Below are 57,671 nucleotides of genomic sequence, written 5' to 3'. Positions count from 1 at the left end.
AATTTGATAGGGAGATAAATTCAAAGTTAAATTAATTATATAAGGGACTTGAATTTAAAAATGTATTTATAATGAATATAGATGAGAATTATCCTTATTTGTATAAAGCAAACTATGAAAAAGTTAGATAAAAATGTATTGTTAGAAACAAATGTAGAAGAAGAAAGATGATTGCTTTATGTAGTAATGACAAGAGTAGAAGAAAGATTGTATATATAGGGCATAAAGATAGTAAGTTTATAAAAGAATTAAAAGAAATAGAAAGTATTTTGACAGAGTGTAAAGAGTGATGTTTTAACAAATATTTTAAAAAATTAAATAAAAGACTTGTATTTTTTATTTTTTTACCTTAAAATAAATCTAATAATTTATTTCTAATATCGAAAAAAATGTTAAAATTTCTAAAAAATAACAGAAAGAAGGTTCTATTATTATGAAAAAGAAATTATTTTTTGTTTTATTATCAGGTAGTATGTTTTTAAATTTTAATATAGTTGATGCAAAAGGAAGTACAGAAGTTACTACTTTTTCCCAGTATACTATTATTGCGAATGATGGTGGTGGTTCACCATTGGAACCAACTATTAATTGGTAATTATTAGGAATTTTATATGTTTAATTATTTTCCTAAAGAAGAAGAAATTTTAACTGATTTATATAATTTGATATTAGATAAAGAGGTTGGAATAAAAGAGAGAGAATTGTATAAGAAAGCTATTTTGTTAATTGAAAAAGAAAATGAATATTATGAAGCAGTTTTATTTCAATTAGCACCTGCTTTATCTTATTTAGCACGACAAAAAAGTATTTCTAGTAATGGTTGTATTTTTATGACTAAAATTAGTAGATTTACTAATAATTCTATAGGATTTTATTTATTTGATTCTATATTAAAAAAATAATTTGTAAAATCAAAGAAAACAGTGTAAAATATGTATATAAAGCAATTAGTTAGTATGTTGCATAGAGTAAAGACCTAAGGACTCCATTCCTTAGGTTTTTTGGTTGTATACTAAATCCGGGGCATGGAAAAATTCCAGCCCCGGATTTAGTATACAACCTTAATTCAATAAGTGTTATTATATAAGAAAAGGGAGTGACTCAAAAAACGTGATTTCGAAGAAATCAACTTTGTTGAGTCATTCCCGTTGTGCCTATAAACTCTCATACTGACTTTATATATTTTGGATTTTTAGGTCAGTCACATAGACTTATATTTTCTTGTTTAAGTATATTAATCAGCGAACCCGTTTGGATGTTTACTTTGCCATCTCCATGAATCTTCACACATACGTTTTATATCGTATTGAGCTTCCCATCCAAGTTCTTCTTTTGCTTTTGTAGCATCGGCATAACATGCTGCAATATCTCCTGCACGACGTGGAGTTATAACATAAGGTAAATCACGACCAACAGCAGCTGATGCGCTCTTAATAATATCTAGTACAGAATATCCAATTCCTGTTCCTAAGTTATAAATAGTTAATCCACTACCTTTTTCTAATTTTTTAAGAGCAGATACGTGACCGCGAGCTAAATCTACTACGTGGATGTAGTCACGTACTCCAGTACCGTCATGTGTATCAAAATCATTACCAAAAACTTGAACTTTTTCTAGTTTTCCTACAGCTACTTGCATAATATAAGGAATTAGGTTGTTTGGTACTCCTTTTGGATCTTCACCGATATCTCCACACTCATGTGCTCCGATTGGATTGAAGTAACGAAGTAATACTATATTCCATTCGTTGTCTGCTTTATAAACATCTTTTAAAATATCTTCAGTTATTAATTTAGTACGTCCGTATGGGTTAGTTACAGATAATGGGAAATCTTCTTTAATCGGTAATGTATGAGGATCTCCATAAACTGTAGCCGATGAACTGAAAATTATATTTTTACAGTTGTGTTTTTCCATAACACGGAACAAAGTAATTGTTCCAGCTATATTATTATCATAATATGCTAATGGGATTTCACAAGATTCACCAACTGCTTTTAATCCAGCGTAGTGAATAACTCCATAAATATTTCCTTCTTTTTCAAAAACTTCATTTAATTTATCTTCATCTCGAACATCAACTTCATAAAATGTTACCTTTTTACCAGTAACTCGTTCAACTACTTCTAAACTCTTTTTATTTGCGTTATATAAGTTATCAACGACAACTACTTCATTTCCATTGTTTAATAATTCTATACAAGTGTGAGACCCGATAAATCCAGCTCCACCTGTAACAAGTATTTTTTTAGTCATATTGTATTCCTTTCCATTCTGAAATATATATATATATATCATATAAGGTACATATAAGTCAATAGAAAAATGAAAATAATATGAAAAAATATGAAAAATAATCGTTATTTTTACAAATAGTTGTTGAATAGTTATTATGAGATAGGTAATGAGTAAGTTAAAAAGTAACACATATTTCACGAAAAAAAGTAAGAACTGGTAAAAAATTCAACACATTGTACTATTATAATAACGAAACATGAATACGAAGTTATAGAATTAGAAGCTTCTTATATGTGAAAGTTCTAAGGAAGAGTTTATATGCAAAAAATTTGCTAGCTAGATTTTAACAAGTTATAATTAAAGAACTATGTTGAGTAATTTGGAGGAAAACATGAAATTAGGAATTATTGGTTCTGGAATGATAGTGAAAGATTTCTTATCTTTTGCTCATGAACTTCCAGAAATTAAATTAGAAGCTATAACAGCTCGAAATATTGAAAATTTAAAAGAATTACAGTCTAAATATAATATTAAGAATATATATACTGATATTGACCTTTGCTTAGAAAATAAAGAAGTAGATACAATTTATGTTGCAGTTCCAAATAATTTGCATTATTCAGTTGCTAAGAAAGCTTTAGAAGCTGGTAAAAATGTTATTTGCGAGAAACCTTTTACCTTAAAGTATAATGAAGCTGTAGAATTATTTGAAATTGCTGAAACTAGAGGATTAATACTAATAGAAGCAATAACAAATCAATATCAAAAAAACTATCTTGATATAAAAGATAGTATTGATAACATAGGAGAAATTCGACTTGTTGAGTGTAATTTTTCCCAACTTTCTTCAAGATACGAAGCGTTTAAAAATGGAATTCTTGCTCCTGTTTTTGATAAGAGTAAAGGTGGAGGAGTGCTTGGTGATTTAAATATTTATAATATTCATTTTGTTGTCGGATTATTTGGTAAACCTAATAAAGTACATTATTCACCAAATATAGTCAATGATGTGGATACTTCTGGTATTCTTCTATTAGAATATGATAACTTTAAAGTAGTATGCATAGCAGCTAAGGATACTTTTAATAATAGTTATGTTAATATTCAAGGGGACCAAGGTATAATTAAGGTTATTGGTCCTACAAATGAAGTTCCTAATTACAGTATTCAAACAAAAGATAATTCTATAGAGGAAAATAATAATATTCATTCACATAGAATGTTTGCTGAGTTTAAAAAATTCGTTGAAGTTATAAATAATAAAGATTTTGAATTCATGAATGATCAGAAAGAACATACTTTGAACGTTATGTATATTTATGAAGAAGCGAAAAAGTTTATAGATAATTAAAAAGGAGAAAATCATATGAAAAAATTTTTTAGTAAACCATTTGGAACAGAGGAACAACCTATAGAGGAAGGAAGATATCGACTATTTTGGACTGCAGTCTGCCCATATGCACATAGAGCAGTTATAGCAAGAGAAATACTAGGATTAGATGACGCGATTAGTTTAGGGACATTGGATTATCGTCGTGGAGAAGAAGGATGGCAATTTAGTTTAGATAAAGATGGGCTAGATCCAGTTTTAAAACAATCAAAAATTAAAGATGTGTACTTAAATAGTGATTCAGATTATGAAGGACCGTATTCAGTACCAGTACTTGTTGATGTAACTACAGGAAAAGTAGTTAGAAAAGAATCAGCGGAGATACTTCATGAGTTTTCTACAGTGTTTAAACAATTACATAAAAATACTGAGGTAGATTTATATCCTGAGCATCTTGCAGGTCAAATTGATGAGTGGAATGAAAAATTTGCTGTGGCTATTAATGATGGTGTATATGGAATGGGATTTGCTGAAAGTCAAGAAAAATATGATGAGGCATTCGATAGATTCTTCGATATGATGGATGTAGTAGAGGATCGTTTATCAAATCAAAGATACTTCCATGGAAATACGATAACAGAAACAGATATTCGCTTCTATACTACTATGATTCGTTTTGATGTAGTTTATTACGGATTATATTCTGCGAATAAAAAGAGAATCGAGGAATATACTAACATTTTCAACTACTTAAAAGACTTATATCAAATACCAGGATTCGGATCTACAACAGACTTTGAAGCAATTAAGGTTGGATATTTTGTATCAGCAGGTAAAACTATTGTGCCAAAAGGACCAGAGGTAGACAAGTGGAATCAAAGTCACGATAGAGCTAGATTCGAATAAAAGTTTTATGAAAATAATTGATGTAGAAAAATATAACTTCTCTAAAGAAAAACTTTTACAGTATGGATTTAGGGAAGAAGCGGAAAAACTAATATATCGAAAAGAAATTTTAGACAGTAGTTTTTTAATAGAAATAGTATTTGTTAATAGTCAACTTTTGATAGAAGTTTATGATATAGAATTTGATGAGATTTATTCGTTGTATAGTGTAGATAGTGCTGTAGGTGAAACGGTACAAAATATTAGAGAACATGTAGAGAAACTACTAAGTTCAATATTAGGGTTAACTGATGAATCAGGAAAAATAAGTTCAGAAATCATCGACTATTGTAATAATAAATATGGTGAAAATCATGTTAATCCTTTTAAAAAACACCCAGATATATTGGCATTTGTAAATAAAAAAAATAAATGGTATGCCTTGTTTCTAGATGTAGACTATAGTAAATTGAATAAAAATACCGATATTACAACTAAAGTGAAAATTTTAAATGTAAAATATCCAACGGACAAAATTTTAGAAATTATTGATAATAAAAATATTTTCCCAGCATATCATATGAATAAAAAGCATTGGATTAGTATAGTGTTAGATAAAAATATCAAATTGGAGATAATAAAAGAATTAATCGATATTAGCTATTCTTTGGTTAAATAAAATAACAGGAACAACTAAAAATCAATTTGTAGAAATTATGATTTAGAGTTGTTCCTGTTTTTATTTATTTTAAAAAAAATAAAAAGCAGATTCTCATAAAGATAAGTTGTTGGGCCTAGCAACAGTGTTAACAATTCTTGAAATCTTTGAAAAAGTCTGCAAATAAACCACTAGGGAACGGAGTTTATATGCTCTCCTAATGTATATTCACATTATATCATGAGAAAAGAAAAAATACAAATTATGATTTAGAGTTGTTCCTTTTTCTATTTATTGTATGCAATTATCAAGAATATTATTTGGAAAATAATAGAAATAATAAAGAAAAATCCAATATAAATCCCTAACGCACCAGCTATGATATACAATATAATATTTATAATAATTAAATAATTTTTGGTGAATTTTATCAATGAGATAACAATATTAAAAATAACAGCTATTAAGAGCATAAAGTAGTGTGGTATTAGAAATGCAAGTAGCAATCCTAAACCAGCGCCAGTACTAGGACTATCAGAATGATTAATTTTTGATATTACACTTGAAAAGTATAGTATTGTTAGAGCTATATATAATATTGATGAAAGTAATGATAATCTTATAGCAAGTTTTCTTGTCATCTATAGCCATCCTTCCTCAGTAGATTTTTTTACAGCTTCTGTCCTGTTTTTGCAGTTTAATTTTGTTAGAATGTTAGAAATATAGTTTCTAATAGTTCCCTCGGATAAAAACAGTGCATTAGCAATTTCTTTATTTGATAATCCTTCTTTAATTTTTATAAGAATAATTTTTTCTTGATTTGTTAATGGATTATGACTGTTGAAAATATTTTCCATTAGTTCAGGTGAGTATTCTTTGTGCCCTGCTAAAACATTGTTAATTGTTTCCATAAGTTCATCTATTGAACGATCTTTTAGTACATAGGCATCTACGTTATTTTTTATGGCGCGTTCAAAATATCCCATACGTTTAAAAGTTGTCACAATAACAACTTTGCAATGTATGTTATTACTACGAGTATATTCTAATACCTCTAATCCTGTTGCTTCAGGCATTTCAACATCAAGTATAGCTACATCGATATTATTAGTAGAAATTAAATCTATAGCTTCTTTTCCATTTTTTGCTTGAAGTACACTTTCAACACTATCTTGCATTGATAATAATGTTGCCATTGCATCTCGTAACATACTTTGATCTTCTGCAATTAATAATCTCATAAATACCTCCATTAGTTATCTTTACTAATTGTTACTCTAATAATAGTAGGTTCTTTTTTAGAAAGTATTTCTATTTTTCCATCTACTACTTTGATTCTTTCTCTAATTGAAGCTAATTCGCTTCCTGTTATTATCTCAAAACCACAACCATTATCTTTAGCAGTAATAGTGTAGTTTTTATTACTCTCATCTAATATTATATCACATTTATTAGCTTTACTATGTTTAATAATATTATTTGTTAGTTCTTTTAGAATCATTGTAATAGTCCACTCTTGAAGCCCAATAGGTTTAGTAGTGAAATTATTATTAAGATTTAGTTGAATATCACTCATTATCATAATGTCTTGGATAATTTTAATTTCTTCTTCAACAGTTCGGTGCTTAAGTTTATTAACTATTGCACGAGTGTTATCCATTGATTCCTTACTAATTTTACTAATTTCACAAAGTTCTTTTTTGGCAGCCTCTAAATTATTTTTTTCTAAATATTTCTCTGCAAGTTCAGCTTTAAGTTTTAACATAACAAATGTATGTCCAATACTATCATGGAGATCTTGACCAATTCTATTACGCTCATTTTCAGCTAGTAAGATGTTAATATGTTCATTGTATTTAATGCGTTCATTTTTTAGCTTGTTTCTTTCATAACCACGTTTTTGTAAGAAGTACGTAATAAGACATAGGAAGTAGAAACAAAACATAATTACTTTATCACCAGTAAGTAGTGAAGTTAACGCAATATGAATCATAATTGAGTTAATTACTATAAAGAAACTTATAGATCTGTATGTAGTGTAATCATCATGAAATCTCCAAACTAGCAGATTACTTAGATAATAAGAGAATAACATATTCGTTGGATTAATATATAGTGCCATAAATGCAATATAGAAAGCTAAATAAAACCATTCTATAAAAATAATATACTTATTTTCAGTAAATAGAATAGAAATATATGAAACAATCGCCATTATAGTCAGAGGCAATATATAAAACGGATAACTACCATTAACAATATATACTAGTGGAAAAACAAAAAATACTAGTGATATAAAAAATATATAGTTAGATTTAATCTTATTTATTAATACTTTGTTCATGTTCGTCTCCTTTATTTAAGGGTATATTTTATATGATATCACAAAACTAAAGGTGTGTGAATAATGTAATCACACACCTTTAGCTTATTTAGATTCTGTTTTACGTTTAATTACTAAAGTAAGGATAATAAATCCAAAACTATAAGCAAGTAAAACTCCAAATGAAGTGAAAGAGAATACTCCATCTTTAAGATATTTATTTACAAATTCTAATAGGTTATATGTTGGAGTTACTTTAGAAATATTTTGTAACCATTCTGGGAATAAGTAAGTTGGCCACCATAATCCACCTAACATAGCTAACCCTAAATATAAAATATTTGCTAATAAACTTAATTTTTCTACTGATTGAATTAGACTTAATAATAGTCCCATTCCTAAGAAAGTAATACTACCAAGAACCATTAATACACCTGCCATAATCCATTCACGTGCACTCATATTAACATCTCTTAAAAAATGTCCAACAATAAATACTACAACGACTGATACTATAAAAGTGAAGATAATGCGAATAAAACGCGCTATATAGTATTCAGATAGTTTAATAGGTGAATTATTAATTAAGTGTAGATAGTTATTATTTTCATCTTCTCTAATAGAAACAGGTAGAGAGAAAAATGCAAAGCTTATGCTACTGAATGCAGTCATTGAAATTAACATATCTTTAATAACTCTAGTTTGAACAGTAGGATCATCAAATTGTTGCATTCCTGAAAATAATACAAAGAAGATTACTGGGAATCCTAATCCCATAATAAAGTTTGATAAATTTCTTTTAGTAAAAATAAATTCCATTTTTAAAAGTGTACCGATATTACTCATTGTCTTGTCTCCTTATTGTTCTTTAGTAGTATTAAATATACTATCAAGTAGTGTTCTGTTTTGAATTTCTAAATCATTTAAAGTACATCCTGATTTTTGTAAAGTATTCCAAATTAAATCAGTTTTTTTAGTTAAGAAGTTGAAACTATCTCGTTTTATTTCTAAGTTGTAAATTTCTGGATTGTTTTCAATAACTTCTAAATATTTAATAGGTAAAGTGAAGAATTTCTCTACTTCTTCGGCTCTCATAGCGTGTGGAGTAGTATCACGAATTAGTTCTCCTTTATTAAGAACTAATATTCTATCTGCAGTATGTTCTACTTCTTCAATATAGTGAGAAGAATAGATAATTGTTAGACCATCATTTTTTAATGTATTTACTATTTCCCAAAATCTAATACGTGTTGAAGTGTCCATTCCAGCAGTTGGTTCATCTAAAAATAGAATACTAGGTTTTCCTATTAATGAAAGTACGAAAGAAAGAAGTCTTCTTTGTCCTCCTGAAAGTTTAGATGCAAAAGTTTCTTTTAGTTTGCTATCAAATTTTAGTAAGTTGTCAATTTCTTCGTCTGATAGATGATCTTTATAAAGTTTTTTTACAAAATCAATTAATTCTTTAACTTTAAGTTTTTGAGGAACAACATTTTCTTGGGGAAGAACATTAACTAATTTTTTTAATTTATTATTTGTAGGTTGTAAGTCATTTATTTTAATGCTTCCTGAATCTATAAATTTATTACCTAAAAGACAATTCATCAATGTTGTTTTACCAGCTCCATTTGGACCTATAAGAGCTACGCAATCTCCTTTGAAAATATCGAATGAAATGTTATTTAATATTCTTTTTTTATTTATTTGTTTATTAATGTTTTTTATCTCTATAACTTTTTTTGTTTCCATTTTTGTCACCTCTTGTTTGATAATTAAATTGTACCAAAGTGCTAAGATTACTTTTAGTAGGTAATGTCATGAAGTAATATGACAAATGTCACAAAAAAAGACTTAAAAACTTGTTTTATTTAGAAACAAAGATTTTAAGTCATCCTGAATAGTTATTTCATATCTATTATTTCAATAATAATTGAATCAGTGTTATCGAGAATAGCTTTAACTACTGACTCTGCTACTTTTTCAACAGGAAGAGGATAAACTTTTTTGGAAAATGTTATACCTAATTTAGAAAAAAGTTTAATCGGGAATATATTAAAATAAGAAGAAAATCTGTCTTTACCATACATAAGGCCTGGACGTATAATAAGATAGTTTAGCTTTGAATCTACTACTAATTTTTCTCCGTTACGTTTGCTTTCTAAATATTGTTTGAAGCCTCCATTTGCAGAAAAGTAGATTAGTTTATTGATATTTTGTTTTTGGCACAGTTTAATTGTCTGTGTTACACTTTCTGTATTTAGCTTTGAATATAGCTTTTTATTTTTAATTGTTCCGATTAAATGAATGGCGATATCGTATTTTTTGTTGATTACTATATTTTCACTGTCAAAAATATCTCCCTGTATAAAAGTTGCTTCATCTATAGAGATAGAGTGGTTTTGAGATCTAGATAAATAGCTGACTTTTACATTGTATTTTTTAAATTCTTTAATTAATGCTTTTCCAACAAAACCATTGCCACCGATTAGTAGTATGTTCATATGTACCTCGAATTAAATTATTTTTCTCATTTTAAATAGTAACATAACTTAGTACCCGAGTAAATTTATTTAAACTAATGAAAAAAAGATGATATAATAGTATCAATTTAAAAAGGAGTGTGATTGAATGAAAGTAGGTTTAGTATTAGAAGGTGGAGCTATGAGAGGATTATTTACAGCAGGTGTCCTTGATGTGTTCTTAGAAAATGATATAGAAGTTACTGATATTGTTGGAGTTTCTGCGGGAACACTTTTTGGAGTAAATTATGTTTCTAAACAACCTAAAAGAGCACTACGATACAATGTTAATTATATTAATGATAAAAGATATATGAGTTTAAAAAGTTGGATAAGAACAGGTAATCTAATAAATAAAGACTTTACATACTATAAAGTTCCATTTCAACTTGATGTTTTTGATAATAAAACATTTAAAAATTCTAAGACAAATTTCTATGCTACTGTAACAAATATAGAAAACGGAGAAGCGGAGTTTATAGAAATAACAGATCCTTACAAACAAATGGAGACGTTAAGAGCAACTTCTGCTCTTCCATTTATTTCGGAAATAATTGAGATAGATGAGAAAAAGTATTTAGATGGTGGAATAGCTAATAGCATACCGATAGACTTCTTTGAAAAACAAAATTTTGATAAAATTATTGTTATACTAACAAGACCTATTACATATAGAAAGAAAAAATCAACAAGTCTACAATTTAAGTTATTTTATAAGAAATATCCGCATTTAATTGAAAAGTTGAAGAATAGATATAAAGACTATAATGAAACGGTTGAACGAATACTAGAATTAGAAAAACAAGGGAAAGTATTTGTTATACGACCAAGTGAGGATATTACTGTAAAAAGACTAGAAAAAGATACGGAAAAATTAAACTATGTCTATAACTTAGGGCTAAAAGATGGTAATAATATAATAGAAGATTTAAAACAATATATTAATAATAAAGGAGATGTTTAAAATGGATGAACAAATAAAAATAAATCCAGATGATTTTGAAAAAAAATCTAAAGATGAACTAAAAAAAGAATTATCTGATTTAGAATATGCAGTTACTATGGAAAGTGCAACTGAGAGTCCGTATACTGGACAATATTGGGATAGTTTTGAAGAAGGAGTATATGTAGATATAACAACAGGTGAACCATTATTTTCTTCAAAAGATAAATTTAAATCTCATTGCGGGTGGCCAAGTTTCTCAAAACCAATTGAAAGTGAAGTCACTAGGTACTATAAAGATAATTCGCATCTAGTGGAAAGAATTGAAGTTAGAAGTAGAGTGGGAGATGCTCATTTAGGACACGTATTTCCAGATGGTCCAAGTGAACTGGGAGGGCTTAGATATTGTATAAATAGTGCTTCGATAAGGTTTATTAAGAAGGAAGATTTAGAAAAAGAGGGTTATGGAAATTTATCAAATTTATTTGATAAATAGAAAATTAAAGAGGTAAACGATACCATCTATCATTTACCTCTTATTTTTTGTAAAAAAATATGATATTTTTTATATATGTCTACCAAATATATTCAATATAAATAATTACAGTATAATAACAGATTTCTTAGAGATATAAAATATCTATAGAAAAACAAATGGCTAAAGTTAACGTTTTCATTGTTTTTGCAATTAGGTTTTCAAAAATACACAGTAATATTTTACTATTAATTAAATAGAGAATTCAGAATTCATATTTACTGTATTAGTACTAGAGTTCACAAATTGTACACAATTTGAATAAGAAAAATATTGTCTTAGTAATATGTATGCGGTACACTAAGAGTGTAACAAATAGTTTAATTAATAAATTTATTTATCACATATATAATAAAAAATTTTAAGGAGTGACATTAATATGACAACAGTTGCAGAAAAAAAAGCATTCGTTGGTGGTAAATGGCAAACAGAGGTAGATTTAGTAGATTTCATTAAATCTAACTATACTGAATATAGAGGAGATGCATCTTTCCTTGCAGGACCAACTGAAGCAACTACTAAATTAGTAGAAAAATTCAATGATTTAATGCGTCAAGAACGTTTAGCTGGTGGAACATTAGATATGGATACTAGTATTCCTTCAACTATCTTATCTCACGGACCTGGATACATTGAAAAAGATTTAGAACAAGTTGTTGGGTTACAAACTGATAAACCACTTAAACGTGCGTTAATGACATTCGGTGGTATTAACATGGCTGTTAACAGCTGTAAAGCATACGGATACGAAGTAGACGAAGAAGTTATTAAAATCTTCACTGACTATCGTAAAACTCACAACCAAGGTGTATTCGATGCATATACTCCAGAAATGCGTTTAGTAAGAAAATCTGGTGTAATCACTGGTCTTCCAGATGCATACGGACGTGGTCGTATTATCGGGGACTATCGTCGTGTAGCTTTATATGGTGTTGACCAACTTATCGCTTGGAAAAAAGAAGACTTAGCTCAAATCGGAGCTGACGGTGTTATGACTGAACACGTTATTCGTGACCGTGAAGAAGTTAACGAACAAATTCGTGCTTTAGGTGAATTAAAAGAATTAGCTAAAATCTACGGATTCGACATTTCTGAACCAGCTACTACAGCTAAAGAAGCTGTTCAATGGTTATACTTCGGTTACTTAGCAGCTATCAAACAACAAAACGGTGCTGCAATGTCAATCGGTAACATTGCTACATTCTTAGATATTTATATCGAAAGAGATTTACAAGATGGAACAATTAACGAGTCTCAAGCTCAAGAATTAATTGACCACTTAGTATTAAAATTACGTTGCGTTAAATTCGCTCGTACTCCAGAATATAACCAATTATTCTCTGGTGACCCAATTTGGGCTACATTAATCGTAGGTGAAATGTTAGACGCTGAAAGATCATTAGTAACTAAAACTGACTTCCGTTTCATCCACACATTAGATAACATGGGTAACTCTCCAGAACCAAACTTAACTATCCTTTGGTCTAGTAAATTACCAACTGGATTCAAAGAATTCTGTTCTGAATCTTCAATTAACCACAGTGCTATTCAATATGAAAGTGATGAATTATTAGCAGACTTCTTAGGAACTTGTGATAAATCTATCGCTTGTTGTGTAAGTGGTATGACTACTGGTAAAGATATGCAATTCTTCGGAGCTCGTGCTAACTTAGCAAAAGCTTTACTATACACAATCAACGGTGGACGTGATGAAAAATTAGGAATCCAAGTTGGACCTAAAACAGAACCTCTACGTGGTGTATTAAACTACGATGAAGTTTGGGCTAAATTCGATGTATTCATGGAATGGTTATGTAAACTATACATCAATACATTAAACGTAATCCACTACATGCACGATAAATATTCTTACGAAAGCTTAGAAATGGCATTACACGATACTAAAGTTAGAAGATTCATGGCAACTGGTATCGCTGGATTCTCAGTAGCAGTGGATAGTTTATCAGCTATTAAATATGCTAAAGTAACTCCAATCGAAGATGAAACTGGATTAGCTGTAGACTACAAAGTTGAAGGTGAATTCCCAACATTCGGTAACAACGATGACCGTGCAGACGAAATCGCTGTTGAATTACTAAAAACATTCATGACTAAACTTAAAAAACACCCAACTTACCGTGCAGATGAAACTACAACATCTATCTTAACTATTACTTCTAACGTAGTATACGGTAAAAAAACTGGTAACACTCCAGATGGACGTCGCGCAGGAGAACCATTCTCTCCAGGTGCTAACCCAATGAACGGACGTGACCAAAGTGGAGCTCTAGCTTGCTTAAGCTCAGTAGCTAAATTACCATATGAATACAGCCGTGATGGAATCAGCTTAACTGCTGCATTTACACCAAGCTCATTAGGTAAAACTAAACAAGACCAAATCAAAAACTTAACAGCAATGATGGATGGATACTTCAAAAAAGGTGGTTACCACTTAAATACTAACGTATTCAATAAAGAAACATTACTTAAAGTTATTGAATCTCCAGAAGATTATCCAAACTTCACAATTCGTGTATCAGGATACGCTGTACGTCTAATCAGTTTAACTCCAGAACAACAACGTGACGTATTAAGCCGTACAATGCACCAATTCATGTAATTAAGTGAATAAATAGTAAGAAGGTGGAGGCTACAGGCCTCCACTTTTTTAGATTAATTAGGTAGTAAATAATACTATAAAAGTGTTTACAAAATAGCGATGTATACGTTATAATTAAACTATAAATAGCAGAAGGAGGAGATCGCATATGGAAATGGAAAAAGTAAAAGTGAATTCTGCAGAAGAGAAAAAAGAATTAACAGCAAATGTTCACTCAGTTGAATCTTTTGGTAATGTAGACGGTCCTGGAATAAGATATGTAGTATTCTTCCAAGGATGTATGTTAAGATGTAAATACTGCCATAATCCAGATACATGGAAAATGCATAATCCTGATGCTAAAGTTATGACAGTAGATCAATTAACAAGAGAGATAGTAAAATATCGTGATTTCTTTGAAGCTAGTGAAGGCGGAGGAGTAACGGTAAGTGGCGGAGAGTCATTACTACAAATCGATTTTGTTTTAGAGCTTTTTAGAGAATTGAAAAAAATTGGTATTAATACTTGTGTTGATACATGCGGTGGTTTCTATGTAAATGCTCCAAGCATGAATGAAAAAGTATTAGAATTGATATCTCTAACTGATTTGTTCTTAGTTGATATTAAACATATTGATGATGAACACCATATGCGTTTAACTAAACGTACAAATAAAAATATTATTCAATTTACTAATTTCTTAAGTGAACATGGAGCTAAAATGTGGATTAGACACGTGCTTGTTCCAAAATGGACAGATGATGATTATTATTTAAAAAAATTACGTGAATATATTGATACATTACATGGTGTTGAGCGTGTAGAAGTATTACCTTACCATGATATGGCTAAATTCAAATATAAAGAACTAGGAATAGATTATGAATTAAATGATATTAATCCACCTACAAAAGATAGAATAAAAAATGCTATCGAGATTCTAGGTGCTCGTGATGATGTTAGTTAATTGATGATGTTAGTTAATTAATATAGGAGATTAGAAAATAATTTACATGAGTTATTTCTCTAATCTCTTATTATATTTAAATCAAAGACGACTAAAAGCTAAGTTGCTATTAGTCGTCTTTATGAATTTTATTATTGAGCTGAAGTATTTCCTTCTAGCATTGATTTAATGTATGCTTCAACATCGCTGTTGCTTGATTTAACATTATACTCTTCGAATAATTTTTTAAGAGCTTTACTTACGATTGTGCTATCTTTTTTAACAGCTTCTTCAGCAGCTTTTTCAGCTAATGCTGGTTTTAATTCGTCGAATGATGAGTCTTTTTCATCTAATACTTTAATAATGTGATATCCAAATGAAGTTTTTACAACATCTGATATTTTATCTTTACTTAATGAGTATGCTGCATCTTTAAATTCTTTAACAAATGAATTATCTTCTTTAGAAGACCATCCTAAGTCTCCTCCGTTAGAAGCGTTAGCAGTATCGTTAGAATTTTCTTTTGCTAATGTAGCAAAATCTCCACCATCTTTAAGTTTTTTAAGTACTTCTTCTGCTTTTTTCTTAGCTTCTTCATCACTTAATCCATTTGGATTTGATTCACTTTTAACACTTATAAGAATGTGAGCTAAGTGATATTGGTGTTTATTTTTTTCATAGCTTTCTTTAAGTTTGTCATCGTTAGTTCCAGCGTAGTCGTTAATTAATAATGTTTGAGCAGCTTTAACTTTTAGACCGTCTTTATATTTATCAAGAGTGAATCCTTGTTGTTTTAAAAGTTGTTCAAATTTATCTTTACCACCGTATTGTTCTTGAGCTTTTTGAAGTTGCTCATCGATAGTTTTTTGATCGATTTTATTTTTATATTTGTCTAAAAGTACTTTTTGAATCATCATACTAGTAGCTGTTTTTGAAAGTTGACTAGCCCCAATACTTTCTACGATATCTTTTTCTGTTACATCTCCTGCTTTACTAGAAATATATTTTGTTCCTCCAGTAGAGCATCCTGCTAAACCTATAACTGATATACTAAGAGCTATAGGTAAAATAGCTTTTTTAAATTTCTTCATTAAATTTTGTCCTCCTATGTGTACATATGTATTAATATATCATATTTTTTAATATAAAACAACTAAAGAATCGGTGAAATCAACCTTGCAAAGGCTTCTTTAATTCTTATTAGTAAACTTCTTTGTTGATATTTTTCAAAAGAAACTAGTGAAGACTTTTCTATATCTTTTAAGAAAAGATGTCTAAATTCTTTTGTAGTTTTATAGTCATACATAAATGCATTAAGTTCAAAGTTTAGTTTGAAACTTCTATAATCGAAGTTTGCACTTCCTAAACTTGAGACTTCATCATCGATGATAATCATCTTTGTATGAATAAATCCATTTTCGTAAATATATGTTTTCGCACCTAATTCAGCTAATTCTCCAATAAATGAGTATGTTGCCCAATAAACAAACATATGATCAGGTTTATTAGGTACCATAATTCTAACATCAATTCCGGATAATATTGCCATTTTTAATGCATCCATAACACTTTCATCAGGAATGAAGTAGGGTGACTGAATATAGATGTATTTTTTTGCTCTCGAAATCATATATAGATAGCTATATTTGATTTTTTGAAGTTTATTATCAGGGCCACTAGAAACTAATTGAATTGGTAAATAATTATCAACAGGTGTTGAAATATGATCAGAAGTTAATTCTAGTTGTTCTGTTTTTTTAGTTGACTGTGAATTCCAGTCATCTATAAAACGATACTCCAAAGATCCTACAGCTTCTCCTTCAATTCGAAGATGTGTATCTCGCCAGTATCCAAATTTTTTATCTAATCCTAGATATTCATCCCCAACGTTAAATCCACCAGTATAACCAATATTACCATCTATTGTAACTATTTTTCTATGATTTCTGTAATTCATACGAAAATTAATCAGTGGAAGTTTTGATTTAAAGAATTGTTTTATTTTTGCATTGTTTTTAGTAAGTTTTCTTAATGAAGAAATACTTAATTTTCTTGAACCAATATCATCATAAAGAATATATACATCTACACCTTCTAGAAGTTTTTGTTCTAGTAGGTGAAAGAGTTGTTTACCGATTCCATCTTTTTTTAAGATATAATATTGAATATGAATATAGCTTTTAGCATTTTTAATATCTTCAAATAATAATCTAAATTTTTCTTTTCCATCTGTAATAATTTGTATTTTATTATTTTTTGACAAGAATGATTTATCTGTTTCAAAATTTAATTCTATTAGATTTCTATGTTTGTGTATTACTTGTTCATTTTTTGAGATTTCATAAGGAGTTTCCCTTTTCAATAGATTTTGTTGATATTTTATCTTCTCATCATCTGAAAAAGGAAAGATTTTTTCCCTATATATAGGTCTTCCAAATATTAAATAAAGAACAAAACCTAGGTATGGAAATAGAAATAGAACTAATATCCATGCCCAAGAAGACGTAGTAGTCTGATATTCTATAAAAACAATAGAAAATGCTAATAAAGTATTTATTATTAAAAATATAGTTAATACAATATCAAAGTTTATATCGTTAAAAATAGAAGTTATATAGTAAAAAACACTTGAAATATCAATGTTTAATAATTGTAAATTAATATAATTCATAATATACCACTCCTAATTTAATAGTACCTTAAAATATATTAAAAGTCTATTAATAATATTTACGTAAATAGTGATTTTTCTTTCTACTAATAATATATAATTAACGCTAATATAAGATGGACTATTTATTTCTGAATGTATGCGGATTAGTAATAGTTAAAATTATTGATTAATTTTTGTGATATGAGTTGAATTTTTATGAATTTATATTATAATGGAATAGAGAACAAAAAAGGAGAATGTTATGCCTAATAATATTTTAGAAGAATTAAAAACGAAATTTGAAGATTTTGCAAGCGAGTTAGAAAATATTGAACCTGAAAAAGTTGATTTAACTCAAATTGATAGATTAATTGCATTAGTAGAAGAATTAGATAACGAAATTAAAACTATAAAATAATAGTAGAATTGGATAAGCTGAAGTGGGAGTGTTTTGCTTTTACTCAGCTTATCTTTATGAATGAGGATACGATGAAAAATAAAAACGGTAAAAAACTAAACGTCTTACTTACAATTAAGAAAATAGGAATTAATGGTGAGGGGATAGGATATTATAAAAAGAAAATTACTTTCGTAAAAGGTGCACTACCTGACGAAGTTATAGTTTGTGAAATAGTTGAGGAAACACCAAAATATATTATTGGTAAACTTGTTAAAGTAAAAGAACCTAGTCCGCATAGAGTAGAAATCAAAAGAGAATATGCTGAGAGTGGAGCTTATGGTTTAGCTCATGTTAGCTATGAAAAACAACTTGAATATAAACGTACAATTTTGTTAGATGCTTTTGATAAATACTACAGACTACCAAAACCTGACAAGTTAGTATTAAAAACATTAGCGAGTCCTGTAACAGAAGGGTATCGTAATAAAAATCAATTTCCACTAGCTGTTAGAAATGGGCGAGTTATTGCAGGGTTATATAAAGAAGGTTCTAACGATTTAGTTGAAATTAATGAAGATTTAGCATTACATGAGAATGGTAATAAAATAACAAACCTAGCTAAGAAGTTACTAGGAAAATATAAAGTAGAGATTTCTACAAATAAAAAGAATTACGGTGTGAAATATATTGCAACAAGAACTTCATTTTATAATGGGGATGTTCAAGTAACCTTCGTTGCTAATACTGATAAGATTAAGAACATGGATAAGGTCGTTAATGAACTTAAGCGTGAAAGAATCGTTAAAAGTATAATACTAAATATCACAAATGACAAAGATCACCTGGTAATGGGAACAGAAAGTGTTACTTTATATGGTTCAGATTATATCGTTGAAAAAATTGGTGATATTAAATACGAACTTTCAGCTAAGTCATTCTTCCAATTAAATCCACCGGCAACAAAAAAACTTTATGATAAAGTAGTTGAGTTTGCTGCACTAAAAGAAACAGATGTTGTATTAGATGCTTTCTGTGGAGTTGGAACAATTGGACAATATGTTAGCCGTAATTGTAAAGAAGTGTACGGAGTTGATATTATTCCAGCTGCGATTGAAGATGCTAATGATAATGTTAAATTAAACAACTTAACAAACTGTACTTATGTTGCAGGAGATGCTAATAAAATAGTTCCACGTTGGAAGAAAAAAGGAATCAACTTTGATGTGGCGATAGTAGATCCACCGCGTGTAGGTCTTGGACCATTAGCCAAAAACTTATTAGCAGTTGATGCTAAGAAAATTGTTTATGTGAGCTGTAATCCATCTACATTAGCACGTGACTTGAAAGTTCTAACAAGAAAATATAAAATTAGACGTATTCAACCAGTAGACATGTTCCCAGGAACAGCGGCAGTTGAAGCAGTAGTTGAATTAATTAGAAAATAATTTCTAGAGGAAAAATATGGATAGTTTTGAACAATTAAAAAAAGAAATAATGGAAGATAGTGATAATAAAAAATACACAGATGAAGGAATAGAACCTTTATTTTCTACACCTAGTACAGCAAAAATATTAATCGTAGGTCAAGCGCCTGGTATTAAAGCTCAAGAGAGTAAGATTTTCTTCAATGATAAAAGTGGAGTTAAACTTCGTGAGTGGATGGGAATAGATGATGAGATGTTTTATAAATCTGGTTTAATAGGTGTAGTACCGATGGATTTCTATTATCCTGGTAAAGGTAAGAGTGGTGATTTACCACCAAGAAAAAACTTTGCAAAAAAATGGCATGATAAAGTTTTAGAACTTATGCCTAATCTTGAACTTATTATTCTTGTAGGAAAATACGCACAAGATTATTACTTGGGAAATGAGAAACAACAAAATCTAACGGAAACTGTATTTAATTATAAACAGTACTTACCACGTTATTTTCCAATTGTTCATCCATCTCCATTGAATTTTCGTTGGCATAGTAAAAATCCATGGTTTATCAAAGAAGTAGTACCAGAATTACAAAAAAGGGTGAAGGAAATATTACAGAAATAAATCATTAAAAAATAAAGACTGAGGTAACTTGAAGATTTCTATGAAATCATGATTTCGAGTTACCTCAGTCTCTTTAATTTTCTATTATTTCAAATCTAGTCTGCTCACCATAATATATAAGCAGTGAAGATAGTATTGTTTTTAACTGTTCTAAATTATCTGTTTTTAAATTAATTTCCGCCTTACCAGAGATTACATTAAAAGCATCTCCACTTCTTACGGAAATAATCTCAATGTTTTTGTATTTTGTAGTTTTTCTAATAAATTCACCAGCAATAACTGTTGTATCAATGGCTTCATGAGGTTCAGCACCGTGTCCGCCTTTACCGTAAATAGTAACTAAATATGTATTCATATCTATTGTTCCCCCTTAAGATTTTTTATTACATTAGCGGAATCAAATGCTAGCGTTAAGAATATTGAAGCGGTTTGTTTCATTACTTCTTCTTCAAAATCAAAATTTTGATGGTGATGTGGATATTTAGCGAAGGTAGAATTCCCTGCACCAATTAAGAAAAATCCTCCGGGAACTTCTTCAACATAATATGCAAAATCTTCTCCAATCATAAGCGGTTCAATTTCCATCTGCTTAATATCTGGAAGAATCTTAGAAGTTGCTTTTTTTATTTCTATTGTTCCTTTTTTGTGGTTTATAAGAGGTGGGTATCCACCATAATAAATAAATTCTATATTGGTACTAGAATATTCATTTTCTAGAGCTTTACATAAATTCTGAAGCTTAGTTAGTACCATTTTATGAAGTTCTTTATTGAAATGTCTTATCGTACCAGTAATACTTGCTTCTTTAATAGAGCTTTCAAGTTTTCCTAAAGTAATGACAAGTGTTTCCCTTGGTTTTGAAAATCGTGAAACTATGTGTTGAGTCATACTAACAAATTCAGCAGCAATAATATTTGCATTTTCCTTAGTATTAATTTTCACTTCAAATCTGTCTGCAGCTGCACATAGTTCTCTATAACTATATCCTAAAGTTCCAAGTGGAAGTGGTGTCCAAAGATGCGCTCCAAATATTGCATCGACTCCTTGTAAGCAACCAGCATCAATCATTGGTTTTGCTCCACCTGGAGCTTGTTCTTCTCCATATTGGAAAACTGCGACAACATCGTGTGGAAGTTCTTCTTGATACTGCGTTAAAACTTTACACGTTGCAAGTAATACTGTTGTATGTCCATCATGGCCACAAGCATGCATTACGTTGGGAATAGTAGATTTATACGGAGTATCTTTCGCATCGTTTATAGGAAGAGCATCAAAATCTGCTCGAAAAGCGATTGTTTTTGAAGAATCTTGTCCCTTAATTCTTGCGACTATACCATTTAAGCCGACTTTTGTTTTAATATCAGTAATACCAATTTTTTCTAAATATTCTTTAATGAATCTCGCTGTATTTTTTTCGTTAAATGAAACTTCAGGATGCATATGCATATAGCGACGAAGTTCAATCATTTCTGGATAAAATTTTTCAAGTTCATCTTGTATAATTTTTTCAATCATAAAAACCTCCAGATTACTTTTATAAATTATAAATACAATTATAGCATAAATGTTTTGAAAAATAGAGAATTGTTAAAGAAAATGTTTTCAATTATTTTTTATTTTTGATATAATATGAGTGAAATAGATACTAATAAAACTCAATTCGGGGGTGGGAGCATGGATACATTAGATTAATAGATATATTATTAAAAAGGAGTTAATGTATGCAAATATTAAATATTAAAAACATAGAGTTTGAAAAACAAGGGAAAATATTATTTAAAATAGAAAAACTGAGTATAAATACTGGTGAAATTATTGGTTTAATAGGTAAAAATGGTTCAGGAAAGACAACTCTGTTAAAATATATAGATGACTTGCTTAAAGATGAAAATAACATTTCATTAGAATTTTTAGAATTTGGAGAAAATTCTCTTCTTAAAAAAAGTGGAGGAGAAGTTGTTGTAAACAAGATTAGAAGTAGCTTATTATCGAATGTTGAGCTATATTTACTTGATGAGCCATCAACATACTTAGATTATAATAATGCTAACAAAATAGCTAATCTTATAAAAAGAACTCCAGCAACTTTTTGTATAGCAAGTCACGATAGAAATTTTCTAAATAATGTTTGTACTAAGTTATGGATAATCGAAAATAATACAGTGAGAGAATTTAATGGGAATTATCATGAGTACAAGTTTCAAGAAGAAATTAAAACTTCTGAATATGAAGCTGAACTACAAAAGTACAATAAAGAAGCTAAGAAGATAAAGAAAAGCATCCAAGAGATGAAAGAGGAACAGGGGAAAAAATCTGGAAAGCCAAAGAACATGAGTGGGTCAGATTATAGAATTATAAGTGTAAAAAATAAAATTTCAAAAAACGAAAAGAGATTACAGAAAAAAATATCAAGACAAGAAGATAAGTTGCAGGCTAATATTAAACCTAAGCCGTTAAAAGATAAGTATGATATTGAATTTTTAGAGATATTTAAGGAAACTCATAAGACGAGTTTTTGTATTGATGCGAAAAGCTGTGAAATAGATGGGAAGTTTCTCTGGTCATCACCTGGTTTTACTTTTTCTAGTGGTGATAAGATTTTAATTAAAGGAAAAAATGGTTCAGGGAAAACTACTTTTCTAAAATATGTGAAAGAGTCTATTCCTTGTTCTTTGCAAGTAGCATATTTTGAACAAAATAACTTCGATATTTTTAAAGAAGAAAAAACATTGTTTGAATTTGTGAAAGAATCTACTACACTAGATGATATAGAACTTAGGAATATACTAGCTTTACTAAATTTTAGAGGAGATGATATCAATAAGAAGATATCAGTTTTAAGCAAAGGGGAGAAAGTTAAACTTTATTTTGTAAGTTTACTTTTTAGAAAAACAGACGTACTGTTATTAGATGAGATAACTAACTTCTTAGATGTTGTTGCGATAGAAGCGGTAGAGAAGATATTAAAGAAATATCCTGGTATACTAATTATGGTGAGTCACGATATGGAATTTATCGATAATGTTGCAACTAAGGTTATAAATATTACGAATAAAGAAGTTTTAAAATTTGAGTAAATTAGAAGTTGATATAATATTTAGGAGAAAAATTATGATAAAAATTATTATAGCTGCATTCTTAATATTAGGTTTCGTATCAGTCGTGGTTGCTAGTGCGAGATGGAAAGAAAAGGATGAGGATGAATAAAAAGAAAAGTGGATTATTGGAGACATTTAAATGCTCCAATAATCCATTATACATTTGACAAATCTCTTATTATGGTATATAATATTGATAATTTGAATAACACATCTTTAATGTGATCCAGAGAGGTCAGCAAAGATTTATTAATTGGAAAACCAAGTTTATTTATGCTGTCCTGCTCAATAGAGTAGGCTATTTTTTTGAGGTGAAGTATGAAAAAACGAATTCTTTTCGACGAAACAATGATTTCTAGAATGATTACTAGAATTGCGAATGAAATTATCGAACAAAACAAATTAGATGATATTGTTTTAGTAGGTATTCAAACTAGAGGGATTCATATCGCCAAAAGATTAAAACAAAAAATCAAAGAAATTGAAAATACTAATATTCCAGTAGAAACACTTGATATAAAATTTTATCGTGATGATTTAGAAAAAATAAGTGACGAACCTGAAATAAAAGTTCCACGTTTTAAACTTGATTTGACTAACAAAGTTGTAATTATTGTAGATGATGTTCTTTATACAGGAAGAACGGTAAGAGCAGCGATAGATGCTATTATGGATGCTAGTCGTCCAAAAGCAATTCGACTTGCGATTCTTGTAGATAGGGGACATAGAGAACTGCCAATTAGAGCAGATCATATTGGAAAAAATATTCCTACTTCAAGAAAAGAAAATGTACAAGTTCATTTAAATGAAGTAGATGATGTTGAAGAAATATTATTAATTTAAATATAAAATCTTTTTAAGGTAGTCCAGAGAGGCTAACAAGGGATTGAATTTAAAGTTTATACTTTATTTGAGGATAGCTATATTTAGGTATAACTATGCCCAGATAATAACTTGAATTTAATAGTTGATGAACAGTCATACCTTGTAGCCAAATGGATACAAGGTATTTTTTTATACAAAATGGAGGAAGCACTATGAGAAATATAGTAAAAATGTCAGACTTAACAAATGAAGAAGTTTATCAGCTGATAGAAAGAGCTTTAGAGTTGAAAAATGGTAAGCAGGTAGAACCAAGAGAAGATCTATATGTAGCGAACCTATTTTTTGAAAACTCAACTAGAACAAAACATAGTTTTGAGGTAGCTGAACACAAACATAGATTAAATGTTATAAACTTCGAGGCTTCAACTTCGTCAGTAAATAAAGGTGAAACTTTATACGATACTTGTAAAACGTTAGAAATGTTAGGTTGTAACATGTTGGTTATTAGACATGGTCAAGACGCTTACTATAATGAACTGACTAATTTAAATATTCCGATTTTAAGTGGAGGAGATGGAAGTGGAGAACATCCAAGCCAATGTTTACTTGACTTAATGACAATGTATGAGAAATTCGGAACGTTCGAAAATCTTAATGTTATTATTGCTGGAGATATTAAAAATTCTCGAGTGGCAAGAAGTAACTACAACATGCTTACTAGATTAGGCGCGAGAGTAAGATTTGTTTGTCCTGATATTTTCAAGGATGATACACTTGGAGAAGTAGTAGACTTTGATAAAGTAGTTGGAGAAGTTGATGTTTGTATGTTGCTAAGAGTTCAACATGAAAGACATGACTCTAAGATGGGACTAAGTAAAGATGAATATCATAATAACTTTGGATTAACTAAAGAGCGCTATGAAAGATTAAAAGAATCAGCAATAGTGATGCATCCGGCACCTGTTAATAGAGATATGGAAATAGCTTCGGAACTAGTTGAAGCACCTAAATCAGTAATCTTTGAACAGATGAAAAATGGGATGTTCATGAGACAGGCAATGATAGAAAAAATAATTAAAGATAATAATTTATAAAGAGGAGAAGTATATGTTACTTTTAAAAAACGGTAAAATTTTAGAAAATGGTGTATTAGTAGAAAGAGATATTTTAGTTGAAGATAAAAAAATCGTAAAAATATCTGAGAATATCGAAGAGAGTGGAGCTAGGGTATTAGACTTAGAAGGGAAATTCGTTTCACCAGGATTTATAGATGTTCACGTACACTGGAGAGAGCCAGGGTTTGAATACAAAGAAAACATTTATCATGCTTCAAGAGCAGCAGCTCGTGGTGGATTTACTACAGCAATGCCAATGCCGAACTTAAATCCAGTACCAGATAACTATGAGAACCTAAAATTACAATTAGATATTATCGAACGTGATTCAGTAATTAGAGCAATACCATTTGGAGCTATAACAAAAGGTGAAGAAGGAAAAGAATATGCTGATTTCGAAGAATTAGCTGAGCATGTGTTTGCCTTTAGTGATGACGGTAGAGGAGTACAAGATGCTAACATGATGTATGAATCTATGATGGTTGCTGCTAAATTAAATAAAGCAATCGTAGCTCACTGTGAAGATAACTCATTAATCCGCGGAGGATGCATGCACTGTGGACGTAGAAGTCGTGAATTAGACTTACCAGGAATTCCTTCAGTATGTGAAAGTGTTCAGATTGCACGTGATGTTCTTTTAGCTGAAGCAGCAGGATGTCACTACCACGTTTGTCACGTATCTACTAAAGAATCAGTAAGGGTAGTAAGAGAAGCGAAGGCAGCAGGAATTAAAGTAACTTGTGAAGTGTGTCCTCACCACCTAATAAGTGATGAAATGGATATCCCAGAAGATAACGGAATGTGGAAAATGAATCCACCGCTAAGAGCACGTGAAGATAGAAATGCTCTTATCGCTGGTTTATTAGATGGAACAATCGATGTAATAGCAACAGACCACGCTCCACATGCTACTCATGAGAAAGACTTATCAATGAGAAAAGCTGCATTTGGAATTGTAGGAAGTGAAACAGCATTCAGTCAACTTTATACGAAGTTTGTAAAAACTGGAGTATTCTCACTAGATTTACTAGTTAAGTTAATGACGGAAAAAGTTGCAGATACTTTCGACTTACCATATGGACGTTTAGAAGAAGGTGGTTATGCAGACTTAGTAGTAATTGACTTAGAAAAATCACTGAAAATTGATCCAGAAAAATTCTTATCTAAAGGTAGAAACACACCGTACGTAGGAGAAGAAATTTATGGAATCCCAGTACTAACATTATGCGAAGGTCAAGTTGCATACAAAGATAGTGAAGTATTTGAAGTTTAAAAAATAAAAAACTTAGAAAGAGAGAACAAAGATGTACAGTTACGATAGACAACTAATTTTAGAAGATGGAACAGTATATAAAGGATATGGATTCGGTGCTAACAAAGCACTAGCAGGAGAGGTAGTATTTAACACAGGTATGACTGGATATCAAGAAACACTATCAGATCCATCATACAATGGACAAATAGTAACATTTACTTATCCATTAATCGGAAACTACGGAATCAATAGAGATGACTTTGAGACAATTAATCCAAGTATTAAAGGGCTTATCGTTAGGGAAGTTTGTAAAAAACCTTCTAACTTTAGAACGGAATACAGTTTAGATGAAGTGTTAAAAGAACTTAACATTCCAGGAATTTCAGGAATCGATACACGTAGTTTAACAAGAAAAATAAGAGAACACGGTACAATCAAAGGAATAATCACAGACCTTTGTATGGATCCAGAAGAACAATTAGAAAATCTTAGAAAAACTGATTTACCAACGAACCAAATTGAACAAGTTTCAACGCAAAAAGCTTTCTTATCTTCAGGAAATGGATATAGAGTAGTACTAGTGGACTTTGGTATGAAATCAGGGATACTAAGAGAACTTAATGAACGTAATTGTGACATCGTTGTAGTACCTCATAATGTAACTGCTGCGGAAATCTTCAGACTTAATCCAGATGGAATTATGTTAAGTAATGGACCTGGGGATCCAGAAGATGTGCCAGAAACAATCGAGATGCTTAAAGAAGTTATGCCGAAAATCCCAGTTTTTGGAATTTGTATGGGGCACCAACTTATTGCACTAGCATCTGGAGCGAAAACATATAAACTTAAATTCGGACACCGTGGAGCTAACCACCCAGTTAAAAACTTAATAACTGGAAAAGTTGATATTACTTCACAAAACCATGGTTTCAGTGTAGATATCGAATCATTAAAAGATACAGATTTAGAGCTTACACACTTATCAGTGAATGATAAAACATGTGAAGGAGTACGTCATAAAAAATACCCAGTATTTTCAGTACAATATCATCCAGAAGCATCACCAGGACCACACGATCCTAACTACTTATTCGATCAGTTTATAGATTATATGAGAGAATTTAAAGAAAATAAATAGGAAATAACCTGAGAAATTATAGAGTATCGATGCAAAATTAAGGAGAATAAAAATGCCAAAACGTAATGATATAAAAACAATACTAGTAATAGGATCTGGACCAATTACAATAGGTCAAGCAGCAGAGTTTGACTATGCTGGGACTCAAGCGTGTCTGTCTTTAAGAGAAGAAGGGTATGAAGTTATCTTAGTTAACTCTAACCCAGCGACAATAATGACTGATAAAGAAATTGCAGATAAAGTTTATATGGAACCTTTAACTCTTGAGTTTGTAAGTAAAATTATCAGAAAAGAAAGACCTGATGCATTACTTCCAACATTAGGAGGACAAGTGGGGCTTAACCTTGCGGTAGAGCTGCACAAAAGTGGAATCTTAGATAAATACGGAGTTGAATTACTAGGAACGAAATTAAGTTCAATCGAACAAGCAGAGGATAGAGAATTATTCCGTGATCTTATGAATGAACTTAATGAACCAGTTCCAGAATCAGCGATAATTACAACTTTAGATGAAGCGAGAGAATTCGTTGCTGAAATAGGATATCCAGTAATTGTTCGTCCTGCCTTCACGATGGGAGGAACAGGTGGAGGTATCTGTTACGATGAGAAAGATTTAGAAGAAATAGTAAGTAGTGGATTACACTATTCACCAGTTACTCAATGTTTATTAGAAAAATCTATCGCAGGATTTAAAGAAATTGAATACGAAGTAATGCGTGACTCTAACGATACAGCAATTGTTGTATGTAACATGGAAAACATTGATCCTGTAGGAATTCACACAGGGGATTCAGTAGTAGTAGCACCTTCTCAAACATTAACAGACAGAGAGTACCACATGCTACGTAATGTATCATTAAAAATTATTAGAGCTTTAAAAATTGAAGGTGGATGTAACGTACAACTTGCACTGGATCCAAATTCATTCAAATACTATATTATCGAAGTTAACCCAAGGGTATCACGTTCATCAGCTCTAGCTTCAAAAGCAACAGGATATCCAATCGCGAAAATTGCAGCGAAAATTGCTGTAGGTTTAACACTTGATGAAATTATAAACCCAGTTACACAAAACTCATATGCTTGTTTCGAACCGACACTTGACTACGTAGTAAGTAAAATTCCACGTTTCCCATTTGATAAATTTGAAAATGCGGATAGAAAACTAGGAACACAAATGAAAGCTACCGGTGAAGTAATGGCGATGGGTAGAACTTATGAAGAAAGTTTACTAAAAGCTATTCGTTCACTAGAATATGGGGTGCACCACCTTGGGCTACCAAACGGGGATGATTTTACATTAGAAGAAATTATTGACAAGATTAAACAAGCTGGAGATGAAAGATTATTCTTTATCGGAGAAGCTTTAAGACGTGGACAAAGCACAAAAGATATTCACGATATTACAAAAATTGATATGTTCTTCTTAGAAAAAATGCAAAATATCATCGATATTGAGCATGAATTAAAAGACAATGTTGGAAATGTAGATTTACTAGAATATGCTAAAAAATACGGATTCTCTGATAAGGTAATTGCCCACAGATGGGGAGTGACAGAAGATGATATCTACAACCTTCGTCAAGAAAATAAAATAACTCCAGTATTCAAAATGGTTGATACATGTGCAGCTGAGTTTGTTTCAGAAACACCATACTTCTACTCAAGTTATGAACAAGAGGAAGAATCAATCGTTAGCGATAAGAAAAAAATTGTTGTACTAGGATCTGGTCCTATCCGAATCGGACAAGGTGTAGAGTTCGACTACGCAACAGTACACGCGGTAATGGCGATTAAAGATGCTGGTTACGAAGCAATTATTGTTAATAACAACCCAGAAACAGTTTCTACAGACTTTACAATCTCTGATAAACTGTACTTCGAGCCACTTACTGAAGAAGATGTAATGGCGATAATTAATCATGAAAAACCACTTGGTGTAGTAGTTCAATTCGGTGGACAAACAGCGATTAACCTAGCGGCTAAATTAGAAAAACACGGCGTGAAAATTCTAGGTACAGCTTTAGAAGAAATCGATAATGCAGAAGATAGAGATAAATTTGAAGAATTATTACATAAATTAGATATTCCACAACCACTTGGGAAAACTGCTTTTGATGTAGAAACAGCAGTTAAGAATGCTGAAGAAATCGGATATCCTGTATTAGTAAGACCATCATACGTACTTGGTGGACGAGCTATGGAAATAGTGTACGAAGAAGCGGAACTACGTCGTTATATGAAAACAGCAGTAAAACTTACACCAGAACATCCAGTACTAACTGATAGATATTTAGTTGGTCGTGAGATAGAAGTAGATGCTATTAGTGATGGTGAAACAGTAATTATTCCAGGTATTATGGAGCATATCGAAAGAGCTGGGGTTCACTCTGGGGATTCTATAGCAGTATATCCACCTCAAACATTAACAGAAGGTGAAAAAGCTAAGTTAATAGAATATACAATTAAATTAGCAAAAGGATTAAACATCGTTGGACTATTAAATATTCAATATGTAATCAGTAAAGGGGAAGTATTCGTACTAGAAGTTAACCCACGAAGCTCAAGAACTGTACCATTCTTAAGTAAAATAACAGGAGTACCAATGGCGAAACTTGCTGCTGGAGCTATCATTGGAGAAACGCTAAAATCTAAAGGATATGAAACTGGGCTATTACCAGAAGCAGAGAATGTGTACACTAAAGTACCGGTATTTAGTTTCCAAAAACTAAAAGACGTAGATACTACTCTTGGACCTGAGATGAAATCAACTGGAGAAGTAATGGGAAGTGATAGAACTCTAGAAAAATCACTTTACAAAGGACTACTTGCAGCAGGAATCAAGGTAAGTGATCAAGGAAATATCTTATTCACAATTAGTGATGATGATAAAGAAGAAGCATTAAATATAGCAAAACGTTTCTTCGGCTTAGGATACAACCTATTAGCTACAGAAGGAACAGCTAAGTACTTAGATGAACACGGATTAAGAGTTACTCCAGTAGGAAAAATTAATCAAAGTGATTACAGTGTACTTGATGCTATATATAATGGAGATGTGGATGTAGTAGTAAATACTACTTCAAAAGATAAAGATGTAACAAAAGACGGATTCAAGATTCGCCGTGTAGCGAGTGAACAAGAGGTTGTATGTTTAACATCATTAGATACAGCAGATGCGCTACTAAAAGTTTTAGAATCAATCTCATTTGATATATTACCACTATAAAATAAAAAATGATGAAGAAGGGGAAATTTTTTCCCTTCTTCTTACAGAAGGAGCATTTGGATGGATACTTATTTAGCAACAGTAATCAGTAATGAACAAGTAGCAGATAAAATATTTAGAATTGAACTACAAGGAGATGTAGTTAAAGAAATGAATACACCAGGACAATTCGTAAATATTAAAGTAAGTAACAGCTATGAGTTTTTATTAAGAAGACCAATTTCAATTTGTGAAATTAATAAAGAAAAAAATACATTTGTGATGGTCTACAGAGCAGATGGAGCAGGTACTAAAAAGATCTCAGAATTAGAAGCAGGTAATTTAGTAGACGTATTAGGACCATTAGGAAAAGGATATGATGTTTATACGCTAGAAAAAGGGCAAACTGCTTTGCTAGTAGGTGGAGGAATTGGAGTTCCACCATTATATGAATTAGCAAAGCAATTTAGAAAACAAGGGGTAAACACTGTACATATTTTAGGTTTTAATAATGTGAAAGATGTGTTTTATGAAGAAAAATTTGCAGAGCTTGGTACAACTTATGTTGCTACAGCTGATGGAAGTTATGGAGAAAAAGGTTTTGTTACTGATGTTATAAAAAATTATGAAGTTGACTATGATAAGTATTATAGTTGTGGTCCATTTGCTATGTTAAAAGCATTAACTAAGATGGATGAAGAAAAGATGGGATATATTTCTTTAGAAGAAAGAATGGCCTGTGGAGTTGGAGCATGTTATGCATGTGTTTGTGAAAAAATCGATGGTTCGATCTCACGTGTATGTTACGATGGACCTGTTTATGATTCGAAAGAAATAGCATTATAGGAGGAATTTATGAGCGAAAGATTACGAGTAAAATTACCAGGATTAGATTTAAAAAATCCTGTAATGCCAGCATCAGGATGCTTTGCATTTGGTTTAGAATATGCTAACTTTTATGATCTAAGTAAACTTGGCGCAATCATGATTAAGGCAGCCACTAAAGAACCGCGTTTTGGAAATCCTACACCACGTGTCGCTGAAACTTCTAGTGGAATGTTGAATGCAATAGGTCTACAAAATCCTGGGGTTCATGAGATATTAGAAACTAAATTAAAAGAATTAGAAAAATATGATGTTCCTATTATTGCTAATGTTGCGGGAAGTGAAATAGATGATTATGTCTATGTAGCAGAGCATATAAGTAAAGCACCGAATGTTCATGCATTAGAGTTAAATATATCTTGTCCTAATGTAAAACATGGTGGGATTCAATTTGGAACGGATCCAGAAACAGCGAAAAATTTAACTAGAAAAGTTAAAGAAGTATCTAGTGTACCTGTTTATGTGAAACTTTCACCTAATGTCACCGATATTGTAGCCATGGCAAAAGCTGTAGAAGAAGGTGGAGCTGATGGTATTACAATGATAAATACTTTAGTAGGTGTAAGGCTAGATAAAAAGACTGGAAAACCAATTATAGCGAATGTAACTGGAGGACTTTCTGGACCTGCGGTGAAACCTGTAGCTATAAGAATGGTTTACCAGGTGAGCCAAGCTGTAAACATTCCTATTATAGGTATGGGAGGAATTATGGATGAGTGGGATGTTATCGACTTTATCTCTGCTGGAGCGAGTGCGGTAGCAGTAGGTACAGCGAACTTTGCAGATCCATATGCTTGTCCAAAAATTATCGATAAATTAGAAGCGGCGCTTGATGAACTAGGAGTTGAACATATACTAGAACTTTGTGGTCGTGCATATAAATAAAAAGGAGAAATATTATGAATAAAGATGTAATAATAGCGTTAGATTTTCCAACTTTGGAAGATACATTAAGTTTTTTAGAAAAATTTGGTGAAGAAAAATTATTTGTAAAAGTAGGGATGGAATTATACCTACAAAATGGACCTGTTGTTATTGAAAAAATTAAAGAATTAGGACACAAGATATTCTTAGATCTTAAACTACATGATATTCCTAATACAGTTTATGGTGCGACAAAAGGATTAGCGAAATTCAAAGTTGATATTCTTACTGTACATGCTGCAGGAGGCTATGAGATGCTAAAAGCAGCAAAACGAGGAATGGTTGAAGGTGGTAGTGTAGATACTAATGTAATAGCTATAACACAATTAACTTCGACATCAGAAGAAGCGATGAAAGAAGAGCAGTTAATATCTGTATCTCTAGAAGAGAGTGTAATTAATTATGCTAAACTAGCTAAAAAAGCAGGACTTGATGGAGTAGTTTCATCGGTTTGGGAAGCAAGATTAATTAGAGAAAACTGTGGTGATGACTTCTTAAAAGTAACTCCAGGAATAAGATTAGAAACAGATGAAGTAGGAGATCAAAAACGTGTAGCAACTCCAGCTGTTGCTAACGAAGAAGGAAGTACACACATCGTGGTTGGGCGTTCTATTACTAAATCAGAAAATCCACTTGAAGTTTATAAACTAATAAAAAGTCAATTCGTAAAATAAAAATATACAGATAACATAAAGGAGAAGAACATGGCATTAGAAAGAAAAATAGCAAAACACTTATTAGATATTGAAGCAGTGGCATTAAGACCAAACGATTATTTCACTTGGACATCTGGAATTAAATCACCAATTTACTGTGATAACAGAATTACAATGTCATACCCTGTGATTCGTCGTGAAATAGCTGTAGGAATGAGTGAAGTAATTAAAGCTAAATTCCCAGAAGTAGAAGTAGTTGCAGGTACTGCAACAGCAGGTATTCCTCACGCTGCATGGGTAAGTGAAGTATTAGATTTACCTATGATTTACGTGAGAGATTCAGCTAAAAAACACGGGAAAACAAATCAAATCGAAGGAAGATTACTAGAAGGGCAAAAAGTTGTTATTATTGAAGACTTAATCTCAACTGGATTATCTTCATTAAAAGTAGCTAAAGCGTTAGAAGAAGCTGGTGCAGTAGTTCTAGGTGTTGTGGCAATATTTAGTTATGAACTTAAAAAAGCACAAGATGCCTTTGCAGCAGATAAAGTAGAGTATCACACATTAACTAACTATAACTACTTAATTGAAGAAGCGGTTGCAAGTGATTATATCAAACAAGAAGATGTAGAAAAACTTCTTGAGTGGAGAAATAATTTATAATAAAAGTTCTTTATCGGATTGAGATTAGTTTCAAGGAAATAAAGTATATAAAGTAATAATAAAGATGTAGCTTAGAGGAAAGTTTTAGGTTACATCTTTTAATATTGGCTCTTTGTCAAGTACGATTGATTTAGAAATATAGGAAGGTTAATACAATTTATTTCCATCAGAAATTAAAATTTTTTAAAGAGATTCAAACAATTTGTGATTTCAAGTGAGGGTATGAAACATTGATATAGTAATGTTTGTGTAACCTCACGCTACTATATTTTTTAGTACAACAACTATTTATCCAAGTATTTTATATAATTTTAAGTACTGCTAATTATCTTCTTAGTGTTTTCCTATTTTAAATACAATTCACTGGGGAAACCTAACGAATCCAATACCTTAGTAGCATGATTTTTATTATCCATACTGTTATAAAAGTTTTCTATCAGTAAAACTAATCGATCTTTTAAGTTAGTGTATTCGATAATGTTAAAAAAACATTTAAAAGTTAAAATTGTACTATATACTGTTTGTCTAGATTTTCTTTTGTCTTGATTATGTAATTCATTAATGTATTTTATGTTATTTTTACATTTGAAATTAATTAATCTATTGTTATGAGCTACTACATTTCTAATTTGTCTAATGTTTTCAAGTATAGATGAAAATACAGCTACATCTAATCTAATAATTTTATCCTTAGAAGATAAGTTTTTATTTATATGATTTCTCACTATTCTATATTTCAATGTAGGAGTTAGTGTATTATAAAAATATATACTTTGTCCTAAAGTTAAAAAGCTAGATAATACCCATAAAGGAACATCATTGTGGTTATTTATATAATGTTTGATAGCATTAGCTTTTTTATCATTACTGTAAAAATTAATTATATTTGTGTATGTACTAATTACACTAAATGCAGAAGATAAGTTTTTCTTATCATAGTTCCTTACATTTAAAAATGCATATTCTTCTTGATACTTGTTACAATATTCATAAATTAACATAGCCTTAAATATACTTTCTATTTCAGTAAGATATTCAAATAATATTTTCTTTAGTTCTCTATCTAGATTTTGTACCATAAGGATATTTTCAAAATAAGTATTATCTTCATAGCTATTAAAACTATTTATCATAAATTTACTGTAATTATTAATAAGGTTATAATAATTATTTTTTAATAATATTTCTCTTGCTTTTTCTTTATCTTTAAATTTTAAATTTCTTTTTTCTAATAAGTCAATTTGTTGATCTATTGTTCTAAAAGGTTTTCCCATATTTCTCACCTCTTTCATATAAAATAAAACACGGCTTACAAATAAATGTAAACCGTGCTTACGCTACTAGAAGTCCGCAGTACATTCTAGTGCTATACCTTATTTACATTCTAGCATTTTTTGTTAATATTTTCAAGCTATTTTTATTGATAATTTAAAGACAGTTTCCATATTTTCTTGACACACTTTGATATGGAATAGCATGGAAGTGATTCAAAAATCGTGATTTTGGAGAAACAAGATTTTGTAGAGTCAACCCCGCACAGTTCATTAGATATATAAAAAGTTTTTTCTAAAGCGAATTTAGATATCAATAAACCACTGCGTCTATGAGTATGAACTTTGTTAAATTTTAGGACTTTTTGGTCAGTTTCATTCTGATTAAAACTCTTTCTAGTTATGTTTATTATATTATATTTTTTAGTATAGTGTCTAGTTTTTAAGTGTGACTCTAAGTTAAATTAAAAGAAATAAAGTATATAAAGTAATATTAAAGATGTAACTTAGAGAAAATATTTAAGTTACATCTTTTTATATTATCATTTTAATTTGATAGCGATTATCAGTGGCTTATGATATAATTATATTAATAATATAAGGTAGTGAGGTAATGAAAAATGGATAATATTATTGATGTGAGTATACCAGTTGCACAAGTTGTTGATAAACACCCAGAAGTATTGGATATTTTAGTAGATTTAGGGTTTAAGCCTTTGGCTAATCCGATTATGAGAAATACTGTAGGTAGAAAGACTTCACTTAGAATGGGTTCGAAATTGGCAGGAATTAAACTTGAAACAATTATTGCTACATTAGAAGCTAATGGATATGAAGTAGTAGGACTAGACTAATGGCTACAAAGAGAATTGAAGTTTTACGCGATATATTATTACGACTTCATAAAGGTGAGTCTGCCGAATCTGTTCAAGATGAATTCAATGAACATTTTTCTGGAGTATCTGCTATTGAGATATCTTTAATGGAGCATGAGCTTATGAATTCAGATTCTGGCGTAACTTTTGAAGATGTTATGAAGTTATGTAATGTACATGCTAATTTGTTTAAAGGTGCGATAAAAACTGTAGAAGTTGAAGATAGTGAGCATCCAGGACATCCAGTTCAAGTGTTTAAACAAGAAAATTTAGCTTTAAGAGCCGCGATAATAAGAGTTCGACGAATTTTAGACAATTATGCTAAGCTCGATGATGGTGATACAAAAGTAGCAGTTTTAAAAGGATTACTTCGTCAGTTGCAATTATTAGGACAATTTGATATTCATTATAAACGTAAAGAAGAACTAATGTTTCCTATAATGGAAAAATATGGCCACGATGCACCACCTAAGGTTATGTGGGGTGTTGACGATGAAATAAGAGATTTATTTAAACTTGCTAAAGAAGAAGCGGAAAAACTACCTAATGCAGAGATAGCTGTTGTTAAAGAAAAATTTGAAGTTTTTGTTAAAGAATTTGAGGAAATGATCTTTAAGGAAGAGTCGATTCTTCTGATGATATTATTAGAAACATTTACTCAAGACGATTGGTTGAGTATAGCCAAGGACAGTGATGCTTACGGTTATGCAATAATTCGACCTCAAGAAGAGTGGATTCCTCATAGAGAAGATTTTGAAACGCAAATTACTAGCGTTGATAGTGAAGTAATAGAAGCTACAGAAGGGGAATTAACGAAAGTAATACAAACTCCTGAAGGAGAGTTTACTATTACCTATAAACCAAAAGAAGTTAAAGAAGAAAATTTCAATAGAGATACACCTCAGAAAATAGGAAAAGGGTATCTATCATTAAATCAAATTGATTTGATATTAAATCATTTGCCTATGGAAATTACCTTTGTTAATAAAGATGAGGTTTTTCAATATTATAATAACCATTGTTCAGAAGAAGAAATGATTTTCAAACGCACACCTGGTCAAGTAGGTAGAAATGTAGAACTATGTCATCCACCTAAGTACCTAGAAAAAGTTAAAACTATAATGAAAAACTTACGAGATAGAAAAAAAGATAAGTACGAAATGTGGTTTAAATCAGAATCAAGAGGAAAGTTTGTTCATGTTACTTATGCAGGTGTTTATGATGAAAATGGTGAATTTCAAGGAGTATTAGAATACGTTCAGGATATAGCTCCTTATAGAGAAATAGACAGTGATTATTATAGGGGAATAGAATAAGATAAAAGCGAGATAGACTCAAAAATCGATTTTGTTGAGTCCCTCTCGCTATATTTTTTTATGAATATATTTTATCGAATACATTTTTTCTTAATTTTCTCGTTGCAAGAATCAACAATATAATTAGTATTAGAGAATATATTATTCCTACTATATTTGCTGATGATGGCAGCATAGCAACTAAGAAAAATGTCACGACATTAAGTAGTACTAATAATAAAATAGCTCCGAAAGCTAAAATAGTTAATAGGACTTGATTTATCGAACTACGATTAGCTAAATCTGTGATAGTGTTCCAGTTTAGATATAATTTTTTATAGTCGCTTGTATAACTATAGAATGAAAAAACAATACTTGAAATAATATAAGATATTATTGTTACAATTGCTAATAAGATTGGTGTTTTAGTTATAATTAACATCATAATCAGAGCAAGTAATCCAAAACCAAGTTGTAAACAAGTGGCGATTGCTAATTTGATTTTTAGGTATTTTTTGAAATCAAAAGGAACAGATTTTAAAAAATAATAGTCTTGTTTTTCTAGTGATATTGCTATACTTGTAAAATTCATAGGATTAGAATTAATGTACAATGCTAATGTAAATCCTATAGTCATAGCTACTGGATAGAATATAGGTGGTAGTGTAATACCCCCGTGCTTTCTAATTTCTATAATCGGAATTATAAATATACCAAGTGTGATAAGAAGATTAGTAAATACAGTTGACGAAATTGTACTGTTTAACAATAGTTTTACATTTCTCTTAATTAGTTTAGAAAATAGTGTAGTTGATGTACTATTAGTATTTTCTTTAATTTTTATAGTTTTAGAACTAGATGTATATGTACTACCTGATATTCTATATAAGTCTTTCATATATTTTTTTACTACGAATACATAAGTAGTAAAGAAAGAGATAACTGCTAGAATTATAGTTATTATTAAATAAGTATAAGTCTTTGAAATATCTAACACGAGTATATTTAAAAATAAATCTCCTTTATATTCAGAACCAATATTTTTAAAAGTATGAGCAAACTCAAATATCCCCCCCGTGAAAACTATCAACGCAATCAAGATTGTAGCTGCATTAACTTTTCCTTTATTCTTCTTGAAGTTTGGGATATAAGTAATAAATGAAAGTATCGTCATTATAGAACATATTAAAGTAATAATAAATGCAAAACTATATACTAATACGAAGAAAAGTTTTTGAATTGAAAACTCTGCATTTAATCCAATAATCAAGTTTATAACTATTAATGGAATAAAATTACTTATAACTAGTGTAAGTAGAGTGAACAATTTACTAAAGAATATCTCAGCCCCTGTAATTGGTAAATGAATAATTGCTAATGTATCATCACTTTCATAAAACATATTGGTAAAATTATTTAAAATTTGGATAAATACCATTAATAAAATAAAGAAAAGTATACTCCTATAACCCGATCCAGAAAAGTTAAAACCACGAGAAAATATTGAAAATACAAATAAAATATTTAAGAAATTGACCAAATTCATCATTAAAACATTTCTAAAAAGATTATGTCTTATATCACTTTTTCCACTGAATTTTTTTCTATATTTATTTCTTTGTGGAGGAAAACTATAAAGAAGATTCGTTAAGAATAATTCCTTCATTACATTGAATCTCATGTTTAATCACCACCTAAAATATTTGAATTTGAATTTTTTACTATATTAAGATAAATTTCTTCAAGATTATCTCCTTCAAATTGTTCTTTAAGCTCATTAAGTGTACCGATAAAAACTAGTTTTCCTTTGCTGAGGATACCTATTCTGTCGCATAGATGTTCAGCGACCTCCAAGACATGAGTAGAGAATAGAACACTGTTCCCTTTTGAGGCATGTTCTTTCATTAAGTTTTTTAAGTCAAATGCAGCTTGTGGATCTAATCCAGTCATTGGTTCATCCATAATCCAGAATTTAGGTTCTGATAATAGGGCACCAATAACAAATACTTTTTGCCTCATACCATGAGAAAAAGAACTAATTTCCTGATGCTCAACGCCTATCATATTAAATAATTTGCAGTACCTGTTAAGAGTTTCATCTCTTGTTTTATTATCTATTTCGTATATGCTAGCGACTAATGACCAATATTCAAAGGCTGATAATGTAAGAAACATATCAGGTGAATCAGGTACATAGCCAATTTGCTTTTTACACGCTAATCTATTATTTTTTAAAAGTAGATTATTAAAATATATATCACCAGAAGTAGGCTCTAATATACTAACTAGAGATTTGATTGTAGTTGACTTACCAGCTCCATTATGCCCGATAAGCCCGAATATCTCCCCATCATTGATTGTAAAACTTAAATCATCAACAGCACACTTTGTATCAAATTTTACGGTAAGATTTTTAATTTCTATCATAAACATCCCTCCATATATCTTTATATAGTTATATTATACATGTAATCGTTTTAATCAACAAGAGTATAATTTGGTTATTTCTATACAAATAATAAATTTTTAAGTTGGAAATGAAACGCCTGGAATAGTTTATTAAAAATACTGCTGTGATACACCTGGAAGTGTTTATTTATATTTTTTAAATGATACACCTGGTTAAGTGTAAAAATAGAATATGATAATAGCAAGTGAAAAAAGATATAAAAATTTTTTAAAAAAGTGTTGACAAGAAAAAATAAAAGTGGTATTATTTAGTACGTGAGTGTTACGGCACTCTGTGTAAAGCCACTAAGGCTTATAAAAAATCTAAAAATGTGATACACCTGGATAGGTGATTCACAAATAAACAGGGAAGGAGGAAATCAGGAAAATGCCAACTATTAACCAATTAGTTCGTAAACCTCGTAAATCAAAAGTATCAAAATCAGATTCACCAGCACTTAACAAAGGTTACAACTCTCAAAGAAAGAAAGAAACTAACATTTCTTCACCACAAAAACGTGGAGTTTGTACTCGTGTTGGGACTATGACACCTAAAAAACCTAACTCAGCTTTACGTAAATATGCACGTGTTCGTTTATCAAACCAAATCGAAGTAACAGCATATATCCCAGGTATCGGACACAACCTACAAGAACACAGTGTTGTACTTATTCGTGGAGGACGTGTAAAAGACTTACCAGGGGTACGTTACCACATCATCCGTGGAGCTTTAGATACTGCAGGAGTTAACGACCGTAAACAAGGACGTTCACTATACGGTGCTAAAAAACCAAAAGAGAAAAAATAATATAAGATAAAAATTTGATAAAGAATTCGTGAAAGGAGGCAGACACTATGCCACGTAAAGGTCCAGTTGCAAAACGTGACGTTTTGCCAGATCCAATTTATAACTCAAAATTAGTTACAAAATTGATTAACAAATTAATGCTAGATGGGAAACGCGGTACAGCTCAAAGAATTTTATATTCTGCGTTTGATTTAATTAAAGAAAAATCAGGACGTGATGCTATGGAAGTTTTCGAAGAAGCATTAAACAACATTATGCCAGTTCTTGAAGTTCGTGCTCGTCGTGTTGGTGGTTCTAACTACCAAGTACCAGTAGAAGTACGTGCTGAAAGAAGAACTACATTAGGTCTACGTTGGTTAGTTAACTATTCTCGTTTAAGAGGAGAAAAAACTATGGAACAACGTTTAGCTAATGAAATTTTAGACGCAGCAAATAACACTGGTTCAGCTGTTAAGAAACGTGAAGATACTCACAAAATGGCTGAAGCAAACAAAGCATTTGCTCACTATCGTTGGTAATTATAGGGTGAATATCAAGCTATTTTATAGCTTGAGTTTTTCACTATAAAAGACAAATTACTCAAAACATTTAAAATTTTATGAAAGGAGAAAATTGACTCATGACTAGAGCATTTTCTTTAAAAGATACTCGTAATATCGGTATCATGGCTCACATTGACGCAGGTAAAACAACTGCTACAGAGCGTATTCTGTTCTACACTGGGAAAATCCACAAAATCGGAGATACTCACGATGGTAACTCACAAATGGACTGGATGGAACAAGAACAAGAACGTGGTATCACTATTACATCTGCTGCAACAACTGCTCAATGGAAAAACCACCGTATCAACATTATCGATACACCGGGACACGTAGACTTCACAGTTGAGGTTGAACGTTCACTTCGTGTACTTGATGGATCAGTAGCAGTATTAGATGCACAATCAGGTGTTGAACCACAAACAGAAACAGTTTGGCGTCAAGCTACAACTTATGGAGTTCCTCGTATCGTATTCGTAAACAAAATGGATAAAACAGGAGCTGACTTCCTATACTCTGTAGGAACAATCCACGACAGATTACAAGCTAACGCACACCCAATTCAACTTCCAATCGGAGCTGAAGATTTATTCGAAGGTGTAATCGACCTTGTTGAGATGAAAGCTATCTACAACGAAGGTAGCGTTGGGGAAAATCTTGTTGAAAAAGAAATCCCAGCTGAATACCAAGATCAAGCTGAAGAATACCGTGAAAAACTTATCGAAGCTGTTGCAGAATTCGATGAAGACTTCATGGAAAAATACTTAGGTGGAGAAGAAATTACAATTGATGAGCTTAAAGCTGCAATACGTAAAGCTACTTTATCAGTAGAATTCTTCCCTGTAGTATGTGGATCAGCCTTCAAATATAAAGGTGTACAACCAATGCTAGATGCAGTAGTAGAATACCTACCATCTCCATTAGACGTACCAGCTATTAAAGGTATCGATCCAAACACTGATGAAGAAGTAGAAAGACACTCTTCTGATGAAGAGCCATTCTCAGCATTAGCTTTCAAAGTTATGACTGACCCATTCGTAGGGAAACTTACTTTCTTCCGTGTGTACTCAGGTATCTTGTCATCTGGTTCATACGTTAAAAACTCAACTAAAGGTAAACGTGAACGTGTAGGACGTATCCTACAAATGCACGCTAACACTCGTAACGAAATCGCTGAAGTTTACGCTGGTGATATCGCTGCAGCTGTTGGTCTTAAAGATACTACAACTGGGGACACACTTTGTGACGAGAAAAACGAAGTTATTCTTGAATCAATGGAATTCCCAGAACCAGTTATCCAACTTTCAGTTGAACCAAAATCAAAAGCTGACCAAGATAAAATGTCAACAGCTTTACAAAAATTACAAGAAGAAGACCCAACATTCCGTGCTGGAACTGACGAAGAAACTGGACAAGTTATCATCGCAGGTATGGGTGAGCTTCACTTAGACATCATCGTTGACCGTATGCGTCGTGAATTTAAAGTTGAATGTACAGTAGGTGCTCCAATGGTATCTTACCGTGAAACATTCAAACAAGCTGCACAAGTACAAGGTAAATTCACTCGTCAATCTGGTGGACGTGGACAATACGGGGACGTATGGATTGAGTTCACTCCAAATGAGCCAGGTGCAGGATTTGAATTTGAAAATGCTATCGTTGGTGGGGTAGTTCCACGTGAATACATCCCAGCAGTAGAAGCAGGATTAAAAGACTCTATGGCAAACGGGGTATTAGCTGGATACGAATTAATCGACGTTAAAGCTAAATTATTCGATGGATCTTACCACGATGTCGATTCATCTGAAATGGCGTTCAAAGTTGCTGCATCATTAGCTCTTAAAGAAGCTGCTAAAAAATGTAACCCAGTAATCTTAGAACCAATCATGAAAGTTGAAGTTGTAATGCCTGAAGAATACTTAGGAGATATCATGGGAGATATCACTTCACGTCGTGGACGTGTTGAAGGTATGGAAGCTCGTGGTAACGCACAAGTAGTAAGTGCTTCAGTACCATTATCTGAAATGTTCGGATATGCAACTTCTCTACGTTCTTCAACTCAAGGACGTGGTACTTACTCAATGGTATTCGACCACTACGAAGAAGTACCTAAATCAATTTCTGAAGAAATTATCAAAAAAAATAAAGGATAATAAAAATTATTCTTTATAGTTGCAATTTTCGTTGTAACATTATAAAATATAGTTATCATAGAATGCTATGTGACTAATTATTAAAAAATAAAATTTTATTAACTTGAAGGAGACATTTTTAAAATGGCAAAAGAAAAATTTGACCGTAGTAAAACACATGCTAACATTGGAACAATTGGTCACGTTGACCACGGTAAAACTACTTTAACAGCAGCTATCGCTACTGTATTAGCAAAAACTTATGGTGGAGAAGCTAAAGACTACGCTTCAATCGATAACGCACCAGAAGAAAGAGAACGTGGTATCACAATCAACACTTCTCACATCGAGTACGAAACTCCAAACCGTCACTACGCACACGTAGACTGCCCAGGACACGCTGACTATGTTAAAAACATGATCACTGGTGCTGCTCAAATGGACGGAGCTATTTTAGTAATCGCTGCTACAGATGGACCAATGGCTCAAACTCGTGAGCACATCCTATTATCTCGTAACGTTGGAGTACCAAAAATTGTTGTATTCTTAAACAAATGTGATATGGTTGATGACGAAGAGTTATTAGAATTAGTTGAAATGGAAGTTCGTGAACTATTATCTGAATACGGATACGACGGAGATGAACTACCAGTAATCAAAGGTTCTGCTCTTAAAGCTCTTGAAGGTGACGCTGATGCAGAAAAAGCTATTATCGAATTAATGGAAACTGTAGATGCTTATATCCCAACTCCAGAACGTGATAACGCTAAACCATTCATGATGCCAGTTGAGGACGTATTCTCAATCACAGGTCGTGGTACAGTTGCTACTGGACGTGTTGAACGTGGACAAGTTAAAGTTGGAGACGTAGTAGAAATCGTTGGATTAACTGACGAACCAGCTTCAACTACTGTAACAGGTGTTGAAATGTTCCGTAAATTATTAGATTACGCTGAAGCAGGAGATAACATCGGTGCATTATTACGTGGTGTTGCTCGTGAAGATATCGAACGTGGACAAGTTTTAGCAGCTCCTAAAACAATCACTCCACACACTCAATTCGTAGCTGACGTGTACGTATTATCTAAAGAAGAAGGTGGACGTCACACTCCATTCTTCACAAACTACCGTCCTCAATTCTACTTCCGTACTACTGACGTAACTGGTGTAGTTACTTTACCAGAAGGTACTGAAATGGTAATGCCTGGGGATAACGTATCAATCAACGTAGAACTTATTTCTCCAATCGCGATCGAAGAAGGAACTCGTTTCTCAATTCGTGAAGGTGGACGTACTGTAGGTTCAGGTGTTGTAACTTCAATCGTTAAATAATAATTGAATTGAAACACATAAAGCAAGGTGAATTTCACCTTGCTTTTTTTATATATTAAATATAGATTTACATAATGTTCATATTTAATTAGAGTTATTTGTTAGTTTCAAAATATTATATGTATTAATATTGTATTTTCACTGTAAAATCATTTTTTTTTGTATTTTTATTAGAAAATACGTACTATTTTTAATAATTCCTTGCAGAAAATCTGTAAGAGGTGTATAATATGTTTAAAGGTAGTATAGGGGAAATAATATAATAAATTTAAATAATTTATATATTATTAAAATAAAACCTAATTACTCTAGGGATATTGAGTAATAGTAAAAAGTCGAAGTTAAGAAATTAGCTTCGATTTTTTAAATTAATTATTATAAATGTAGCTTTCAGAATCACGTATAAATATAAGAATAATATTATTTTTTGATATATTATTTCTAAAATTGCTATCATATATCATAGGTTATTAATTTCCTATTGTTCTCATAAAGTAAATAGCTTATAATAATATTACAAGTATATAATTTATCATTATAAGTTATTTAGGAAAAGGAGAAGATTGTGAATACTATAATTTATTTATTAGCGTTGATATTAATAGTCTTATTATTTATTTGTAGTTTAATTATTGTAAAATTTTTTAGAAATAAAGCAATTTGTGAATTATCTACCGGGATTAAAAAAGAGGAATTTATTATCAAAAAAAGTGGAAAATACTCTATTTGGATAAAAGATAAGAGGTATTCTTTTACTAACATTAGAGATTTAAGGATAACTGTTGTTAATAAAAATACTTGTGAAAAAAAATGTCTAGAAGAAGTATTTTATAGATCTAAAGGTCTAGGGGTTATTTGGAGAAGAGTAGAATTTTATTGTTTTCAAGCTGATGAAGGGGAGTATATTATTTCATTTGAAAGTGATGAGAGATTTCGAGAGTCTATTTTTAATACTACTATCCAAGTTCGTAAGTATATATCTTTTTATAAGTTTGTGTTAGTTATTTTCGGAGTTCAGTTTCTCTTATTTATAATTAGTATATTACTAATTATTATTTTAAAAAATTTTAATTAATAAGTTTTAGTATATAATCGTTTATAGTATTTTTAAATAAATTAATTTATTTTAGGAGAAGGAAGAATTAATGAATCAAAAAATTAAAATATATTTTATAGGTGGTTTAGGCAGTAATTATTATTTCGCAAAGGATTTCTTTCAAGAGCTTGAAGTAGAAACTTTTTTTTTAAATCCTTATAAAGAAATAATACAAGATAAAAAAGAACTTCAAAATTGGTTTAATGATGAAGTAAGAGATTGTGAAGATGTTTATCTGATTGGTCATTCACTAGGTGGTGATTTAGCTAGATTTTTAGCATCACGTTGTCCGAAAGTAACTAAACTTATTTTACTTGATGGAGGTTATTTAAATTTAGATGTAATTATGCCTCTTGAAAATGAGATAGAAGCGACAAAAGATTATTTTAGTCAGCATACTTTTTCAAATTTGGAAGAAGTTATAGCTAATGAAAAATCTAAGTCGTATTATTGGTCAGAAAATCTAGAAGAAGCATTAAGAAATTCTTATCGTTATAATAATACTTCTGACAAATTTGAATTAGATTTAGATTTTGAAAAAGTTTCTTATTTACTTAAATTACGTCGAGCTATTAGATCATATCAAAGAAATTTAGAATCAAAAGATGTATTATTTATAGCTCCAGCATATGAGGAAGAACCTGAATGGAGAAAGATATCACTAGATAAACTTCCGAAATATTTTGATGTTGAGTTAGTGGAAAATTGTGGCCATGAGATGTATATGAAGCATCCTATTGAAATTGCTACAATAGTACATAGTTGGATTAATAAAAAATAATTTAATAAATTTATTGTTAATAAAAGAGGTCTTTAGAAAGTCTAAAGGTCTCTTTTAGTAATTTGTAGAGAATATTATTCCACTCAAATAGAGATAATAGATATCCACTATAATTTAATAATTTGACTTTACAAGTTATATTTTATATGCTTAGTATAATGCAATTTATTATTTATGAATAAAAATTTTATATTTTAAGGAGAAAAAATGTTTTTAGCTATTAATGAAATAAAGGATGCTAAGCTCAGGTATAGTCTTATTGTAGGATTACTTACACTAGTTTCTTATTTGATGTTTTTCTTATCTGGATTGGCTTTTGGATTGATTGATCAGAATAGATCTTCTATTGATCATTGGAAGGCAGATACAGTATTACTTTCTTCAGAGGCTAATAGAACTTTAGCTTTATCAAATCTTAAATTATCGAATAAATCATCGTTATCTGCGGATAATGTTGAGCCATTTAGTCAAATAGTTACAATAGCCATGACTGAAAAAAATTCAAATGATGATGTTAAACAGAAAATTAGTATTTTTGGAGTTAATGATGGGAGTTTCTTGATTCCACCGATAATAGAGGGAAGAAGTTTTGAAGCAGAAAATGAAGTAGTGATTGAAAAGAGTTTATCTGAAAAAGAAGGTTTTGCTATTGGAGATACAATTAAAACAGCAAATTCTGATACTGAATTAAAAATAGTAGGTTATACAGAAAAATCTAGATTTAATGTAGCTCCAGTCATATATATGAATATTAATGATTTTCAAGTGTTGAAATATGGTAATAAGAAATCAATTGATAATCCTATAATTAATGCTTTCGTAGTAAAAGGAGAATTAAAGGATTACGACAGCTCTATTTTCCAAAAAGTTAGTATAGCTGATTTTATTAATGAATTACCTGGTTATAGTGCTCAGATTTTAACGTTTGGACTAATGATAGGATTCTTAATAGTGATTTCTGCTATTATTATAGGTATTTTCATGTATGTACTTACTATTCAGAAAACACCTGTTTTTGGTATAATGAAAGCGCAAGGAATCTCGAATGGAATTATTGGAATTTCTGTTTTATCGCAAACATTCTTACTTTCATTAGTTGGAAGTATACTAGGTTTGGTTGGAACATGGGGAACATCACTTGTCCTGCCATCAGCAGTACCATTTTTAGGAAATGGACTTTATTACAGTGTTATATTCGTTAGTTTGATTATTTTTTCTTTAGTTGGAACATTATTCTCTGTTTTAGCTATTAGAAAAATTGATCCATTAAAAGCAATAGGATAGGTATCATATGAATGTATTAGAATTTATAAATGTAACTAGATCATATCAGGATGGAAACAAAGAAATAGAAGCTCTGAAAGAAACCAATTTTAAAATAGAAGAGGGTCAATTTATAGCGATTATCGGTCCATCAGGTTCAGGTAAATCAACTTTCTTAACTTTAGCTGGAGGTTTACAAACTCCATCTAAAGGTCAAATAATTATTAACGGAAAAGATTATACTAATTTGTCTGAGAAAGAAAGAGCAAAGTTACGATTTAACGATATTGGATTTGTTCTGCAGGCATCTAATTTGGTTCCATTTTTAACAGCAAAACAACAGTTAGAATTAGTTGATAGAATAAATAAGCAAAAAAGACAAACACTTCAAGATCAGAAATCTCTATTTAAAGAATTAGGAATAGATCATTTAGAAAATAAATTACCAAAAGACTTATCAGGAGGAGAACGACAACGATTAGCTATTGCTAGAGCTCTTTACAATAATCCGGCAATCATCTTAGCTGATGAACCTACAGCAAGCCTTGATTCAGATAGAGCGTTTGAAGTTGTAGATTTACTTTCAAAAGAGTGTAAAGAAAAAAATAAATCAATTATTATGGTAACACATGATAATAGAATGATTGAAAAATGCGATCATGTTTATCGAATGAAAGATGGTATTTTGACAAAGGAAAGATAATATAAAAAGTGATGATCCCCCAAAAGTCCTAAAATTTAACAAAGTTCATATATGAACTCATAGACGCAGTGGTTTATTGATATCTAAATTCGCTTTATAAAAGCTTTTTAGATATCTAATAATCTGCGCGGAGGTGACTCGATAAAATCGATTTCTATGAAATCACGATTTTGAGTTACTCTCTTTTTTTTTTATTGATAACATTATTATATAAGGTGGTAGCATAATTTTAAGAAGTTTAGATAAATGATTGCATAAAGCACATTAATATACTAATATATATTAGTGTAGAGTATTCTCGTTATATAAAATTTATAAGTAATATATTAACTAATATTTTTAAAATAAACAAAGTATAAATTTCTAATTATCTTTTTATATTTTCTTAAATGCTCGTAAAGCCTTATTCTATGTGCTTTCGAGTATTTTTACTGTAGGAAGATACTTCACGTTTCTTTGCATATTTCCTCATGTCTTAGCTGTCAGAAGTGGTAAATAAGTAGTAAATTCATTTGTACTACTAAGCAACAAGACGCTCCTGTTGCTTCTCTTTATTCAAGCGTTTCATTTCTGCCATTGCAGAATCGAATGTTGCATGTGCGTAATAGTTCAGCGTCATGGCTATATTAGCATGTCCCATAATGTACTGTAATGCCTTTGGATTCATTCCTGCATTTGCATAGTTGGTACAGAATGTATGTCGCAAACTATGTGGAGTGATGTGTGGCAATTTATCCTCGTTATACTTATTGTATTTCTTAACAAGACCTTTCATCATGCCGTTGTAATCACTTGCCACTTTTGGATAGTTCTTTCTATTAAGAAAGAGGAAATCACTATATCCATCAATCTCAACACGCTTATCATTCTTTCGATTCGCTAACACTCGCTTAAATGCTTGATAGGCTTCTTCAACCATAGGAACTTGACGTTCGCCACTTTTGGTCTTTGGTGTTTCAATGTAGTACCCAATTTCAGTATCTCTCAATAGCTGATGGTCTATATTGACAAGACGATTCTCAAAATCTAAATCTGGAAGTGTCAAACCACCAAAATCTGAAATACGAAGACCTGTTTTTAAGAGTATCAGAATTTCATCATAATTTTTGCTGTAGGTTTTATCAGCTTTTGCAAAGGCTAACAGTTTTTCTTCCTGTTCTTCTGTTAGTACGGTCTTAGGGACAGTATCATCATCAAGAACTGCTTTCAGTTGAAAGTCAAATGGATTCTTCCGAACACAATCATCTTGTATAGCAATATAGAATGAAGCCTTTAAAGAACGTTTGTAGTTATTGATGGTTTGATAAGCATAACCATTTTCACTCATTCTAATAGCCCATTCTTTAGCGTCTGATGGCTTAATACTGTCAATACTTCTTACACCTAACTTGTCTTTCTTCAAAATATCCATAAGATATTTGCGTCCAGTTTCAGTGTTTTTTCTAACCTTTGGTCTTTGAGCGTTCTGTTTTGCGTAAAGCTGGCAGAGTGTCATTTTCTTTCCTACAACATCAATACCATCATGAATGTCTTTCTGTAACTCTGCGATTTTCTCTCTAAGTGAGATACAATCACGCTTTCCTGCTGGTACTCGGTCTGTAGCCACAAGTTTCCACGAGTAAACAAATTGCGGTTCTCCAAATGAATCTATATATTTGTATAAGTATCTTCCGTCTTTTCGTTGGCTCTCTCCAGTCTTTAAGATTCGACCTTTATTGTCACGTCTTTTTTCTGACATGGCATTTGCTCCTTTCCTTTATGGAAAGAGCCTTGATACGACTTAATACTATTTTATCATATACAAGACCCTTTGGCGACGCTAGATTGCGTCCAATGTATCTATAATTTTTTCAAATTGTTTTCGTTTAATCTGAATACGATTGCCATTCATAATCAGCCAATTTGCATTTTTATTTTCCTCTGCCAAGCGTCGTAGCTTGTTTTCGCCAATACGAAAATATTTTGACGCTTCTTCAATGGTTAGGGTATAACGTTCCCAAATAGGAATGTCAGTCTGCTTCATAAAATCCTCCTTTCCAAATCACTTATTTGGATTTCATAAAAGTTGTTTTACCAGCAATCGAACAGCTTTAGCAAAGCTCACGGGAGTTCCACCCCTGCATGGTTCTCATGTAGCCATACTCATTGCCTACGACGGTTTTATCACGCTCGGACTATTGACTGTATGGGAGTATCATTATCACGATAAGAATGTCGTTGCAGGCAATCCTGCTAAAGATTGCTTCTCGGATCACTAACATGAATCGCTCGCTATCTTTATAAGATAGGTCATGGCGGTTAGTTCCGTTGGCTCTTTTCTTATCGAAACGTATTCGATTACTTTTATTCAGTTTTCAAAGAACAATGGCTCGTTAGCCTATCAAAACACATTGAAAGCTCAATATGCTTTGGTGGAATAACAAACCTCCCTGTTCGGGAAGCGTGGAATGGTTTAGCACGCTTCCACGAAAGGAGAGAGGATATTACTTAATTTCAAATGACAAAATCTTTGTAATCAGTCTGGTTTCCATTCTTCCACGTAAGACTTCATCAACGACCATACTTTGATTGCCATATTCATCTTTCATAAGTCGTAGGGAACGCTTCGTTATGTACCCTCTGTAATGATGTAGAATCTGGTTAATCGCTTCGGTATCGCCATCTGTTGCCTTTACAATGAGAGGAAAGGGAATCATAGGATATTGTGTTTTCATTCTTCAAATTCCTCCATAAACTTTTTAATTAAGGCTAGTCCACTGGTTCTATGCCGATAGACAGTAGAACGGTTCAATTTCAACAGGTCTGCAATTTCTGAATCGCTCATGTCCATAAAGTAAAACAGCAGTAGAATTTCACGTTTCTTGTCTGGCAACTCACGTAATGCTTCACTCAACAAATCATTTTCAACGCCTACTGATAACCCATTGAGTGTAAAAATCTGAAAGTCAGTTGAATAGTTATCTGTTGTCGCAAACTGGCTAACAAGATAATCGCCAACATCCGAAAAGGACACCTCACGCTTTGCAATCCTTGAAAGATAAAGCATATAATTCTTTCGCTCGTCTTCCATAGCACGTTTACAGATATAGTCAAACTGATTTTCTATTGTGGTCTGAAAAGAAGATGGTTTCATGTTTCTCACCCCCTTTCTGTCTAGGAAAGGAAGTGAGCCTTGCTCGTTTATCTCCTTTCACTCTTAGTCCCAATGTGAAAGGGGGATTTGTTGCATTACTGATAAATAAACTTTGTAAAAAAGTTCTGAATAGCCAAAAAAGCATATAAACAGATTTATTTCTCTGTTTACATGCTTCTGTTATTCTATCTATATGATTTATAAAACCACATTGGTGGACGTACTTATCTATTGCAGATAGACGACTTTTTTTGACAAGAACCCAATGTAAGGAAATTTATTGTATATGATGTACTTCATGGCGACGTTGACCTCCAACAAACCGCCATTTGGAAGTAATATACAATATTTTAACAGCGTAAATAGCACTACCATATAACGGTTTTTTTTATTGGCGTTTAGTAGTGCTTTTTATTAAATATAAACCTATAAACCATATAACACGTTTTTCTATACCTGTTTTTAATTCAGTAGGGACAATAAAATGTATAGAGGTGGTCTACTATGCGTAAAAAAGAAGATAAATATGATTTTAGAGCCTTTGGTTTAGCCATTAAAGAAGCTCGATTGAAACGAGGTTTAACTCGTGAACAAGTGGGAGCATTGATTGAAATTGACCCACGGTACTTAACTAATATTGAAAATAAAGGGCAACACCCCAGCATACAAGTTCTTTATGACCTTGTATCGTTACTTCATGTTTCCGTTGATGAATTTTTCTTACCTGCTAATAACTTGGTAAAAAGCACCCGACGATTACAGATAGAGAAATACATGGATAGCTTTACAGACAAAGAACTATCCTTAATGGAATCTTTAGCCAGCGGTATCAACGAAGCAAGAAACATCGAAGACTAATTAAAAGAATCCATACATAACGGAAAGAGCCGATAAAATGAGATTGTATTAATCTCATTTTATCGGCTCTGCGTCTTTGCGTCTGGCTCTGTAATCACAGTTACTTTGAACTGCTTTATTTCAATTAAATTTTCTTGTCTGCATTTCGGACAATAGAGGGGGAATTTTTTTAATTCAGTATCTTCCCTTATCTTTAATCGTGTTTTATTTCCACATACAGGACACAATATCCACTTGTAGTTTATAATAACTATCTCCTCCTTTACACTTTAATTCAAATCTTTATTAAAAAATATTTCATCTTATTTAACAAGAAACCATATTTATATAACAACATAAAATACACTAAGTTATTTTATTGAACATATATCGTACTTTATCTATCCGACTATTTGAACGACGGGGCTGGCAAACAGGTTCACCGGTAGTAACATGGTACCCTTTTAACTCTGTTAAACAAACACTACGTCCATTTGTAAAGAAAGTTAAATCACTACGATATTCTTGAATACACCGAGCAGGGATTTCTCCACTAAGAATGACCTCATTATTTTTCAATTGAGTGTCTACGATGTTCGCACAATATTTAGGAGCATCGTTGTATGCTCGTGAAAGATATTCCTGTGGCGCATAAATTTTAAAACTAAGATATGGCTCTAACAATTCTGTTCCAGCTTTTTTTAAGACTTGTTCCAATACAATAGGAGCAAGCATCCGAAAATCTGCTGGGGTACTAACAGGGCTATAGTATAAGCCATACTTAAAACAGATTTTACAGTCCGTCACATTCCAACCATACAATCCTTGTTCACAGCCATAGCGTATCCCCTCCATAACTGCATTTTGAAACGATTGATTTAAGTATCCAAGAGAAACCGAGCTCTCATACTGTACTCCGCTCCCTAATGGAAGCTGTGCTACAGATAGACCAATGGAAGCCCAGAAAGGATTCGGTGGAACTTCGATGTGAATGGTATACTCTGCTTTTTTTAACGGTCTTTCCATATAAATGACTGTAGGCTCTTTTATTTCTATCTCCACATGATACTTTTCTTGCAGCAGAGCACAAGTCACTTCCATTTGTACTTTCCCTAAGAAAGAAAGTATGATTTCATGTGTCGCAGAATCCACATAATATCGCAGAAGCGGGTCACTGTCGGAGATTTCTAAAAGTGCATCAAGTAACATTTCCCTTTGTTGAGGTTTGCTCGGTTCAACAGTCGTTTGCAGCAGAGGGAGGGGATTTTCAATTCTCTCTCTCTGTGGCAATAGCTTTGTATCTCCAAGAACACTATTTAACTTCAAAAACTCATTCTGCAAAATAACAATTTCCCCGGAATAAGCCTTATCGATTTTACATAATTCACCATTTATTGAAGTATACATTTCTGTAATTTTTATTTTTTCCTTTTCCGATATTCTAACCGAATCTCGCAAATGCAGTACGCCACTATAAAGACGTATATATGCAAGACGCTGTCTTTTTTCCGAATACTCAATTTTGAAAACTTTTCCGCAAAGTTCAGACTGACCTCGATGTGTTGATGAATAAAATTTATTCGTAATCACTTCTATAAGGTTATCAATCCCTATATTGTTTTTTGCACTTCCGTGATAAACAGGGAACAGGGAACAATTATGAAATCTTATGCTTTCCTCTTGTTCGAGTTCCAATGCTTCTAATGATTTACCGGACATATATTTCTCTAAAAGGTCATCGTTTCCCTCTATTACCGTATCCCATTGTTCAGATTCGGTAAAGTTCGTCACACACATATTAGGATACAGTTCTACCTTCTGTTTGATTACAATTTCGGCAGAAAGTTTCTCTTTAATATCCTGATAAACCGTTGATAAATCAATTCCATTTTGGTCAATCTTATTGATAAAAAAGATTGTGGGAATCCCCATTTTCCTATGTGCATGAAATAATATACGAGTTTGTGCTTGTACGCCATCTTTTGCAGAAATCAGTAGAATTGCCCCATCTAAAACTGATAATGAACGATATACTTCTGCTAAGAAATCCATATGTCCTGGCGTGTCTATGATGTTCACCTTCGTATTTTCCCACTGAAAAGAGGTTATTCCTGTCTGAATTGTAATTCCTCTCTGACGTTCTAAAAGCGTATTATCCGTCCTCGTTGTACCTTTGTCCACGCTTCCTAATTCTGTAATCGCTCCACTGTTATATAATAAGCTTTCTGTTAAGGTAGTTTTTCCTGCATCAACATGAGCTAAAACTCCAATATTAATAATTTTCATGTGATTTTCCTCCATTCAAAAACCCAAAAGGGCATAAAAATCCCAGTGATAAATACTTTTATCACTGGGATTTTTATGCATAACCATAGGCATACAAAGCATACAGATATTCTCCGGATACTTTAGAATCACATGATAAAGGTATTCTTAAACTGGGTACAAAAAACTAAGCCCTCCTAAAAAAGGACATCCAATTATTTGTTCTCACTATCAAATTGACAGTTTATTTAAGAATACCTTGCTGCATATTTATTAACTCCTTTTAAATAGATACTTAAATAATAGCACGTAAGAGCATATTTGTCAAGGAATCTCCAATTTTTTATCAAAGAGAGTACGTGATTACAAAATAGCTGTAATAATGTACCAATATTTGTTATTCTATAATCTTCCAATTACTCCCGTTCTTTTCAAGTACCAAATCAAATTGAGATACCTGCGTTGCTTTGGTCTGCTGGTCGATATACTCCACTGTCAGCGATACCGTGACTTGATTATCCTTACGATTGTGAATAGGATTTACCAGTTCTTGAAAGATGTACTCTTTTCCGATTGGTTTTAATATCCCGTCATTCACATAGTAGGAAAGTTCACTGGCTGTCGCTGTAGGATAGAGCTTGAAGAACGTCGTTAAAAACTCATTGATTTCATTGGTTGTAATGGAATCAACCGTCCCCTCACTTTCAATGGCTTTTGGTTTATAACTTGATTTCTTAGGTATGTTGGTAATGGTCGGATTCTTAACCAGTACCATATTTCCAGAACCATCTACATAGACACTCACTATATAAGCAGAGTGGACGGTCTTTGTATTTTCTCCCTCTGTAATGAGCTGGTCTACACTGTAGGTTACATTAAACTCATTGTCGCCAGTTGGCTCTACCGTCCATATCTGAAATCCTCTTACAGAAGACGATACAGGAATATCTTTGCGTACTGTATCAACATTGAGAGCTTGAAGTTCATCTGTCAGATAGCCTTTTAGACTTTCCATTCGATTATCAATGGACTTATCGGATTGCTCCCATGAATAGTAGACTTTCGCAAAGTTCTCTACAAAATTTTCTACATGATGAGTATCAACGTATTCCTTTTCTATGATAGTTGTTTCGTGAATAGTATGAGTATCTATAGCTGTAAAGTGCTTGAATATCGCAAAGCTGAAACTAAGCCCTAAAAGTACCCACAAGGCAATCACAACCTTTTTATGAGGATTGACCTTATAGACACGAGGTTTCTTTTCCTTTGGTATCTGTTTTTCTTTATTCTGATTTTTTCTAAATTTCATCATTAAATCTTCCTTTCTCATTGTTTGATTCGTCCTGCTCCCACTAAATGCTGTTGCCAGTAGGGGCTTGTTAAGTCGGCATAACCGATTGGGTCGCCTGCATGAAACATACGGTTATTGCCAAGGTATATCCCAACATGAGTAATATAAGAGCCAGCGTTATAGGTAGAATGAAAGAAAACCAAATCGCCAGCTTGTGCTTCCGATAGTGGGATATGCTGGGTCACATCATATTGCTGTTGTGCGGTTCGTGGTAAGTTAATTCCAGCTTTTCCATACGTCCATTGTGTCAGTCCGCTACAATCAAAAGAAGTAGTCGGGGAAGCTCCACCGTAAACGTATCGCCAGCCCTCATATTTCAGTGCTTCGTCCATGATGGCTTGTACCGTATCATCATCAAACTCTGTTGTGACAAGATACTGCGTTACCAGTTGCACATAAAACATATTGCCATAGTTGTATCGCCAGCCCCCATTGATAGGTATGGCTATGGGATTGGGGTAAGACACTTTTTCGCCACCTGAATACTCTTTTGAGAAACTTTGAGCCAGTTCAAAGGTATATTTATTTCCACGATTAGCCACATACCCTAAGAAACCACCACCATAATTGTAGGACTGGATAACCGATTCTAAATCTACACTGAGCCTTTCGCTACTGGCTAATAATTCACTGAAATACTTCACACCTTGCTTAATGGATTCTTCTGTACTCAATGAATTAGGTGGAAGACCGAGGGATTCCGAGGACTGCATAACATCTTCCGCAGTACCGCCCGATTCCACCTGTATAATCGCAAGAAGTATGTTGACATATTCTTCAACGCCATATTCTTTGGCATATTTTTCTACCATAGGCTTATGAGCCAGCACTTCTGCGGAAACATTCACACCTCCATAATGAATATTGGAAATTCCGCTGTCCTGTTCATCTGAAAATAAAATGGCAACAAACAGAAGCAGTGAGAAGACCATCAAGAATAATCCAGAACCACCAATCACTAAAGTTTTCAACTTCATGGTTTCTTACCGACTTTCTTAATGGTGGCGGTTTTGATTGGTGGTCTACTTCTTGTATTTTGTAGTGGTACTCTTTGAACAGTAGACGGACGTTCTTTTGTGATTGGACGTTGTGAAGTTCTATCTGCTGTAGTGGTTGAAGTTGCTGGCTTTTGAACGGTTTTTTCTTGAACGGTATTGCCTTGGCGTTCCACTTTTGGACTTGAAAAATCGGACTTAACTGCTGGACGCTCTTGTTTGGCTTGTTGAGATTCCTTATATGAAGTCTGAATATTAGACTGTTTTGAGGTCTGTTCATCATGATATTGTTCTTGTCTTGTAGTCGGTCTTTCATGAACAGAAGAAGCAGGCTGTTTTTTCTGTTTGACCTGTTCCATTTCAGAGCGACGCTTCGCAATGGTTTTTCGCCTTTGTTCCTGCTGTTCCTTGCGTCCACTGGCTCTGTCCGCTTTGGTTTGAGAAATACTACTGGTTAAATCACGGACATTCTCTTTTACTTTGGATTTTCCTTGATATACTGCATATCTTGCATTGGTCGGCAAATCTTTAACCTGTTCTTTCAAACCACTAGCAGTGTCTACCATTCTGTCTTTGGTATCAGCTACTGTACCGATGGTTTGACCGATACGTTTTCCAAGTGTTGATTTTTCCTTTCCGTCTGGTCGGGAGTGATCTGCTTGTGTCCTTGCAGAACTCCCCGAACCCGACTGTCCTTTTTTAGG

General features: G+C 31.7%; 56 protein-coding genes and 1 pseudogene. 33 read left to right on the top strand and 24 right to left on the bottom strand.

Features of this window, described 5'->3' with window-relative positions:
- Window positions 1-472: 472 nt before the first annotated feature.
- Window positions 473-595 (top strand): hypothetical protein, encoded by a 123-nt coding sequence (locus tag O5Y44_RS04165; protein ID WP_371465596.1) that lies wholly within the window; start codon window positions 473-475, stop codon window positions 593-595.
- Between the two features lie 16 nt (window positions 596-611).
- Window positions 612-902 (top strand): bacteriocin immunity family protein, encoded by a 291-nt coding sequence (locus O5Y44_RS04160; RefSeq protein ID WP_316447255.1) that lies wholly within the window; start codon window positions 612-614, stop codon window positions 900-902.
- Window positions 903-1,234: 332 nt separating this feature from the next.
- Here the strand turns inward: O5Y44_RS04160 and galE are convergent, their stop codons facing one another.
- Window positions 1,235-2,257, bottom strand: coding sequence for a UDP-glucose 4-epimerase GalE (gene galE, locus O5Y44_RS04155; RefSeq protein ID WP_315498689.1), 1,023 nt, complete (start codon window positions 2,255-2,257; stop codon window positions 1,235-1,237).
- A 373-nt stretch (window positions 2,258-2,630) separates the two neighbouring features.
- On the opposite strand from galE, the gene O5Y44_RS04150 reads away from it, so the two are divergent.
- From O5Y44_RS04150 to O5Y44_RS04140, 3 genes are read left to right on the top strand one after another with little or no spacing between them, the layout of a single operon-like run.
- Window positions 2,631-3,590, top strand: coding sequence for a Gfo/Idh/MocA family protein (locus O5Y44_RS04150; RefSeq protein ID WP_371465594.1), 960 nt, complete (start codon window positions 2,631-2,633; stop codon window positions 3,588-3,590).
- Window positions 3,591-3,605: 15 nt separating this feature from the next.
- Window positions 3,606-4,475 (top strand): glutathione S-transferase C-terminal domain-containing protein, encoded by an 870-nt coding sequence (locus O5Y44_RS04145; RefSeq protein ID WP_371465593.1) that lies wholly within the window; start codon window positions 3,606-3,608, stop codon window positions 4,473-4,475.
- 7 nt (window positions 4,476-4,482) lie between these two features.
- Window positions 4,483-5,133 carry an MmcQ/YjbR family DNA-binding protein gene (locus O5Y44_RS04140; RefSeq protein WP_371465592.1) on the top strand — a complete coding sequence of 217 codons (651 nt, stop codon included), beginning with the start codon at window positions 4,483-4,485 and terminating at the stop codon, window positions 5,131-5,133.
- 266 nt (window positions 5,134-5,399) lie between these two features.
- Here the strand turns inward: O5Y44_RS04140 and O5Y44_RS04135 are convergent, their stop codons facing one another.
- The 6 genes from O5Y44_RS04135 to O5Y44_RS04110 form a co-directional block, all read right to left on the bottom strand.
- Window positions 5,400-5,753 (bottom strand): hypothetical protein, encoded by a 354-nt coding sequence (locus tag O5Y44_RS04135; RefSeq protein WP_371465591.1) that lies wholly within the window; start codon window positions 5,751-5,753, stop codon window positions 5,400-5,402.
- The gene (locus tag O5Y44_RS04130) at window positions 5,754-6,353 is read right to left on the bottom strand and encodes a response regulator (protein ID WP_371465590.1); all 600 of its coding nucleotides are present in this window, start codon (window positions 6,351-6,353) and stop codon (window positions 5,754-5,756) included.
- A gap of 11 nt (window positions 6,354-6,364) precedes the next feature.
- A complete protein-coding gene (locus O5Y44_RS04125) occupies window positions 6,365-7,456 on the bottom strand; it encodes a sensor histidine kinase (protein ID WP_271986710.1) in 1,092 nt (363 codons plus the stop codon).
- Between the two features lie 84 nt (window positions 7,457-7,540).
- Window positions 7,541-8,281: an ABC transporter permease gene (locus O5Y44_RS04120; protein WP_371465589.1), complete on the bottom strand. Its 741-nt coding sequence runs from the start codon at window positions 8,279-8,281 to the stop codon at window positions 7,541-7,543.
- A 12-nt stretch (window positions 8,282-8,293) separates the two neighbouring features.
- On the bottom strand, window positions 8,294-9,181 hold the full coding sequence (locus tag O5Y44_RS04115; RefSeq protein WP_371465588.1) for an ABC transporter ATP-binding protein: 888 nt from the start codon (window positions 9,179-9,181) through the stop codon (window positions 8,294-8,296).
- Window positions 9,182-9,333: 152 nt separating this feature from the next.
- Entirely contained in the window at window positions 9,334-9,933 is a 600-nt protein-coding gene (locus O5Y44_RS04110) for an NAD-dependent epimerase/dehydratase family protein (RefSeq protein ID WP_371465587.1), read from the bottom strand.
- Window positions 9,934-10,060: 127 nt separating this feature from the next.
- On the opposite strand from O5Y44_RS04110, the gene O5Y44_RS04105 reads away from it, so the two are divergent.
- The 4 genes from O5Y44_RS04105 (at window position 10,061) to pflA (ending at window position 14,995) form a co-directional block, all read left to right on the top strand.
- Entirely contained in the window at window positions 10,061-10,915 is an 855-nt protein-coding gene (locus tag O5Y44_RS04105) for a patatin-like phospholipase family protein (protein ID WP_371465586.1), read from the top strand.
- Window position 10,916: 1 nt separating this feature from the next.
- Window positions 10,917-11,390, top strand: a complete 474-nt coding sequence (gene msrB / locus O5Y44_RS04100) for a peptide-methionine (R)-S-oxide reductase MsrB (RefSeq protein WP_271964883.1) — start codon at window positions 10,917-10,919, stop codon at window positions 11,388-11,390.
- A gap of 418 nt (window positions 11,391-11,808) precedes the next feature.
- A complete protein-coding gene (pflB, locus tag O5Y44_RS04095; protein ID WP_271964881.1) occupies window positions 11,809-14,049 on the top strand; it encodes a formate C-acetyltransferase in 2,241 nt (746 codons plus the stop codon).
- A gap of 148 nt (window positions 14,050-14,197) precedes the next feature.
- Window positions 14,198-14,995 carry a pyruvate formate-lyase-activating protein gene (gene pflA / locus O5Y44_RS04090; RefSeq protein WP_371465585.1) on the top strand — a complete coding sequence of 266 codons (798 nt, stop codon included), beginning with the start codon at window positions 14,198-14,200 and terminating at the stop codon, window positions 14,993-14,995.
- 131 nt (window positions 14,996-15,126) lie between these two features.
- Here the strand turns inward: pflA and O5Y44_RS04085 are convergent, their stop codons facing one another.
- Together O5Y44_RS04085 and cls are read right to left on the bottom strand one after the other, a co-directional pair.
- Window positions 15,127-16,065: a foldase protein PrsA gene (locus tag O5Y44_RS04085; protein WP_271964879.1), complete on the bottom strand. Its 939-nt coding sequence runs from the start codon at window positions 16,063-16,065 to the stop codon at window positions 15,127-15,129.
- A gap of 62 nt (window positions 16,066-16,127) precedes the next feature.
- Window positions 16,128-17,645 carry a cardiolipin synthase gene (gene cls, locus O5Y44_RS04080; protein ID WP_271964878.1) on the bottom strand — a complete coding sequence of 506 codons (1,518 nt, stop codon included), beginning with the start codon at window positions 17,643-17,645 and terminating at the stop codon, window positions 16,128-16,130.
- 244 nt (window positions 17,646-17,889) lie between these two features.
- Here cls and O5Y44_RS04075 point away from each other — a divergent pair, with 244 nt between their 5' ends.
- Genes O5Y44_RS04075 through O5Y44_RS04065 form a run of 3 tightly spaced genes read left to right on the top strand, consistent with a single transcriptional unit; the run spans window position 17,890 to window position 20,073 of the window.
- Window positions 17,890-18,045 carry an SE1561 family protein gene (locus O5Y44_RS04075; RefSeq protein ID WP_003144715.1) on the top strand — a complete coding sequence of 52 codons (156 nt, stop codon included), beginning with the start codon at window positions 17,890-17,892 and terminating at the stop codon, window positions 18,043-18,045.
- A 56-nt stretch (window positions 18,046-18,101) separates the two neighbouring features.
- Window positions 18,102-19,472, top strand: a complete 1,371-nt coding sequence (gene rlmD, locus O5Y44_RS04070; RefSeq protein WP_371465583.1) for a 23S rRNA (uracil(1939)-C(5))-methyltransferase RlmD — start codon at window positions 18,102-18,104, stop codon at window positions 19,470-19,472.
- A 16-nt stretch (window positions 19,473-19,488) separates the two neighbouring features.
- Window positions 19,489-20,073 carry a uracil-DNA glycosylase family protein gene (locus O5Y44_RS04065; RefSeq protein WP_371465582.1) on the top strand — a complete coding sequence of 195 codons (585 nt, stop codon included), beginning with the start codon at window positions 19,489-19,491 and terminating at the stop codon, window positions 20,071-20,073.
- A gap of 73 nt (window positions 20,074-20,146) precedes the next feature.
- Here the strand turns inward: O5Y44_RS04065 and O5Y44_RS04060 are convergent, their stop codons facing one another.
- Together O5Y44_RS04060 and O5Y44_RS04055 are read right to left on the bottom strand one after the other, a co-directional pair.
- Entirely contained in the window at window positions 20,147-20,428 is a 282-nt protein-coding gene (locus O5Y44_RS04060; RefSeq protein WP_371465580.1) for a peptidase dimerization domain-containing protein, read from the bottom strand.
- Window positions 20,429-20,430: 2 nt separating this feature from the next.
- On the bottom strand, window positions 20,431-21,588 hold the full coding sequence (locus O5Y44_RS04055) for a M20 metallopeptidase family protein (protein ID WP_371465579.1): 1,158 nt from the start codon (window positions 21,586-21,588) through the stop codon (window positions 20,431-20,433).
- Between the two features lie 206 nt (window positions 21,589-21,794).
- On the opposite strand from O5Y44_RS04055, the gene O5Y44_RS04050 reads away from it, so the two are divergent.
- From O5Y44_RS04050 to pyrE, 10 genes are all read left to right on the top strand, one after another.
- Entirely contained in the window at window positions 21,795-23,150 is a 1,356-nt protein-coding gene (locus O5Y44_RS04050) for an ATP-binding cassette domain-containing protein (protein WP_371465578.1), read from the top strand.
- 339 nt (window positions 23,151-23,489) lie between these two features.
- Window positions 23,490-24,014: a bifunctional pyr operon transcriptional regulator/uracil phosphoribosyltransferase PyrR gene (gene pyrR / locus O5Y44_RS04045; protein ID WP_048802527.1), complete on the top strand. Its 525-nt coding sequence runs from the start codon at window positions 23,490-23,492 to the stop codon at window positions 24,012-24,014.
- Window positions 24,015-24,208: 194 nt separating this feature from the next.
- Complete coding sequence (locus O5Y44_RS04040) at window positions 24,209-25,090, top strand: aspartate carbamoyltransferase catalytic subunit (protein WP_316447239.1); 882 nt, start codon at window positions 24,209-24,211, stop codon at window positions 25,088-25,090.
- Window positions 25,091-25,103: 13 nt separating this feature from the next.
- Entirely contained in the window at window positions 25,104-26,384 is a 1,281-nt protein-coding gene (locus tag O5Y44_RS04035) for a dihydroorotase (protein ID WP_316447238.1), read from the top strand.
- Between the two features lie 31 nt (window positions 26,385-26,415).
- Entirely contained in the window at window positions 26,416-27,504 is a 1,089-nt protein-coding gene (carA, locus tag O5Y44_RS04030) for a glutamine-hydrolyzing carbamoyl-phosphate synthase small subunit (protein ID WP_003144720.1), read from the top strand.
- A 52-nt stretch (window positions 27,505-27,556) separates the two neighbouring features.
- Entirely contained in the window at window positions 27,557-30,733 is a 3,177-nt protein-coding gene (gene carB / locus O5Y44_RS04025; protein WP_316447237.1) for a carbamoyl-phosphate synthase large subunit, read from the top strand.
- A gap of 60 nt (window positions 30,734-30,793) precedes the next feature.
- Window positions 30,794-31,558 carry a dihydroorotate dehydrogenase electron transfer subunit gene (locus O5Y44_RS04020; RefSeq protein WP_003146937.1) on the top strand — a complete coding sequence of 255 codons (765 nt, stop codon included), beginning with the start codon at window positions 30,794-30,796 and terminating at the stop codon, window positions 31,556-31,558.
- A gap of 9 nt (window positions 31,559-31,567) precedes the next feature.
- Entirely contained in the window at window positions 31,568-32,482 is a 915-nt protein-coding gene (locus tag O5Y44_RS04015; protein ID WP_371465577.1) for a dihydroorotate dehydrogenase, read from the top strand.
- Window positions 32,483-32,496: 14 nt separating this feature from the next.
- A complete protein-coding gene (gene pyrF / locus O5Y44_RS04010; RefSeq protein WP_316447236.1) occupies window positions 32,497-33,195 on the top strand; it encodes an orotidine-5'-phosphate decarboxylase in 699 nt (232 codons plus the stop codon).
- 30 nt (window positions 33,196-33,225) lie between these two features.
- Window positions 33,226-33,840 (top strand): orotate phosphoribosyltransferase, encoded by a 615-nt coding sequence (pyrE, locus tag O5Y44_RS04005; protein WP_316447235.1) that lies wholly within the window; start codon window positions 33,226-33,228, stop codon window positions 33,838-33,840.
- Window positions 33,841-34,184: 344 nt separating this feature from the next.
- Here pyrE and O5Y44_RS04000 read toward each other — a convergent pair whose 3' ends face one another.
- Window positions 34,185-35,114 carry an Abi family protein gene (locus tag O5Y44_RS04000; protein ID WP_316447234.1) on the bottom strand — a complete coding sequence of 310 codons (930 nt, stop codon included), beginning with the start codon at window positions 35,112-35,114 and terminating at the stop codon, window positions 34,185-34,187.
- 617 nt (window positions 35,115-35,731) lie between these two features.
- Between O5Y44_RS04000 and O5Y44_RS03995 the strand changes: the two genes are divergently transcribed.
- Complete coding sequence (locus O5Y44_RS03995) at window positions 35,732-35,965, top strand: DUF1858 domain-containing protein (RefSeq protein ID WP_003144696.1); 234 nt, start codon at window positions 35,732-35,734, stop codon at window positions 35,963-35,965.
- Window positions 35,965-37,302, top strand: a complete 1,338-nt coding sequence (locus tag O5Y44_RS03990) for a DUF438 domain-containing protein (protein ID WP_316447233.1) — start codon at window positions 35,965-35,967, stop codon at window positions 37,300-37,302. The genes O5Y44_RS03995 and O5Y44_RS03990 overlap by 1 nt, the downstream gene beginning before the upstream one ends.
- Window positions 37,303-37,360: 58 nt before the next feature.
- Here O5Y44_RS03990 and O5Y44_RS03985 read toward each other — a convergent pair whose 3' ends face one another.
- On the bottom strand, window positions 37,361-38,683 hold the full coding sequence (locus tag O5Y44_RS03985) for a hypothetical protein (RefSeq protein WP_371465576.1): 1,323 nt from the start codon (window positions 38,681-38,683) through the stop codon (window positions 37,361-37,363).
- A gap of 281 nt (window positions 38,684-38,964) precedes the next feature.
- Window positions 38,965-39,708: an ABC transporter ATP-binding protein gene (locus O5Y44_RS03980; RefSeq protein ID WP_271986693.1), complete on the bottom strand. Its 744-nt coding sequence runs from the start codon at window positions 39,706-39,708 to the stop codon at window positions 38,965-38,967.
- Window positions 39,709-40,117: 409 nt separating this feature from the next.
- Between O5Y44_RS03980 and rpsL the strand changes: the two genes are divergently transcribed.
- The 8 genes from rpsL (at window position 40,118) to O5Y44_RS03940 (ending at window position 48,386) form a co-directional block, all read left to right on the top strand.
- Complete coding sequence (gene rpsL, locus O5Y44_RS03975; RefSeq protein ID WP_003146927.1) at window positions 40,118-40,537, top strand: 30S ribosomal protein S12; 420 nt, start codon at window positions 40,118-40,120, stop codon at window positions 40,535-40,537.
- 47 nt (window positions 40,538-40,584) lie between these two features.
- A complete protein-coding gene (gene rpsG, locus O5Y44_RS03970; protein WP_003144697.1) occupies window positions 40,585-41,055 on the top strand; it encodes a 30S ribosomal protein S7 in 471 nt (156 codons plus the stop codon).
- A 101-nt stretch (window positions 41,056-41,156) separates the two neighbouring features.
- Window positions 41,157-43,232, top strand: a complete 2,076-nt coding sequence (gene fusA, locus O5Y44_RS03965; protein WP_271964855.1) for an elongation factor G — start codon at window positions 41,157-41,159, stop codon at window positions 43,230-43,232.
- 123 nt (window positions 43,233-43,355) lie between these two features.
- Window positions 43,356-44,543 (top strand): elongation factor Tu, encoded by a 1,188-nt coding sequence (gene tuf / locus O5Y44_RS03960; RefSeq protein WP_271964854.1) that lies wholly within the window; start codon window positions 43,356-43,358, stop codon window positions 44,541-44,543.
- Window positions 44,544-45,108: 565 nt separating this feature from the next.
- Complete coding sequence (locus tag O5Y44_RS03955) at window positions 45,109-45,618, top strand: hypothetical protein (protein ID WP_271986692.1); 510 nt, start codon at window positions 45,109-45,111, stop codon at window positions 45,616-45,618.
- A gap of 70 nt (window positions 45,619-45,688) precedes the next feature.
- The gene (locus O5Y44_RS03950; protein WP_271986691.1) at window positions 45,689-46,420 is read left to right on the top strand and encodes an alpha/beta hydrolase family protein; all 732 of its coding nucleotides are present in this window, start codon (window positions 45,689-45,691) and stop codon (window positions 46,418-46,420) included.
- A gap of 207 nt (window positions 46,421-46,627) precedes the next feature.
- Entirely contained in the window at window positions 46,628-47,704 is a 1,077-nt protein-coding gene (locus O5Y44_RS03945; protein WP_271986690.1) for an ABC transporter permease, read from the top strand.
- Between the two features lie 7 nt (window positions 47,705-47,711).
- Window positions 47,712-48,386: an ABC transporter ATP-binding protein gene (locus tag O5Y44_RS03940; protein ID WP_271986689.1), complete on the top strand. Its 675-nt coding sequence runs from the start codon at window positions 47,712-47,714 to the stop codon at window positions 48,384-48,386.
- A gap of 520 nt (window positions 48,387-48,906) precedes the next feature.
- Here the strand turns inward: O5Y44_RS03940 and O5Y44_RS03935 are convergent.
- The 4 genes from O5Y44_RS03935 to O5Y44_RS03915 all read right to left on the bottom strand — a co-directional run bounded on the left by O5Y44_RS03935 (window position 48,907) and on the right by O5Y44_RS03915 (window position 51,519).
- Window positions 48,907-50,124, bottom strand: a complete 1,218-nt coding sequence (locus tag O5Y44_RS03935; protein WP_371465575.1) for a tyrosine-type recombinase/integrase — start codon at window positions 50,122-50,124, stop codon at window positions 48,907-48,909.
- A gap of 81 nt (window positions 50,125-50,205) precedes the next feature.
- Window positions 50,206-50,409 carry an excisionase gene (locus O5Y44_RS03930; RefSeq protein ID WP_000814511.1) on the bottom strand — a complete coding sequence of 68 codons (204 nt, stop codon included), beginning with the start codon at window positions 50,407-50,409 and terminating at the stop codon, window positions 50,206-50,208.
- Between the two features lie 460 nt (window positions 50,410-50,869).
- Window positions 50,870-51,100 carry a helix-turn-helix domain-containing protein gene (locus tag O5Y44_RS03920; protein WP_000857133.1) on the bottom strand — a complete coding sequence of 77 codons (231 nt, stop codon included), beginning with the start codon at window positions 51,098-51,100 and terminating at the stop codon, window positions 50,870-50,872.
- Window positions 51,097-51,519 (bottom strand): sigma-70 family RNA polymerase sigma factor, encoded by a 423-nt coding sequence (locus tag O5Y44_RS03915; protein WP_000804885.1) that lies wholly within the window; start codon window positions 51,517-51,519, stop codon window positions 51,097-51,099. The genes O5Y44_RS03920 and O5Y44_RS03915 overlap by 4 nt, the downstream gene beginning before the upstream one ends.
- Before the next feature lie 504 nt (window positions 51,520-52,023).
- Here O5Y44_RS03915 and O5Y44_RS03910 point away from each other — a divergent pair.
- The gene (locus O5Y44_RS03910) at window positions 52,024-52,377 is read left to right on the top strand and encodes a helix-turn-helix transcriptional regulator (protein ID WP_001227347.1); all 354 of its coding nucleotides are present in this window, start codon (window positions 52,024-52,026) and stop codon (window positions 52,375-52,377) included.
- 59 nt (window positions 52,378-52,436) lie between these two features.
- Here the strand turns inward: O5Y44_RS03910 and O5Y44_RS03905 are convergent, their stop codons facing one another.
- The 6 genes and pseudogenes from O5Y44_RS03905 to O5Y44_RS03880 form a co-directional block, all read right to left on the bottom strand.
- A complete protein-coding gene (locus O5Y44_RS03905; protein WP_000336323.1) occupies window positions 52,437-52,604 on the bottom strand; it encodes a cysteine-rich KTR domain-containing protein in 168 nt (55 codons plus the stop codon).
- Between the two features lie 118 nt (window positions 52,605-52,722).
- Window positions 52,723-54,642, bottom strand: a complete 1,920-nt coding sequence (tet(M), locus tag O5Y44_RS03900) for a tetracycline resistance ribosomal protection protein Tet(M) (protein WP_371465573.1) — start codon at window positions 54,640-54,642, stop codon at window positions 52,723-52,725.
- 15 nt (window positions 54,643-54,657) lie between these two features.
- Window positions 54,658-54,735: a tetracycline resistance determinant leader peptide gene (locus tag O5Y44_RS03895; RefSeq protein WP_078372222.1), complete on the bottom strand. Its 78-nt coding sequence runs from the start codon at window positions 54,733-54,735 to the stop codon at window positions 54,658-54,660.
- A 283-nt stretch (window positions 54,736-55,018) separates the two neighbouring features.
- Window positions 55,019-55,951, bottom strand: a complete 933-nt coding sequence (locus tag O5Y44_RS03890; protein ID WP_001224318.1) for a conjugal transfer protein — start codon at window positions 55,949-55,951, stop codon at window positions 55,019-55,021.
- Window positions 55,948-56,949: a bifunctional lytic transglycosylase/C40 family peptidase gene (locus tag O5Y44_RS03885; RefSeq protein WP_000769868.1), complete on the bottom strand. Its 1,002-nt coding sequence runs from the start codon at window positions 56,947-56,949 to the stop codon at window positions 55,948-55,950. The genes O5Y44_RS03890 and O5Y44_RS03885 overlap by 4 nt, the downstream gene beginning before the upstream one ends.
- A pseudogene (locus O5Y44_RS03880) lies at window positions 56,946-57,671 on the bottom strand (YtxH domain-containing protein); the annotation flags it as partial. The gene O5Y44_RS03885 and the pseudogene O5Y44_RS03880, both read right to left, overlap by 4 nt.

Source organism: Gemella sp. 27098_8_155, assembly GCF_041433725.1.
In the GTDB taxonomy this organism is placed as follows: Bacteria; Bacillota; Bacilli; order Staphylococcales; family Gemellaceae; genus Gemella; species Gemella haemolysans_D.
Note: the sequence above shows the minus strand (reverse complement) of the source record. Positions and strands in the feature narration are given on the sequence as shown.

Bases quoted from the DNA above. Each gene is read 5' to 3' on its own strand.
- O5Y44_RS04165 (WP_371465596.1), top strand. From the start codon at position 473: ATGTTTTTAAATTTTAATATAGTTGATGCAAAAGGAAGTACAGAAGTT.
- O5Y44_RS04160 (WP_316447255.1), top strand. From the start codon at position 612: ATGTTTAATTATTTTCCTAAAGAAGAAGAAATTTTAACTGATTTATAT.
- galE (WP_315498689.1), bottom strand. From the start codon at position 2,257: ATGACTAAAAAAATACTTGTTACAGGTGGAGCTGGATTTATCGGGTCT.
- O5Y44_RS04150 (WP_371465594.1), top strand. From the start codon at position 2,631: ATGAAATTAGGAATTATTGGTTCTGGAATGATAGTGAAAGATTTCTTA.
- O5Y44_RS04145 (WP_371465593.1), top strand. From the start codon at position 3,606: ATGAAAAAATTTTTTAGTAAACCATTTGGAACAGAGGAACAACCTATA.
- O5Y44_RS04140 (WP_371465592.1), top strand. From the start codon at position 4,483: ATGAAAATAATTGATGTAGAAAAATATAACTTCTCTAAAGAAAAACTT.
- O5Y44_RS04135 (WP_371465591.1), bottom strand. From the start codon at position 5,753: ATGACAAGAAAACTTGCTATAAGATTATCATTACTTTCATCAATATTA.
- O5Y44_RS04130 (WP_371465590.1), bottom strand. From the start codon at position 6,353: ATGAGATTATTAATTGCAGAAGATCAAAGTATGTTACGAGATGCAATG.
- O5Y44_RS04125 (WP_271986710.1), bottom strand. From the start codon at position 7,456: ATGAACAAAGTATTAATAAATAAGATTAAATCTAACTATATATTTTTT.
- O5Y44_RS04120 (WP_371465589.1), bottom strand. From the start codon at position 8,281: ATGAGTAATATCGGTACACTTTTAAAAATGGAATTTATTTTTACTAAA.
- O5Y44_RS04115 (WP_371465588.1), bottom strand. From the start codon at position 9,181: ATGGAAACAAAAAAAGTTATAGAGATAAAAAACATTAATAAACAAATA.
- O5Y44_RS04110 (WP_371465587.1), bottom strand. From the start codon at position 9,933: ATGAACATACTACTAATCGGTGGCAATGGTTTTGTTGGAAAAGCATTA.
- O5Y44_RS04105 (WP_371465586.1), top strand. From the start codon at position 10,061: ATGAAAGTAGGTTTAGTATTAGAAGGTGGAGCTATGAGAGGATTATTT.
- msrB (WP_271964883.1), top strand. From the start codon at position 10,917: ATGGATGAACAAATAAAAATAAATCCAGATGATTTTGAAAAAAAATCT.
- pflB (WP_271964881.1), top strand. From the start codon at position 11,809: ATGACAACAGTTGCAGAAAAAAAAGCATTCGTTGGTGGTAAATGGCAA.
- pflA (WP_371465585.1), top strand. From the start codon at position 14,198: ATGGAAATGGAAAAAGTAAAAGTGAATTCTGCAGAAGAGAAAAAAGAA.
- O5Y44_RS04085 (WP_271964879.1), bottom strand. From the start codon at position 16,065: ATGAAGAAATTTAAAAAAGCTATTTTACCTATAGCTCTTAGTATATCA.
- cls (WP_271964878.1), bottom strand. From the start codon at position 17,645: ATGAATTATATTAATTTACAATTATTAAACATTGATATTTCAAGTGTT.
- O5Y44_RS04075 (WP_003144715.1), top strand. From the start codon at position 17,890: ATGCCTAATAATATTTTAGAAGAATTAAAAACGAAATTTGAAGATTTT.
- rlmD (WP_371465583.1), top strand. From the start codon at position 18,102: ATGAATGAGGATACGATGAAAAATAAAAACGGTAAAAAACTAAACGTC.
- O5Y44_RS04065 (WP_371465582.1), top strand. From the start codon at position 19,489: ATGGATAGTTTTGAACAATTAAAAAAAGAAATAATGGAAGATAGTGAT.
- O5Y44_RS04060 (WP_371465580.1), bottom strand. From the start codon at position 20,428: ATGAATACATATTTAGTTACTATTTACGGTAAAGGCGGACACGGTGCT.
- O5Y44_RS04055 (WP_371465579.1), bottom strand. From the start codon at position 21,588: ATGATTGAAAAAATTATACAAGATGAACTTGAAAAATTTTATCCAGAA.
- O5Y44_RS04050 (WP_371465578.1), top strand. From the start codon at position 21,795: ATGCAAATATTAAATATTAAAAACATAGAGTTTGAAAAACAAGGGAAA.
- pyrR (WP_048802527.1), top strand. From the start codon at position 23,490: ATGAAAAAACGAATTCTTTTCGACGAAACAATGATTTCTAGAATGATT.
- O5Y44_RS04040 (WP_316447239.1), top strand. From the start codon at position 24,209: ATGAGAAATATAGTAAAAATGTCAGACTTAACAAATGAAGAAGTTTAT.
- O5Y44_RS04035 (WP_316447238.1), top strand. From the start codon at position 25,104: ATGTTACTTTTAAAAAACGGTAAAATTTTAGAAAATGGTGTATTAGTA.
- carA (WP_003144720.1), top strand. From the start codon at position 26,416: ATGTACAGTTACGATAGACAACTAATTTTAGAAGATGGAACAGTATAT.
- carB (WP_316447237.1), top strand. From the start codon at position 27,557: ATGCCAAAACGTAATGATATAAAAACAATACTAGTAATAGGATCTGGA.
- O5Y44_RS04020 (WP_003146937.1), top strand. From the start codon at position 30,794: ATGGATACTTATTTAGCAACAGTAATCAGTAATGAACAAGTAGCAGAT.
- O5Y44_RS04015 (WP_371465577.1), top strand. From the start codon at position 31,568: ATGAGCGAAAGATTACGAGTAAAATTACCAGGATTAGATTTAAAAAAT.
- pyrF (WP_316447236.1), top strand. From the start codon at position 32,497: ATGAATAAAGATGTAATAATAGCGTTAGATTTTCCAACTTTGGAAGAT.
- pyrE (WP_316447235.1), top strand. From the start codon at position 33,226: ATGGCATTAGAAAGAAAAATAGCAAAACACTTATTAGATATTGAAGCA.
- O5Y44_RS04000 (WP_316447234.1), bottom strand. From the start codon at position 35,114: ATGGGAAAACCTTTTAGAACAATAGATCAACAAATTGACTTATTAGAA.
- O5Y44_RS03995 (WP_003144696.1), top strand. From the start codon at position 35,732: ATGGATAATATTATTGATGTGAGTATACCAGTTGCACAAGTTGTTGAT.
- O5Y44_RS03990 (WP_316447233.1), top strand. From the start codon at position 35,965: ATGGCTACAAAGAGAATTGAAGTTTTACGCGATATATTATTACGACTT.
- O5Y44_RS03985 (WP_371465576.1), bottom strand. From the start codon at position 38,683: ATGTTTTATGAAAGTGATGATACATTAGCAATTATTCATTTACCAATT.
- O5Y44_RS03980 (WP_271986693.1), bottom strand. From the start codon at position 39,708: ATGATAGAAATTAAAAATCTTACCGTAAAATTTGATACAAAGTGTGCT.
- rpsL (WP_003146927.1), top strand. From the start codon at position 40,118: ATGCCAACTATTAACCAATTAGTTCGTAAACCTCGTAAATCAAAAGTA.
- rpsG (WP_003144697.1), top strand. From the start codon at position 40,585: ATGCCACGTAAAGGTCCAGTTGCAAAACGTGACGTTTTGCCAGATCCA.
- fusA (WP_271964855.1), top strand. From the start codon at position 41,157: ATGACTAGAGCATTTTCTTTAAAAGATACTCGTAATATCGGTATCATG.
- tuf (WP_271964854.1), top strand. From the start codon at position 43,356: ATGGCAAAAGAAAAATTTGACCGTAGTAAAACACATGCTAACATTGGA.
- O5Y44_RS03950 (WP_271986691.1), top strand. From the start codon at position 45,689: ATGAATCAAAAAATTAAAATATATTTTATAGGTGGTTTAGGCAGTAAT.
- O5Y44_RS03945 (WP_271986690.1), top strand. From the start codon at position 46,628: ATGTTTTTAGCTATTAATGAAATAAAGGATGCTAAGCTCAGGTATAGT.
- O5Y44_RS03940 (WP_271986689.1), top strand. From the start codon at position 47,712: ATGAATGTATTAGAATTTATAAATGTAACTAGATCATATCAGGATGGA.
- O5Y44_RS03935 (WP_371465575.1), bottom strand. From the start codon at position 50,124: ATGTCAGAAAAAAGACGTGACAATAAAGGTCGAATCTTAAAGACTGGA.
- O5Y44_RS03930 (WP_000814511.1), bottom strand. From the start codon at position 50,409: ATGAAGCAGACTGACATTCCTATTTGGGAACGTTATACCCTAACCATT.
- O5Y44_RS03920 (WP_000857133.1), bottom strand. From the start codon at position 51,100: ATGAAAACACAATATCCTATGATTCCCTTTCCTCTCATTGTAAAGGCA.
- O5Y44_RS03915 (WP_000804885.1), bottom strand. From the start codon at position 51,519: ATGAAACCATCTTCTTTTCAGACCACAATAGAAAATCAGTTTGACTAT.
- O5Y44_RS03910 (WP_001227347.1), top strand. From the start codon at position 52,024: ATGCGTAAAAAAGAAGATAAATATGATTTTAGAGCCTTTGGTTTAGCC.
- O5Y44_RS03895 (WP_078372222.1), bottom strand. From the start codon at position 54,735: ATGCCTATGGTTATGCATAAAAATCCCAGTGATAAAAGTATTTATCAC.
- O5Y44_RS03890 (WP_001224318.1), bottom strand. From the start codon at position 55,951: ATGAGAAAGGAAGATTTAATGATGAAATTTAGAAAAAATCAGAATAAA.
- O5Y44_RS03885 (WP_000769868.1), bottom strand. From the start codon at position 56,949: ATGAAGTTGAAAACTTTAGTGATTGGTGGTTCTGGATTATTCTTGATG.